The sequence below is a fragment of the Microvirga vignae genome (genome assembly GCF_001017175.1).
Taxonomy (GTDB): domain Bacteria; phylum Pseudomonadota; class Alphaproteobacteria; order Rhizobiales; family Beijerinckiaceae; genus Microvirga; species Microvirga vignae.
Genome location: NZ_LCYG01000016.1, coordinates 113,455 through 171,125, shown reverse-complemented (window position 1 = coordinate 171,125; position 57,671 = coordinate 113,455). Strand labels below are relative to the sequence as shown.

The window sequence follows — 57,671 nt, the reverse complement described above, 5'->3', positions numbered from 1 at the left end:
GCCGGCGTGATGATGGCATCGCCGTAGAACAAGGCGGCGCCACCCATGCCCAGCAAGGTGATCAGGAGCACATTGTGCCCCATGGCCTTCTGAGCCAACGCCATGAGCGTGAGCGTACCGCCTTCGCCATTGTTGTCGGCGCGCAGGATGAACAGCACGTATTTGATTGTGACGATGAAGATCAGCGCCCATAAGATGAGAGACACGATGCCGAACACCATCTCGCGCGTGACGATTCCACCCGCAGCAGCAGCGGAGAGCGACTCCTTGAGCGCGTAGAGAGGGCTCGTGCCGATGTCGCCATAGACGACGCCGAGCGTCCCGAGGGTCAGCATCCAAAAGCTGGAACCATGAGGTCGGGTCTGAACTGCCGGTTCCGTGGAACGGGGCTCGCTGGAAGCCGCTACGGTCATCTATCTCTCTACCTTTTCAGAAGACTTATTCCGTCGCCTTCCATCCGTCTGAACGGGGTGACGTTGCTAGGAGCATGTCCCTGCATCTTTTGGATCTGGGCTTGGACGAGAGCGCCGAAAATCGCCAGAGCCGGATTGTCGTGCTGAAATTCAGCCATATCCTCGACCCAGTTAATCGCCAGACCGCGCACACAAATCGCGCAGTTCCAACGTCTGTCATCGCATGAAAGCCGATGGATCATCCAATCCGGCAGCTCCCATCCGATCAGCCAGAAGCCCAGGTCGACCCAGGCCTCCACTTCGATCAGACGCTGCACGAGGCTGTGAGGCTGAGGCGCACCCTTCAGTCGAGGGCAGGCACGATGAAGAATCTCGTCCACAATCCGGCTCGTCGGTTCGGACGCCGCCTCGATCCGCAGCAAGAGAGCGCGGAGATCCCGTACCTGATTTCGCTGAAGCCACATTCCGGCTGTCCCAAGTGGATCAGGATGGGTGCCGGTTCATCCGTTCCTGCGGACGCGACTGACCAGCCCTGACCCGTTGGGCAGAGACATGATCCGGCTCGCATAAAAATGCGATATGGAAGTGAGAGGCCCAGTATAAAGACGATATAAAGACGGCAGACCTGTCGCCACTCAGGTCATGTCGAGAAGGCGGTAGCCGATGCCGGGTTCCGTTAGGATAAAGCAGGGATCTGACGGGTTCGGCTCGATCTTCTGCCTGAGCTGGCCGACATAAACGCGCAGATATTGAGTGTCATGCTCATGGGCCGGTCCCCAGACGGCAGTCAGGATCTGACGGTGGGTCACGACCTTGCCCGCATGGCGCGCCAGGAACGCGAGAAGATCGAACTCTTTCGGGCTGAGGCTCACCTCGCTTCTCTGCCAGGTCACTCGCCGGCGCGGGACATCGATTTCCAGGCCCCCGACGCTCACGACCGGCGTCTCGCCCCGACGCTGCATACGATGGCGCAATGCGGTGCGCAGGCGGGCCATCAGCTCGCCGACGCCGAATGGCTTGTTGACGAAATCGTCCGCGCCGCAATCGAGAGCGGCAATCTTCTCAGCCTCCCGATCCCGTGCAGAGAGAACGATGATCGGCACGTCGGACCATTCACGCACCCGTGTGATGAGATCCTTGCCGTCCATGTCCGGGAGGCCAAGATCGAGAACGACGATGTCGGGTGCATCTGCCGCAATCTGCCGGAGAGCATCGCTGCCCTTCTCGGCTTTGAGCACTGCATAATCGTTGGCCAGCAAGGCTGGCGTGAGAAACCGGTGGATGGCCGGCTCATCGTCGATGACAAGGACGCGAGCTGGATGGGTCATGTGTCTTCCTTCGGAAGCGGTAGCCTGATTTCTATTCGGCTCCCATGGCCATCTGCAACAGGGCTGGAGGCCGCGACAGTGCCCTGATGAGCCTCGACGATTCCTTTGACGATCGCCAGGCCGAGCCCTGTTCCCTCTCCGGCATCGCCGCTTGACCGCGACGCCCGCGCGAACTTTTCAAAGATACGTGGCAAAACCTCTGATGCAATTCCAGGTCCGCTATCGGTTACGGAAAGGACGACCTCATGGTCTTCGCGCTTGGCCTCAAGGATGATCCGGTCGGCAGAGCCGGCATGCTGGATGGCATTGCCGACCACGTTGGCCAGAACCTGATCCAACAGAATGGGATCGGCAAAGACGAACGGAAGCCCCTTCTCGACGCGGACATCGAAGGCCTGTAAGGCGCCCCGCCGCTTGGCCACGACCACAGCTCTGTCGGACAGCTCCTGAAGATCCACCCAGTCCCGGTTGAGCTCGAGCGCCCCTGCTTCCACGCGAGTCATCGCGAGAAGATTGCGGACCATGCCATCGAGGTGCTCGGCCTCATCCTTCACCTGGACCAGCAAATCACGACGGGCCTGCTCCGGCAGTCGGGCGCCATATTCGATCAAGCTGGTTGCCGCCCCCAGGATGGACGCCAGAGGCGTACGGAAGTCGTGACTGATCGATGCCAGCAGAGTGTTGCGGACCCGCTCAGCCTCGGCGGCTGTCCGTGCCGCGGAGATCTCTTGGCCGAGACGAGCCCGCTCCAGAGCCGTTGCCGTCAGCTCGGCAACCGTTTCGAACAAAGTCCGCGTCTCGGGATCCAGGGAGGCGTTACCTGGTTGGGCGACGCCAATCACGCCGATAGCGCCCTCCGGTGCCCGGAGCGGCAGAAAGAGCCATGGCACGGTCTCACAATGCGCTGTCCCCGAACCAGTCGCCTCGCCCTTCGCAAGTGCGATTTGCGCGGCCGATCGCGCTTCCGGATCGAGGCTGTCTTCGGGCGGCCAAGCTGCCGCGATCTCGAGCGATCCTCTCTCGGAGAGCAGGATCACACAGGGATGATGCAGGTCGCCGTGAGCCTGGATGGCCGCATGATCGACAACGGATCGCGGATCGGCGAGCGCCGAGAGGCGCCGGGCGAACTTGTATAGGCGCTGGGAAGCCAAATCCCGCTCGGCTGCCCGTCTCGCCTGTTCCCTGGCCTGGCCGGCAATTGTCGAGGTCAGAACCGCGGCGACCAACAGCACCAGAAGGGCGAGCAGTTCGTGGGGCTCAGTGACGGAAAACGTATGAAGCGGCTCGATGAAGAAGAAGTTGTAGGCGAGAAACGACAATCCCGATGAGACGAGGGCAGGCCATATTCCGAAGCGGGCCGCCGAGAACAGGACCGCCAGGAGAAAGACCATCGAGACGTTGGGCAGGCGAACCAGAGACGTCAGCGCAAGCCCAATACCTGCCGCAAGGCCAACCGCCATGGCTGACCAGAGATAGGAACGGACCATGGCAAAGAGCTGCCTGCCGTTGCGAAGCAGCACCAGGGAACCACCGTGCCTGACCTTGATCGTGCGTGGTGTTGCGCGAGGGGACTGAGGACCAGAAGTGACCATCGGGGCTGTGATCTATACCTTTCCGCACTCAGCCGACTCTGGTTGTGGGAATGCCTCCAGGGCCGCGTCATGGAAAGGACCATGTGTACACCCGCGTGCACCATACTGGCAGCTCCGAAATTCTGGCTGACCTGGATCTCTTTTGCGGATCAGACCCAGAAGAATGGGACAATGCGCAGGAGAGGGTTGGGCCGACCCGATTAGAAGTTTAGACAAATCAACGGCTTAGCGCTTATCCGCGGAAGCGATTGTACCGCCACTCTGGACCAGTATCGAGCTGAGCAGGGGTGGTTAGCTTTTCTGGTTTGGCATATTGATCGCTAAAAATGCAAAACAGTTTGCATTTATTTGAACCATTATGCAATAAAAGGCCATGACCCATGAAACGGAACTGCGAGCGGCTGCAGCAACCATTGTCATCGACGGGCGGCAGCATTGTATCGTCGATCTTCCCGAGGCAGCTGGAGACAGCCTTCAGCGACTGCCGCATATCCTGCGGATCATGCTTGAGAATGTCCTGCGCACCGCGGGGGACGATGCCTCCAGGGCCAAGCATGCGATCCTGAATTGGCTGGAGAGCGGACGCAGCGAAGAGGAGATCCCCTTCCTGCCCGGCCGTGTTCTGATGCACGACACCACCTGCGGGCCGGCTCTGGTGGATATTGCCGGAATGCGCGCATCCCTCGCGGAAGCAGGGCACGATCCGAGCCTGCTCAATCCCGTCCTGCCCGTGGATGTCTCCACGGACCATTCCGTCGCCGTCGACGTGTTCGGCACCTCCGATGCGCTCCTGCGCAACATGGAGCGCGAATTCGGGCGCAATGCCGAACGCTACCGCTTCATGAAATGGGCCACACGTGCTCTCACGGGCGTTCGCGTCCATCCGCCCGGCACAGGCATCATGCACACGCTCAATCTTGAGCGGCTGGCAAGTGTCGTGACCACGTCCCGGCGCGATAGCGTGTCGGATGGCGTGTCATGGGCCATGCCAGATACGTTGATCGGCACGGACAGCCACACGCCGATGATCAACGGCATCGGCGTGCTCGGTTGGGGCGTCGGCGGGCTCGAGGCGGAAAGCGTTTTCTTCGGCATGCCTGTGATGATTCGCGTGCCGGACATCATCGGCGTCCGCCTGAACGGACGCCTGAAGCAGGGCGTGCTCGCGACCGATCTGGCATTGACGGTCACGGAGCGGCTCCGGCGCATCGATCTGGCAGATCGCTTCGTCGAGTTTTATGGCGAGGGCGTTTCGACACTCTCCGCAGGCGACCGCGCCGTCATCGCCAACATGACGCCGGAGTTCGGCGCCAATTCCGGCTTCTTCCCCATCGATGAGCAGACGCTGCGCTATTTACACGAGACAGGCCGCTCTGCAGAGCATGTCCGCTTCGTGGAAGAATATGCCAAGCGGCAGGGGCTCTGGTTCGATCCGAAGGCCTGCCCACGCTACACCGATACGATCGAGATCGATCTTGATGAGGTCGAGGTCAGCCTTGCAGGACCACGCCGTCCGCAGGATCGCATTTCAGCCGGAGCAACAATCGAAGCGCTCGCTCCCATGCTCGCCGGACGTCCGGTTTCCGACGAGGACCCCGGCCATGGTTCGGTTGCCATCGCTGCCATCACGAGCTGCACCAACACCTCCGATCCGAGGCTTCTCGTCGCCGCGGGGCTCGTCGCCCGCAAAGCGCGCCGTTTCGGCCTCACGCCGCCCGGATGGGTGAAGACATCATTGGCGCCCGGCTCGCCGACAGCCGAGCTTTATCTCCGCCGCGCCGGTTTGCTGGACGATCTCGAATCGGTGGGCTTTGGCATCGTCGGCTATGGCTGCACCACCTGCATCGGCAATTCGGGTCCGTTGCCTGCGATCATCGAGCAGGCCATGACGGAACGCGGCATTCTTCCCATCGCCGTTCTGTCCGGCAATCGCAACTTCCCGGGACGCGTTCATCCGCAGCTCGAGGCGGGCTTTCTGGCCTCACCTCCGCTCGTGGTTGCGTTTGCGTTGGCGGGCGACGTGAACCGCAACATCCTCGTCGATCCGATCGGGCGCTCGGCGGCGGGCGAAGAGATCAGGCTCGCCGATCTCTGGCCGAGCGGCGATGAGATCGATGCGGCCCTCGCTGCGGCGACGAATGCCGGCGATTACGATGTCTCCTATGAGAAAGCGGAGGCCAGCGAGACATGGCGGGTGCTCGATGCTCCTGCCACCGATCTCTTCCCTTGGGATCCGGGCTCGACCTATATCCGCCGCCCGCCCTTCGCGGGCTTCGGCAAGGGCACGCTCCTCGGCACTTACGCGGCGCATCCGCTGCTCGTGCTGGGCGACGACATCACCACCGATCACATCTCACCTGCGGGGCAGATTCCACAGGTCGGCGAAGCCGCCGAGTATCTCGTCGAGCGTGGTGAAAACCGTCGTGACCTCAACGTCTTTGCGTCTCGGCGCGGCAATTGGGAGGCGATGGTCCGAGGTCTGTTCACCAACAAGTCCGTCCGCAATCTGCTCGATCCGCAGATCGCACCGGGCTTCACGCTCCATGTGGGATCGGGCGAGCACCTGCCTCTTTGGCGTACCGCCGAACGCTACGCGCGTGAAGGAGCCTCCGTCGTCGTTGTGGCAGGCGAGCGCTACGGCATGGGCTCATCGCGGGATTGGGCCGCAAAAGGCGTGGCGCTTCTCGGGACACGCGCAGTGCTGGCCTCGAGCTTCGAGCGCATCCATCGCTCGAACCTGATCGGCATGGGCATTCTGCCCCTGCGCCTTCCCGCAGATCGGCATCCTGACAATCTGCACCTGCGCCCTGGCGATCAGATCTTCATCGAAGCCGATCCCAGTCGGATCATTCCGCGCGTCCCTGTGCCGGTCACGATCTGGCGCGCGTCGGGAGCGAATGAAACATTCATCGCCACCGCCGCCATCGAGACCGGTCTCGAGGTCGAGATTCTGGGCGGCGGCGGCATCATTCCCCTCATCCTGCAGCGCGTCATCAACGCGGAGGCCACAAGCCGCGAGACGTCGGCACCAGAGTTCACCGGCAACGGTGACAGTAATCGGCGAGAGGCCTCGCCGACCATCAGACGCTGAGCGGCAGCATCCACTTTGCGTTCAACATCTCACGCAACCTTAAAGGGAGGAAATCGTGAGCCACTTCACCAAGACAATCCGCGGCGTTGCCGTTGCAGCTCTGACGCTCGTTGCCTCATCGGCCTTCGCGCAGCAGGAACTCAAGATCATGGCCCCGGCTGGCCCGGGCGGCGGCTGGGACTCGGCGGCCCGCTCTATTCAGCAGGTGCTCACGCAGACGGGTCTCGCCAAGAGCGTTCAGGTGACCAATGTCACCGGCGCAGGCGGAATGGTCGGTCTGGCCCAGTTCGTCAACCAGGCGAAGGGCGACCCGAGCCAGCTCATGGTCAACGGCATCACCATGGTGGGCGCGATCCTCACCAACAAGTCGCCGGTCACTCTCGATCAGGTGACCCCGATCGCGCGTCTCACCGGCGACCCGCTCGTGATCGTCGTGCCCGCCAACTCGCCGATCAAATCAGTCAAGGAGCTGGCTGATGCCGTGAAGGCCGATCCGGCGAAGGTCACCTGGGCCGGTGGTTCCGCAGGCGGCGCTGACCACATCCTCGCGGCGCTCTTCGCCAAGGCGGCCGGCTCCGATCCGTCGAAGGTCAACTACATCGCCTTCTCGGGGGGTGGCGAAGCCCTTGCAGCGATGCTCGGCGGCCGCGTCACGGCCGGCGTCTCCGGTTACGGCGAGTTCGAGAGCCAGATCAAGGCCGGCAAGCTGCGAGCGCTTGCGATCTCGTCCGGCAAGCGCCTGGCAAACGCCGACGTTCCGACTCTCAAGGAGCAGGGCATGGATGTCGAGGTCGTGAACTGGCGTGCCATCATGGCGGGCCCGGACATCACGGCCGACCAGAAGAAGGCTCTGACCGACACCATGGACAAGCTGGTCAAGTCCAAGGAATGGGCCGAGATCCTGAAGCAGCGCGGCTGGGAGGACTTCTACCTTGCCGGCGAACCCTTCGGGGCCTTCCTCAAGGAAGAGCAGGTGCGTGTCGGCGATGTCCTGCGCTCGGTCGGACTCGTGAAATCCTGATGACAAGCGGCCGGGAGATGGATCGACCCATCTCCCGGCCACGCCCCTGCGAAATTCGAACTGCGATGCTATACCTGACAGGAATCGCATGAAAGAAGAGCGCCGTTTCCAAGGGCGAGGTCAGGTTTTTCGATGAGTGTCTCAGTCAGTGAACGCGCACCCGGCAACAAACGGGAAATGACCGAGGGGCTCGCCGCACAGATCCTGGAGCATATTCGCGGGTCAGGGCTGGCTATCGGAACGCACATCACGGCGCAGGAACTCGCCGAACGCTTCAGCGTCTCCCGTTTTCCTATCGGTCAGGCCCTGCAGTTGCTCGCCACGAAAGGCGTTCTCACCCATGAGCGCAACCGCGGCTACTTCGTGTCGGAAGCCAAAGACACCTCACCGGAAACACTCGGTCTCGTCGCAAGGGACGATACCTCCGACATCTATTTCAGGATCGCCGAGGATCATCTCCACGGTCGCCTGCCGGATCCCGCCTCCGAGGCTTATCTGAAGGAAACCTATGGAACCACGAAGGCGCAACTGAACACGGTCCTGGGTCGGATCGCCCAAGAAGGCTGGGCCGAGCGCCGCCCCGGCTATGGCTGGTCCTTCTCGCCCATGCTCACCACGCCTGAGAGCCTGGAGCAAACCTACCGCGTCCGTCTGGCTCTTGAACCTGCCGCCCTGCTGGAGCCCGGTTACCACCTTGATCCCGAGACGGCGGCGCGGTGCCGCGAGGCGGAGTTGCGACTTCTGTATGGCGCCATCGAAACGGACAGTGCGGATGCGTTGCATGAACGCGGCGTGCGGTTCCACGAAGCGATTATCGGGGCGTCCGGCAATCCGTTTTTCCTGGAGGCAGTCCGGCGCATCAACCGCGTCCGCCGTTTGCTGTCATACCGCTCGATGATCGACCGCAAGCGCTATCGCCAGCAATGCGAAGAGCACCTCCAGATCCTCGATCTGCTGGAGCGCGGGAAAAACGAGGAAGCCTCGCAGGCGCTGCGCCGCCACCTGGAGCACACCATCGAGAACCTTCAGGAGATCAGGCCTATCCTGGAGCGCTGAAGAGTACGGCTTGGACAGGAGAGAGGTCAGCCGTTGAAGGCAAAAAGCGATCGCACCACCCATTCATCTCGATCGGACAGCCTTAAAGCTTTCAGTCTCCAGGGAAATCGTGCATTTGTAATCATATCTGCAAAAGCGCTCCGCTTGGGGAACATCCCCGATCGGCATTGATTGGCACCAGGCGAAATCCTCATGCGGGGTACCGCCCCTCATGCAACGACAGCGAGAGCACCATGGCCGCAGACATGACGAGAGTCGTGATCATCGGGGCTGGTTTCGGTGGGTTGACGGTCGCACAATCCCTGGCGGGCTCGCCGGTCAACGTGACCGTCGTCGACCGTCATAACTTCCATTACTTCCAGCCCCTGCTCTACCAGGTCGCCACCGCTGCCCTGTCGCCTGCGGACATTGCTTGGCCGATCCGGGGCATTCTCAGGCGGCAGACGAACACCACTGTCCTGATGGCAGACATGACGGGCGTCGATGTCGACGCACGGCTCGTCCATGCCGGATCCGTGACCATTCCTTACGACTATCTTGTCCTCGCCACTGGCGCGACGCACTCCTATTTCGGCCATCCGGAATGGGCTTCTGTTGCGCCAGGCCTGAAGCAGATCGAGGATGCGACCGCCATCCGCCGCAGGATCCTGATGGCGTTCGAGAAGGCGGAATTGATCGAGGACGCGGCGGATCAGCAGCGTCTTCTCACCTTCGTGGTGGTGGGTGGCGGCCCTACAGGCGTCGAGATGGCCGGGGCCATTGCGGAAGTGGCGCATCATGCCCTGCCGGCCGAGTTCCGCCGGATTGATCCGCACGCCGCTCGGGTGATCCTCATTGAGGCCGGGCCCAGGCTCCTGCCCGCCTTTCCTGCCGACCTGTCAGACTATGCGCGGCAGGCGCTGGAACGGATGGGCGTAGAGGTCAGGACTTCGGCCCGGGTCGTCGAATGTGACGAGCGGGGAGTCGACCTGGAGGACACACGGATCACGGCCGGCACGATCGTATGGGCTGCGGGTGTCGTCGCGTCCCCGGCGGCCGAGTGGATCGGAGCCGAACGGGACCGGGCTGGGCGGGTCAAGGTCGGCCCCGATCTGACAGTGCCGGGCCGGCCGGAGATCTTCGCGATCGGGGACACTGCGGCGGTGGTGGATGCTGACGGCAAGGTGGTGCCCGGCATTGCGCCTGCCGCCAAGCAGATGGGGCGCTATGTGGCCGAGGTGATTGCGGCGCGATCTTCGCACAGGACGCCGCCCGGTGCGTTCCGCTATCGGCACCAGGGCGACCTCGCCACGATCGGGCGCAAGGCGGCGGTGGTGCGGCTCGATCATGTTCACCTCAAAGGCTTTCCCGGCTGGCTGTTTTGGGGCTTCGCGCATATTTATTTCCTGATCGGACTGCGCAACCGGGCCGTGGTCGCGTTCAGCTGGTTCTGGAACTACCTGACCTACCAGCGCGGGGCGCGCCTCATCGTCGACAGCCCCGAGGCACAGGAAGCCGCACAGGCGGAAAAGGTGCGGCCCCAGGCCTCTTCCGTCGAAGTGAGCCGCGAGCCCCGGCGTGGCCAGACGGCTCCGTCAGGCGCAGACTGGCACTAGAGCATTGAACGAGAAAAGTGGATCTGCACTTTTGGGTCCGATGCTCCATCGCTCTCATGAGCGCATCGTTTGGGGCGGAACCGGAGGTCCGCACGATGCGCTGGCCGACCCCCGCCCGGTCCGAGGGTAGCCTGCTCTCTTCATTCATGATCTGTGCGGTAATCCCTGCGATGGAGCGCATCGAAGCCTCGATCAGTCAGTTCGATCGTCCCGGCGTCGGGTGTGGTCACGTATCCAATGTGTTTCAACTCGGAAACAGCCACGGCGACAGCCGGATCCGTTCCGAAATGCGCGTCCAGGGTTGCCATGGTCATGCGGGCTCCGGGCTTCCGGTGCGTCTCACGAAGGAAGTCGAGAATCTCGCATGCGGTCTCGCTGAGCTCCATCCCTCACCTCCCTCGACCTATGCGTCATCCAATCAATTGGTGTCGGGTCTCTCCAAAACGAGGGGCAACGCCATGACGACCCGAGTCGACCGTCACCCGGACAAGAAATGGATGTTCACGGCAAGCACGTTGCGTCGCTGGAGCGCTGCATGGACCTGCATCAGGCAGGTCAGCGTGAGCGACATCACCGATATGCCGATGAGCGAGTTGAACAGGAAGAGCAGTCGTGTCGGTTTCGTATGCGGGGTGAAGTCGCCCGCGCCGACGATCGCCATGGTGCCGCCGCCACCATCCGTCGCGGTACCGGCCCCCGCTCGGCTCGGCATCGGCTTGAGGTCTAGAGCCAGTGCTTCTGGCGGAAGCGCCAATACAGCCCGCCACAAGCTGTCGCGATGACCATCAGCACAAGAGCATAGCCGTACTTCCATTGCAGCTCGGGCATGAACTCGAAGTTCATGCCGTAGATCCCGGCGACGGCTGTGGGGACGGCCAGGATGGCGGCCCACGCCGCCAGCTTGCGGGTGATCTCGGTCTGCTGCGCCTGTCCTATCATCAGACTGGTCTCGAACGCGAACGCCAGCACCTCGCGCAAGGACTCGATCTCCTCCTGCACTCGACGGATGTGGTCGGAGACATCGCGGAAGAGCGGATACATCGAAGAATCGATCCCGGGCAGACCAGGCTGTTCGAGCCGCCGGCAGACCTCCACCAGCGGGACGGCGGCATTGCGCAGACGCAGCAGATCCCGGCGGAGCTGGTAGAGTCGCTGGACGTGAAGCGGGGTCGAAGTCTCGGCCAGAATGCTGTCTTCGATCTGCTCCACCTCTGCCTGGATGGTCTCGACGACGGGCATGTAGTTGTCGACGATGAAGTCGAGAAGCGCATAGAGGATGAAGTCCTCCCCGCCCGAGAGATCTGCCGGCGATGCCTCGCAGCGCTCGCGGACCGGAGTGTAGGAGGTCGAGGCCCCGTGCCGGACGGAAACGACGTAGCCGCGCCCGACAAACAGATGGGTCTCGCCGAAGGCGATGCGCCCGTCCAGCATCTGGGCCGTGCGCGCGACGATGAAGAGAGCCTCGCCATATTGTTCGAGCTTGGGCCGCTGGTGCGCCTTGAGCGCGTCCTCGATGGCCAGATCGTGCAGGGCGAACTCCTTTTGAACCTGCCGCAGGAGGTCCAAGCCGGGCTCGTGCAGGCCGATCCAGACGACGTGTCCGGGCTTGCGCGACCACTCGCCCGCTTCCTCAATCGGAATCTCCGCGACGCGTCGGCCGCCCACATAAGCCGCTGAGGCGACGATGCCGGGAGTGGCCTTGGACTGAACCGAAACGAGCCTGAGAGAGTTTGCCATCGTCAGTCAACGCCCAGAGTCCCATAGGGTGCCACCGTGGAGAAGCCCGCGCCCGCACGGATACGTTAGGCCGCGGGGTCGCGAATACCCCGCGCGGAATACAAGAGGGAGTCAATTTATGGCCGCGACAGGAAGCAGCGGGGCGCAGCCGCCGGTTCACCAGATCGTGCCCTTTTTTCAGATATTTGCGGCCGTGCCGACCCTCGAAAGAATGATCCAGGGCTTGAGTGTGATAGCCGTTCAATTTCGGTTGACGGGCAACTCCGGGAGCGCGGCCAATGGTGCTCAGGAGAGCCTCGGCCGCCTGACGGTTTCGCCGGGTCATCAGACCACGCCTGGGGTGACTTCAGTGAAGGCCAAAAAGCATCATCAGCAAACGCGAGAGCGGCAACCTACTCGGCGGCCACATGAGCGTCTCGCGTTTCGAGGTCTTTCTAATGAACTTCTCGCCACCGAAGCGAGCCTGAAGCTCCTCGGGAATGCGCAGGCAGAACAAGAAGATGCCATTCTCCCGGCCGAGGTACCGAGCCTCCACCTTGAAAACCCTAAAACAAAAAGGCCCGACGCATGGATTACCCGTGTCTCACCACGAGCGCCATCACAACGGACCTGACTAGCTGATTTGAAACACTCATTCCTGAAAGGAATGGTGCCCAGGAGAGGATTGTACCTTCAACTCCGGTATATCAACAAAATCAACGGCTTAGCGCGCCCCTGAATTGCTCGTGTGTATCACCGCTGTGTACTCCTGTCGAGCCATAGTAGAACACAAATGCGGCCCCCTGTCCGGGAGTTGGTCTCCAGCGACCTGCTAAACTTGTAAGAAAAAGGCCCTGGATTTCTCCAGGGCCTCGCACCGCACGGTGCCTGAACTTAAAAGTCCATGCCGCCCATGCCACCACCGCCGGGCATGGCCGGAGCCGCGGCTTCCTTCTTCGGCAGCTCGGCGACCATGGCCTCGGTGGTGACGAGCAGGCCGGCCACGGAGGCTGCATCCTGCAGAGCCGTGCGCACCACCTTCGCCGGATCGACGATACCAGCCTGAACCAGATCGACGAACTCCTCGGCTTGGGCGTCAAAGCCGAAGGTCTCGGATTGCGTGTTGTCGGTAATCCTGCCGACCACGATCGAGCCTTCCACACCGGCGTTCTCGGCGATTTGGCGGATCGGCGCCTCGAGGGCACGCAGCACGATATTAATCCCGGCCTGGATATCCGGATTGTCGCTCTTCAGCTTCGTGACCGCAGCCTTGGCGCGCAGCAGCGCCGTGCCGCCACCGGGGACGATGCCCTCCTCGACCGCCGCCTTGGTGGCGTGCAAGGCATCGTCCACACGGTCCTTCTTCTCCTTCACCTCGATCTCGGTGCTACCGCCGGCGTGAATCACCGCGACGCCGCCTGCGAGCTTGGCGAGACGCTCCTGCAGCTTCTCGCGGTCGTAGTCCGAGGTGGTCTCTTCGATCTGTGCCTTGATCTGCTGGATCCGGGCCTCAATGTCCCGCCGGTCGCCAGCCCCACTGACAATGGTGGTGTTTTCCTTCTCCACCCGCACGGTCTTGGCGCGGCCGAGCATGTCGAGGGTGACGTTCTCGAGCTTGATGCCGAGATCCTCGGAGATGACCTGGCCCTTGGTAAGAACGGCAATGTCCTCGAGCATGGCCTTGCGGCGGTCGCCGAAGCCCGGCGCCTTGACGGCGGCGATCTTCAGCCCGCCCCGCAGCTTGTTGACGACGAGAGTGGCGAGCGCCTCGCCCTCGATATCTTCCGCAATGATCAAGAGCGGCTTGCCGGTCTGCACCACCGCTTCGAGGATCGGCAGCATGGCCTGCAGCGAGGACAGCTTCTTCTCATGGATGAGGATGTAGGGATCCTCGAGCTCGGCCACCATCTTCTCGGCATTGGTGATGAAATAGGGCGAGAGATAGCCGCGGTCGAACTGCATGCCCTCGACCACATCGAGTTCCGTCGCCGCCGTTTTCGCTTCCTCGACGGTGATCACGCCCTCGTTGCCGACCTTCTGCATGGCCTCGGCCAGCATACGACCGACCTCGGCATCACCATTGGCCGAGATCGTGCCGATCTGAGCGATCTCCTCGGACGAGGCCACCTTCTTGGCGCGGGCCTGAATGTCCTTGACGGCTTCAGTGACAGCAAGATCGATGCCGCGCTTGAGGTCCATCGGGTTCATGCCGGCGGCCACTGCCTTGGCGCCTTCCTTCACGATGGCCTGAGCCAGAACCGTCGCGGTCGTCGTGCCGTCGCCGGCCTCGGTGCTGGTCTTGCTCGCCACTTCGCGCACCATCTGCGCACCCATGTTCTCGAACTTGTCGGCGAGCTCGATCTCCTTGGCGACGGTGACGCCGTCCTTGGTGACACGCGGGGCCCCAAAGCTCTTTTCCAGCACCACGTTGCGGCCCTTCGGGCCGAGCGTCACCTTCACCGCATCGGCGAGGATGTCGACGCCGCGCAGCATCTTCTCGCGGGCATTGGCAGCAAACTTGACTTCTTTGGCAGCCATGGTTGTTCCTCCTGTTCTGATGGTTCTTGATTGGTGCCGCTCAAGCGGCCTTCTGGGACGCACCAACTCCCTCGATCACGCCCATGATGTCGGATTCCTTCATGATCAGGAGATCCTGACCGTCGATCCGCACCTCGGTGCCGGACCACTTGCCGAACAGCACGCGGTCGCCGGCCTTCACATCGAGAGCCACGACCTTGCCGGTCTCATCGCGGGCGCCGGGGCCGACGGCGACGACTTCGCCCTCCTGCGGCTTCTCCTTGGCGGTGTCCGGAATGATGATGCCGCCGGCCGTCTTCTCTTCGGCCTCGATGCGGCGGACGACGACGCGGTCGTGCAGCGGACGGAATGTCATTTTGTTTCCTCCTGGTATCAACGATAGCAGGCACTCATCTCGGCCGAGTAGCAGCGTTAGCACTCGCCACCCGAGAGTGCTAACGACAGATAATCATGCAGCCGGTAGGGCTGCAACCCCGTCCTTAAAGATAGGCGGGCTCGAGGAGAACTGGATCCTCGGGAGCGACGTTGAACCTTCATAGGCTGCTTTGCCGTTCAGAGACGAGGTTCAGCGTGTTGAGTTTCGATGCCGTTGAAGAGGTCTGTGAGAGTAGACAAACGACCCTTGTGATCCACCCAGCGATCCGCAGGGCCATCAAAGGATATGAGGAAAGCTTTTACGTCGGATTGCGCTGCTTTTTGGCAGGGGAAACCGATGGCCTCTACTTCCTCCCGCTCCGTAGTGGTGGGTACGTGCGCCTCATTTTCTCAAAGCGGGTTTCGTCCGGAGGGCACAATCTTCTCAGGATCGATCCGCTGACCAAAGAGGGACTGGCGCGGATCAAAGCGTCATTGGACTGACGAACCCAGCGCTCTGATATTACACTTCTTGCCTCGTGTGCATGGCACTGAGCTTCAACAGGAGCGCGACCGCCTGCAATTAAATGCGGAGCCTATTCCATCTCGCCATCAGGAAGACTCGGATTGGTCCCGCTTCGTCTGAAGGGGTGCGGCACTGACGAGCAGAATCACGCGGCGCGGGAGGCTTGAGCTGACCTCCTCCACCCGCGGCCTTACTTGTGGTTCAGCATAAGAACAGAGGTCAACCGTCTCGGAGATCACCATGACAGACCACAGCCACGACAACGTCCATGATCATCATGAGCACTGGAAGCACCACGGCGTCCAGGTGATCAAGGGTGACCGTCTCGATCCGAATACGGCACAAACCCCGGGCATGTTTCGCCAAGCCGCGATCAATCATGCCCGGGTGGGCGCACAGAAGATCTGGGCGGGCACGGTTTCGATCCAGCCGAATGCCAAGACCGGGGTGCACCACCACGGCGAACTAGAGAGCGTCATTTATGTCGTGCGAGGCAAGGCCCGCATGCGCTGGGGCGAGCGGCTGGAGTTCGTCGCAGAGGCTGGGCCTGGGGACTTCATCTATGTGCCGCCCTTCGTGCCCCATCAGGAGATCAACGCCAGTCCCGACGAGCCCCTCGAATGCGTCCTGGTGCGCAGCGACAACGAAGCCGTCGTGGTGAACATCACCGATGTGGATCCGGTCGAACAGCCGGAGGAGGTTTACTGGGTCGACCCGATCCACAAGCAGCCGGAGTAGGTGCACGACAGCGCCATAGGGAAAGGCGGCAGAAGCGGCCGAATGCTTTCATCCGAGCCGGTTGCGTGTTCGCTTTGCCCGCCCCGCAGCCCGAAATTAGCCTCAAGGACGGAACTCGCACCGACATGCATGCCTACCCCACGCTGGAAGAACGCTTCGCCCGCATCAGCTCGATCGAGGACGCGATCGGCATTCTGCAATGGGATGCCGAAACCATGATGCCGGAGGGCGCCGCCGACAGCCGCTCCGACCAGCTTGCGACGCTCAAGGGCCTTGCCCATGAGATGCTCACCGCACACGACACGGGCGACCTCCTGGACCAGGCGGATCAGGACAGCGGCCATCTCGACGACTGGCAGCGCGCCAACCTGCGTGAGATGCGCCGGATCTACCTCCATGCCGCCGCGGTTCCGGCCGACCTCGTCGAGGCCAGCTCGAGAGCCGTATCCCGGGCGGAGCTGGTGTGGCGCGAAGCCCGGCAGAACGGCGACTTCGCCCTGCTCCTGCCGCACCTCTCCCAGGTCCTTACGCTTCAGCGGCAGATCGGCCAGGCCAAGGGCGAGGCGTTGGGGCTGTCCTCTTATGACGCTCTCCTCGACAGCTACGATCCTGGCCTCCGCCAAGCTGCCATCGATCCTCTCTTCGCCGAACTCGGCGCCGAACTGCCGGCCCTGATCCAGGAGGCGCAGGAGCACCAGAAGGGCCGTCCTGCCATCCTGCCGCTCGACGGCCCCTTCCCTGTCGACGATCAACGACGCATCGGCGAGCACTTGATGAAGGCGGTCGGGTTCGATTTCAACCGGGGGCGACTCGATGTGAGCTTGCATCCGTTCTGCGGTGGATCCACGCGTGATGTCCGGATCACCACCCGCTACAGCGAGGCCAACTTCATGAGCGCACTCATGGGAGTGCTTCATGAAACCGGTCACGCGCTCTATGAGCAGGGCCGCCCGGAGGCGTGGCGCCGTCAGCCCGTCGGGCTGGCACGCGGCATGAGCCTGCATGAGAGTCAATCTCTGCTCATTGAGATGCAGGCCTGCCGGAGCCAGGAGTTCGTCACCTATCTCGCTCCCCTCGTACGGGAGACGTTCCAGGGAGAGGGCTCAGCCTGGAGCCCAGAGAATCTCCATCAGATCCTGACCACGGTGGAGCCGGGCTTCATCCGGGTGGATGCGGACGAGATCACCTATCCGGCTCACATCCTGGTCCGCTACAAGCTGGAGAAGGCGCTGATTGCCGGCGACCTCCAGATCCAGGATCTGCCGTCCGCCTTCAACGACAAAGTCAAAAGACTTCTTGGTCTTACGGTGCCCGACGACAGCCTGGGCTGCCTGCAGGACATCCATTGGCCGGGTGGCGCGTGGGGGTACTTCCCAACCTACACGCTTGGCGCCATGACGGCGGCCCAACTCTTCAGGGCCGCCAGCCAGGCTGACGCAGACATCCTTCCGGGCTTGGCAAAGGGTGATTTCGCGCCGCTTCGGACATGGCTGCGCGCCAACGTTCATTCAAAGGGGAGCCTGCTGACCACCGATCAGCTTTTGATTGCTGCAACCGGCCAACCTCTCACCGCGGAAGCCTTCCGCGCTCACCTGCGGGAACGGTATCTCGGACACTGAAAGGACCTACGCTGCCAATGAAACCTATCGGCCTCACTCTGGACAGCTTGCTCTCCTGGACAGCCATCATACTGTTCGCGATTCTCGTTTCCGTTGGCCTGCTGACCGGACGAGCAGCGGCTCAGCCCGATCGTAATCCGTGTCGGCCAGTCCAGTTTGCTGACAGCACCTTCGTGGTCTGCACGGCGGATCTACGACAATACGAGGTGAGGCTGTTCTGGCGCGGGCCAAGCGGGGATGTGCTGGGCTCGTTCGATCGCTTGAAAGAGACACCGGAGGGTGCACGCGTTGCTTTTGCGATGAACGCCGGCATGTACCATGAGGATCGCTCGCCTGTGGGACTTTATGTCGAAAACGGAAAGCAACTGAAGGCGGCCAACACCAAGAACGGACCCGGAAACTTCCACCTCAAGCCGAATGGCATTTTTTATGTCAAAGGTCGTCAGGCAGGCGTGCTTGAGACAGGAGCCTATCTGAAGCGGAAAATCAGGCCCGATTTCGCGACACAATCGGGCCCGATGCTCGTCATCCACGGGCAAATCCACCCTCGGTTTTCCGACCAAAGCACCTCGCGAAAGATCCGTAACGGCGTCGGGGTGAAAGACCAGCACACAGTCGTGTTTGTGATTTCAGAAGATCCGGTCACGTTCAGCACATTCGCTCATTTGTTCCGAGACGAGCTCGACTGTGCCGATGCATTGTTTCTGGATGGAAGTGTCTCCAGCCTCTATGCCCCTTCCTTGGAGCGGATCGACTCGCTCATGCCGATGGGACCCATTGTCGGAGCCTTGCGCCGACGCCCATCATAAGGGGCTTCAGTGGCAGCACAGGAGCTTCAGGTCGAAGCTGCAGGCGGAAAGGTGATGCCGTCAGAGTCCATGTACAAAGTGGTCATCCACAAAGCTGGTGCGTACGAGCGGTTGAAGCTCGAAACTCATCGAGTGCCGAAGCCTGGTGATCGACAGGTTCTGATCCGCACCCAGGCGGTGGGGGTAAACTATGCGGACGTCTGTGTTCGCTGGGGCGTGTACGCGTCCGCGCGCCGGTTTGTGGGCTGGCCGATTACGCCCGGCTTCGAGTACTCAGGCTGGGTGGAAGAAGTTGGCCGTGAGGTCAAACATGTGAAGCCCGGCGATCCGGTGTTTGGAGTCACCCTCTTCAACGGCTACTCCACTCACGTGTGCGCCCCGGCAGATCTGGTGTGGCCTAAGCCTCAGGCTCTGGACTTCGAAGGAGCCGCTGGTTTCTTGGCCGTCCACCTGACCGCGTATCATGGCTTGCTGCAGAACGTGGTGATCCGGCCCGGCATGAGGGTGCTCGTGCATTCGGCCGGCGGCGGAGTGGGCTCGGCGCTCATCCAACTGTGCAAGTTGCACAATCTGCACGTGACTGGTGTGGTGGGAAGAAGTCACAAGGTCGAGTATGTGCGCCAGCTTGGCGCAGACGCCGTGGTCGACAAATCCACTCAGTCGCTCTGGGACGAGGCCAAGCGCCTGTGTCCTGACGGCTACGATCTGGTCTTTGATGCAAACGGCCCTGAAACCCTGGCGCAGAGCTACGCGCATCTGAGGCCGACGGGCAAGCTGTTGATCTATGGCTTTCACACTTTGTTGCCCAAACAGAGTGGGCGCATCAACTACCTCAAGGCAGCCCTCGGAATGCTGAGGATGCCGCGCTTCAATCCGTTGTCGATGACGAGCGGGAACAAAGGTGTGGTGGCATTCAATCTGTCATTTCTCTTTGCCCGCACTGACCTGCTGCACGCCGCTGTAAGCGACCTCACCACCTGGGTAGAAGCAGGGATCATGCAGGCACCGAAAGTCCGATCCTTTGCGTTGGCGGATGTGGCTGAAGCTCATCGAGCCTTGGAGTCGGGCGAAACCACGGGCAAGTTGGTCTTGCGAACAGCGCCACCCTTCTTCAGTGCGTCAGTGTACGAGGCAACTGTTCGGCGAGCCTCTGCTCCCGATCGATGAGCGCCAGAGTTGCCTGGATGCGCTGTGGAAGAGGCTGCCTGATCACGTCCGCGTAAATCGAGCGGAGATCTTGCCCGATCCGGCGCAGGAGTTCGGTATCGGAGACTGCCAAAAGTCGCTCGCCCCCATCCGCTCCATCGCTCATCTCCACCTCCCAATCCGCAGCCACCCCCCTGAGTATCGCTTCGCCAACTAATCGTTAACCATATTTCTTTCTGCCTGTGGAAACCGGGCAGAACTCTGTAAAAGCTCGGATTTGGCGCTTGCTTCGCTAGCACCACATTCAAACCCGCGAACTGCCCTTGAGAGAGCCCGTGTCAACCCGAATCGCCGCAAAAAAGCCTTGAAACAAACCAAGAACGTTTGGTGCTAATCTAGAGAGAGCATCCTCGTCAGCGGTGCCATCCAGCGATACAGTCGGAGAGGCCGGGAACGATTCCGGCAGGCACCATGAACCAGATGATTCGACCCTCACAAGTTGATCAGAGGCCAGTCCTCGAGACGCTCGCGGGCTCAGTCGAGCGCGTCACCTTCCACAACCCCGAAAGCGGATTTGCAGTCCTTAAAGTGCATGCGAGGGGCAAGCGCGATCTCGTGACGGTCGTGGGCCATACGCCCGCTGTTGCCGCAGGCGAATGGATCACCGCGAGTGGGCTCTGGATCAGCGACCGTACGCACGGGCTGCAGTTTAAGGCCGAGGTTCTGAAGACCACGCCGCCGACCGGGGTAGAGGGGATCGAGAAGTATCTTGCCTCCGGACAGATGCGCGGCATCGGGCCGGCCATGGCGAAGCGCATCGTGGCGGCCTTCGGCGTGGACACCTTTGAGATCATTGAGGCCGCCCCCGAGCGCCTGACCGAGGTGCCGGGGATCGGTCCCATGCGCGCCTCCCGCATCGTGGCGGGCTGGGCTGAGCAGAAGGCGGTACGGGAGATCATGATCTTCCTTCACGCGCACGGGGTCGGCACGGCGCGAGCAGTACGCATCTTCAAGACCTACGGCTATGAGGCCATCCAGGTCATGACGGAGGATCCGTATCGGCTGGCCAAGGACGTGCGCGGCATTGGCTTCCGGACGGCAGATGCCATCGCGGCGAAGCTCGGGATGGAGAAGACCGCGCCGCAGCGCATCCGAGCCGGCATCTCGTTCGCACTTCAGACAGCCACGGACGAGGGCCACTGCGCTCTGCCGGTCGAGGCGCTCACCCACTTGGCCGAGCAACTGCTTGAGGTGGAACAGGAGCTCATCCGCACGGCCGTGGTCGAGGAGCTGTCCAGGGGCGAGATCGTCTCGGATACGGTCGGTGACGAGACATGCCTTTTCCTCAAAGGCCTCTATCTGTCCGAGCAAGCCATTGCCTCTCGACTGATCGAACGGGCTTCCGGTCCGCCGCCCTGGCCTGAGATCGACCTCGACAAGGCCATTCCGTGGGTGGAGAGCCGCACGGGCAAGACCCTGGCGACCTCGCAACGCGAGGCTCTGAAATTGGTGCTCGGCTCGAAAGTGGCGGTGGTGACCGGAGGTCCGGGCGTCGGCAAGACGACCCTGCTCGACACGATCCTGCGGCTGCTCGTTGCCAAGGGAGTCAAGGTGGCGCTGGCCGCTCCTACCGGACGAGCAGCCAAGCGCATGACGGAGCAGACCGGACTGGAGGCCAAGACCATCCACCGCCTGCTGGAGATCGACCCCAAGCATGGTGGCTTCTCACGCAACGAGGAAAACCCGCTCGACTGCGATCTGCTGGTGGTGGACGAGACCTCCATGGTGGACGTGCCGCTGATGAACGCCCTCAGCAAGGCGGTGCCCCCTCATGCCGGTCTGCTGCTCGTCGGCGACGTGGACCAGTTGCCCTCAGTCGGCTCCGGGCAGGTGCTGGCCGACATCATCGCCTCCGAACGTATTGCTGTCGCTCGGCTGACCGAGGTGTTCCGGCAGGCCGCAGAGAGCCGGATCGTGGTGAACGCCCACCGTATCAACAAGGGTCAGATGCCCGAACCGCCAAAGGCTGGTGAGGAGAGCGACTTCTACTTCGTCGAAATCGCCGATCCCGAGGAAGGTGTGCCGAAGATCATCCAGATGATCCAGGAGCGCATGCCGCGCCGGTTCGGGCTCGATCCGATGAAGGACATCCAGGTGCTCTGCCCGATGAACCGGGGTGTGCTGGGAGCCCGCAATCTCAACATCCAGCTCCAAGAAGTGCTCAACCCCAATCCTCCCGCCAAGGTGGAGCGATTCGGCTGGCGCTTCTCGCCAGGAGATCGCGTGATGGAGACCCAGAATGACTACAACCGGGAAGTCTTCAACGGCGATCTCGGAACCGTGGCGCGGATCGACGATGAGGAAGGAGCGCTGATCGCCTCGTTTGACGGACGGGAGGTGTCGTACCCATTCGGCGAACTCGACACGCTAGTGCCCGCCTACGCCACAACGATCCACAAGTCACAAGGCTCGGAGTATCCCGCCGTGATCATCCCGGTCGTGACGCAGCACTTCACGATGCTGGCCCGCAACCTGCTCTACACCGGGGTCACTCGAGGCAAGCGTCTGGTCGTGCTGGTGGGGCAGAAGAAAGCCGTCGCCATGGCCGTCAGAGGCGGACAGATGAAGCGGCGCTGGACAAAGCTACGGGAGTGGCTGGCCGCCGCTTGACTGGAGATCCAACCTCCAGCCGTTAGGTCAGTATCGGCAGCAGCAGGAGGTCAATCGGGCGTCAAAGAGCGCGTTTCTGGTTCCATCTGGGACTGACACGCTTTTGGGGCTGAGATTATTTCACGAGCGGATATGACCACAGATGGCGAAGCCAGGACCCCTATGCTGTGAGCGCATGCGGAGCTTAGAGAGCCGGCGCCATACAAACTCCCCAAGGTAGTTAAGCCGGACCATGCCGCTGCTCGCCTACACCCACTTAGGAGAGCCTCTTATAGCTCCCTTGATGACCGATCCCGAATGGGAGTGCCTGAGGTCAGCGAGACATCGCGATGCCTGGATGCCGCATGGGAAAGGACGGGCCATCCCTAAGGTCTCGCGCCTTGGAACACGGTTCTTTGCTCATCCTCCTGGACAGGCTTCTGGCGGGGCAAAGGAAAGCAACCTTCATCTCTACCTCAAAGCACAAAGCCTGGTTGGAGCCCGAGCCGCAGGCTGGGACGCTCTCCCTGAGCAGTCCGGGACGACGCCCGATGGTCAGGACTGGCGGGCTGACGTCCTATGTCGCCGGCATGGAAAACCCTGGACGGTGGCTGTTGAGGCTCAGGTTCAGCTGCAGGGGGAGGAAGCCTACCGTCAGAGGCAGGAGCGCTATGCAGCCTCAGGCATTCGCGCCCTCTGGCTTGTCGCGCACGAGCCCGCCGCCCTGCATCGCTACTGGCTCAAGCCTGATCCTTATCTGCCGGCTTTCAAAACCACGATTGAGAAAGATCCGAAAGGTTGGCCAGAGGCGCAGGTGCATATTGATGGCTTGTCGCTGAGCATACCTGAATTTGTCACTGGTGCGCTCAGCGGTCAGCTGCACTGGTATGGCAATGGCCGACACGGGATCGTCACGCTCATGCTTCGTGAAGATCAGTGTTGGCATCGCACGTGCCGCAAGAGGGTTCTCCTCGCCTACAGGGCCGAAACACCCCAGAGGAAGCCGATCGACATTGAGACGATCCAAGCAATGCAGGGCTATGGCGATGCTTATGCCAAGGCTCAAGCGGCTCTTCCTGACCTCGCCGATAGCCCATGGCCGCTCAGGAAAGTTCTCGCGTCACGCTGTGCCCACTGCCGACGGGAGATCCGGTACCACAGCCATGACTGGGATGGGCAGGATGTCATTTATGTGCCGATCGGCATCGATATTGGTGAGCAGGGCCACCGTCTTGGTTTGACCCCGCATGCTCAATGGCATTGGGGGCCTGAAACCCGATGGCCCCATTGGGCTCCCCTCGGTGGCATCGGATTGATCTCTCATTGTTATCGCGAGGTGCGTCCGAGACGCCTCGGCCCCAAGACAAGCTGATGTGTCTCGAAGCCCTGGACTGAGCACCAGGCGCAGAGGCATCCCAGTCCAGATCGCCTGACCTGTCAAAGGCCGCCCCGAACCCTGTCACGCTTTTTCGCCTCAGGTCCCGCAAAACGTCCGATAGACGCGCTCGTGCGGCTCCGGCGGTTCGGCGTAGTGCGCAAACGACGGCTGATCCTCGTACGGTTTCGAGAGGACCATTAAGAGCTCCTCAAATGGAGCGAAATCGTCCCGCTCCACCGCAGCTTGGATCACCGCCTCCACGCGATGATTGCGAGGGATATAGGCTGGATTGACGGCTCGCATAGCAGCTTGGCGGCTGGCTTCGTCTTGCGGCTCCTGGCTCAACCGCTCGCGCCAGCGGGCCGCCCAGGCATCGTAAGCCAGCGGGTTGATGAAGAGGTTTCGGACGGCCTCGTCTGCTTCGTGTCCGGCGGGTCCGGCAACCGCATTGCTCAGCCGCCGGAAGGTCAGGGTGAAGTCGGCCTGGTTCTCGGCCATGGCCTTTAGCAGATCGCCGGCGAGGGTCAGGTCCTCCTCGCGTTCGGTCATCAGCCCGAGCTTGCGCCGGAGCCCTGCATAATAGGCTGCCTCGAATGTTCCTGAGAAGGCCTCGAGCGCTTCGTTCGCTTCCGCGACAGCCTTCTCTTGGTCCTCGGACAAGAGCGGCAGAAGCGCCTCGGCCAACCGCGTCAGGTTCCAGAGGCCGATGCGCGGCTGGTTGCCATAGGCATAGCGGCCGTGCTGGTCGATGGAGCTGAAGACCGTTGCAGGATCATAGGCGTCCATGAACGCGCACGGGCCATAGTCGATCGTCTCTCCGGCAATGGACATGTTGTCGGTGTTCATGACCCCGTGGATGAAGCCGATGTGCAGCCAGCGGGCAATGAGGTCTGCTTGGGCGGCGATCACCTGGTCCAGGAGCGCGCGATACGGTCTGTCGCTCCCGGCGACCTGTGGGTAGTGCCGGCCGATGACGTAGTCCGCTAGGAGGCGCAATCCCTCCACATCCTGCCGGACGGCGAAGAACTGGAAGGTGCCGACCCGGACATGACTCGAGGCCACCCGGGTGAGAACCGCCCCGGGCAGCATCGTCTCGCGAACCACCCTCTCGCCGGTCAACACGGCGGCAAGCGCACGCGTCGTCGGCAGGCCGAGCGCCGCCATCGCCTCGCTGACAAGATACTCGCGCAGGACAGGGCCTACCGCCGCCCGCCCGTCGCCGCGGCGCGAGAACGGCGTCGGACCGGATCCCTTGAGCTGAATGTCGCGGCGGATACCATCTTGGTCGACCACTTCGCCGAGGAGGATGGCGCGGCCGTCGCCGAGCTGCGGCACGAACTGCCCGAACTGGTGTCCGGCATAGGCCATGGCAATGGGCTCCGCCGCATCCGGAACGCGGTTGCCGGACAGAAGCGCAGCTCCTTCGTGACCGGCGAGGCGATCCGGGTCGAGGCGGAGCTGGAGGGCGAGGTCCCGGTTCAGCCGGATGAGCCTCGGAGCCGTCGCGGATGTGGGCTCTACGCGCGCGAAGAACCGATCAGGCAATCGTGCGTAGGTGTTGTCGAAGGGGAAATGAATGGTCATGGGGCCTGATTCACCGTCAAGACCAGCTGAAATCGTATCAGGCGCTCGTGAAAACAAGAGTCAGGAAGCGAATCGGGCTGACTCAGGTCTAAAACGTCTCCATCCTCGATTTCGGATACCGCCGCGACCGAACCTGTCCAAGAAACAACGATTACCGCTCGCGGTCGACGATGCGGTACTCAACGTCGACAATCTCCCCTGCTCGAGGCACTGGCGCCATCCTGCGGCGAAGGCGCCACCGCAGGATGGCGCCTGTAATGATGGCGGCAGGGATGATGATCAGTGCAAGTCCTGCGGCCAGGACAATCAGCAAGAGCCCCAGCGAGACGGCAGCCATCAGCGCCAGAGCAGCAGCCCAGCGAGGCATCCGGATCGCTTTGATTCCGGGATAGGGCGAGTAGCGCGGGTCCATTTCCCTCTTCGCAAAGCTCTACTTCAACCATCGTCTATATGCTGACGCCCGAGATGGGATACAAGGTTGAAGTGAGCCGGTCACTTGCGTCCTCATCGCACATCGCTCGGCTGCACTGGCAAGTCTGTGCTGGAGGCGAAAGCCTGCATCACGCAGCAGTCGGAGCTTTCGCGCGATAGGTTGAGAGTTGCTGTTTCTGTCGGTCACGACAGCCGCTGCAGCTGCAAACAGGTCATCGGCAGCCATCTCGATACCGGGATCTCGCTTGCCCCTGCCAGCCACATCAACAAGGAGAGCTTGCAGGTCTTGCAGGTCAACCTCGCTGCTGCCCTGCTCAATCCGGGACACGACGGACTGGATTGCCTCTCGTCTTTCCACGATCCTGTCAGCGAGTGCCAGTTCTATCATCAGTCATCATGTCCTGGAAAAGCTGACGAGCGAAAGCTCATGCCGTCAGCATGCCGACACTGCTCCTGTATGATTAACGAATGTTTAGCGGAGCCTAGAGGGATCAAATGCACTCGTTGAGTGGGCTCGATGAGGCCACGCCGCTTGCGCTCACGCCGCAGCGTTCTCGGATTCCCGCGATCCGTGTGCTTTCACCTCGGTCGCTCCAGCTTCGGATTGCTCATGGAGCATTGTCGCGAGCCTCTGAAGGAGCCGAATGGACTCCTGTGGATGTGCCTCGTGCTGCGCCGTCTTGATGATGTTGTGAAGGGTGGTGGAGATATCCTCCAGTCTTGCAATTCGCTTGGCCGCGAGAACATGAAAGAAGGTCGTGAACACGACCATGATGGCCTGATCATGCTCCTCAAGCTGCTTACAGCCTGTCTTGAGAGCCTTGATGTCTTTCTCCTGAGCTGAAACAACCTCGACCAAGGTGAGCATTTGCTCAACCAGAGCATCCAAGGAAGCATTCATATCGGCAGGAGATCCGAAGGCTTCATGTTGCGCCTTAGATGAAAGGCCCGTGGTGCCCACGTCATCTTCTGTCGCTTTCGACGGAGGTGGGATTAGTGCCACATAAGCGACCGGAATGGCATTGTGATGCGCGATCTTTGAAGATAGCTCCTCTTGGTCTTTTCGGATGTCCAGTGGAGCTTGCATATCTGAATCCGGAGCAGGTCTTGGTACCATCCGCCGTGCGAGGGCCCATGTCTTCTGGATGAATCCAACCTTGATCAAATTCCCGCTCTTAGCGTTGAGCCTTAGACCTACACAGCAACAGTATCGAAGATCAGCAACACCGCGATTGAATACGGTACAGTGCTCGAGGACGCACGTGTGCCACTCTGATCGCTATTGCTTTGAGTTGAGAGCCGCCCCGGAATGGAGCGGCTCACGATCAAGGGCAAGAGCAAACCTCCGCCCGTCCCAGTTACGCTGTCCTGAGATCAACCGCAGACTCTTTACCAGTGCGGCGGTCAGCCTGGACCTCATAGGAGATCTTCTGGCCCTCAGTGAGACCGCGCAGACCGGAGCGCTCGACCGCGCTGATGTGTACGAAAACGTCTTTTCCTCCGGTATCTGGCTGAATAAAGCCATAGCCCTTCTGCTCATTGAACCATTTTACAGTACCTGTCGCCACGTCACGCTTCCTCTATCTTAACTTCTCAGTGATGGCACAAAACCAATCACCCTCAGACTCGATCTTGATCAGAAGAAGGGCGCGCGCCCGGCAGCAGCAAGGGAGATGGCGTCTTCGTCCGGCCAGTTTCGATCTCACAAGCGTAGATTCGGGCTTCTGTGCTGGCAAGCACTCTGGTGCTGGGCTACCCGAGCCAAACGTGCATCCCTGTAACTAAGAATTTTCTGCTATTTTGTGCAAGGCGGTGTCGGTGGTTTAGCCTGACTTAGTAAGCTTTTGCATCATCGATCAAAGGCCGAACGGAGTTCTGTATGCCTCAAAGCACACCAGTCAACGCAGAGGCGATCGTTGCCGAGGTTCTCAGTTACTTGGCTGCGCACGAGCCTATGCTGACCAGGTTCTTCAATCTGACCGGGCTCACGCCTGAAACCATTCGGGAGGCTTCTACCGATCCAGGCTTCTACGCGTCCGTGCTGGATCATCTCTTGGCCGATGAGATCCTGCTGGCCCAGTTCACTCAGCCATGCGGCCTTCGCCCTGAGGACGTGCGGCTCGCGCGCCATCGTCTCGATGAGTCTGACGAGACAAAGCGTCAGGCCGAGAAAGCTGCGGAGCGGTCAGCCCTGACACGTAAACCCAGCTTCCGGTAGCGGCTGCTTGCACCCAGGTTCTAGCCCCTGGACGCATCCCTTGCGCGTTAACGATCTGGCGACCTGCATCTCGCTAGTCTGCTCTGCCAGGTTCACGCGTGAGCCTGTTACATTGACGGGCATAAGGTGCAGGAATGCGGGGCCAGGCAGATCTTTTCTTGGACTATGACGCACCGCTCCGTCCGATCGAGACCAGGCCCGTCGCTGAGATTGTCATCAAGGCCAAGCATCGCAGTGAGGTATTCAAGGCTCCGGATTATGAGACCGCCGCCCGGATGCTGGAGGCCACCGGTGACTACCGTGTTCTCCGCCGCTTGACGCCACGCCCCATCGTCGTGCCCTGCACGTCTCGCCGCGACGAGAAGATCGCCGTCATTGTTGACACCGAAACCACGGGCCTGAATCACACGAGAGACGAGGTCATCGAGCTCGGGATGGTCGCTTTCACCTATAATGAGGAAGGCCGGATCGGTGACGTCATCGGCACGTTCAATGCCCTGCGCGAGCCAAGTGTGCCGATCAGCCCGGAGATCACCCGCCTGACCGGTATCGCGCCCGATATGGTTGCGGGCCAAGTGCTCGATCTTGCGGCGGTCGAGCGGTTCATTGAGCCGGCAGACCTGGTCATCGCGCATAATGCCCGCTTCGACCGGCCCTTCTGTGAGTGCCTGTCCAAGAGCTTCCAGGTCAAGGCCTGGGCCTGCTCCCATTCCGAGATCGCCTGGAGCGGGTTCGGCTTTGAAGGATCCAAGCTCGGGTACCTTCTGACCCAGTGCGGCTGGTTCCACCAGGGCCACCGGGCCGTCGAGGATTGCCATGCCCTGCTTGAGGTGCTGGCAGCGCCCCTGCCCTCCGAGGCCGGGCTCCCCTTCGGGCATCTGCTGGCCTCGGCGCGGAAGGTGCTCCTGCGCATCTGGGCCGAGGGCAGCCCGTTCGACATGAAGGATATGCTCAAGGCGCGAGGGTATCGCTGGGATGACGGCACCGACGGCCGGCCGAAGGCGTGGTGGGTGGAGGTCGACGAGGAGGCCGGCGAGGCCGAACTCGCCTTTCTCCAGCGTGAGGTTTACCGGCGCGAGGTTGAGCCCTTCACCCAGCGGATCACCGCCTTCGAGAGGTTCCGGTCAGCACGCTAGCCGGTGGCAATCATCTTTCAGAGCTGCTGACCTCATCGGGGTTGATCCGAGCCTTGAAATCTTAACCGTGGGCCGCCATCTCATCGCCCGCCCAATCAACACCATTCATTGCACGCCATGACGACTGCTGACGCCCCTCCCGCCCCTGAGAGCCACACCTTCGAGGCCGATGTCGCCAAGCTGCTGCACCTGATGGTGCACTCGGTCTATTCCGACAAGGACGTCTTCCTGCGCGAGCTGATCTCCAATGCGGCCGATGCCTGCGAGAAGCTGCGCTACGAGGCGATCTCCCACCCCGCCCTGCTGGGCGATGATCCCAAGGCCCGGATCACATTGCTGATCGATGCCGACAACCGCCGCCTGACGGTCGAGGACAACGGCATCGGCATGAGCCGGGACGAGATGGTCGAGGCGCTCGGCACCATTGCGCGCTCGGGCACCAGGGCCTTCATGGACCGGATTCAGGCCGCCCAAGGTGGCGAAGGGGCCCAGCTCATCGGCCAGTTCGGCGTCGGCTTCTACTCCGCCTTCATGGTGGCCGACCGGGTCGATGTCGTCTCACGCCGCGCCGGCAGCGACGAAGCCACGATCTGGTCGTCCGATGGCAAGGGCTCGTATACGGTTGCGCCGATAGCGTTGGTTGAGGCGCCGGCCCGCGGCACCCGGGTGGTCCTCCACCTGATGGAGGACGCAAAGTCCTACACGGAGCGTTACCGGCTCGAGCGCATCGTCAAGTCGCAGTCGGGCCACGTCCCCGTGCCGATTTCCCTTATCGAGAAGCCCGGGGCGGAGCCGCAGGAGGTCGCCGACGGGGCGGCGCTTTGGGTGAAGCCGCGTTCCGAGATCACGCCGGAGGAATACACGGACTTCTACCGCGGCGTGGCGGGCCAGTTCGACGAACCGGCGCTGACGGTGCATTTCCGGGCCGAGGGCCGCCACGAATACACGGCATTGGCCTTCGTGCCGGGCTCCACGCCCTTCGACCTGTTCGATCCTGATCGCCACGGGCGGATGAAGCTGTATGTGAAGCGGGTCTTCATCACCGATGAGGCCGAGATCCTGCCGCGCTACCTGCGTTTCGTGCGCGGGCTCGTCGACTCGGCCGACCTGCCGCTCAACGTCTCGCGCGAGATGATCCAGGAGAGCCCGCTTCTGGCCGCGATCAAGAAGGGCGTGACCAACCGGGTGCTGAGCGAACTCGATAAGCTCGCGCAGAACGATGCGGAGGCCTACACCAAGGTCTGGGAAACCTTCGGTCCGGTGCTGAAGGAAGGCCTCTACGAGGACTTCGAACGGCGCCAGATCCTGCTGGGCTTGGCCCGGTTTAGAACCACCGCCTCCGCCGGCGGGTGGCGCTCGCTCAATGAGTACGTCAGTGCGCTGAAGGAGAACCAGACCGCGATCTACTATGTCACGGGAACTGAGCTCGCCCGGCTCGAGGCCTCGCCCCAGCTCGAAGGTTTCCGGGCCCGTGGCATCGAGGTGCTGCTGCTGCCCGATCCGGTCGACAGCTTCTGGGTCACGGCCGCCATCGATTACGAGGGCAAGCCATTCAAGTCGGTCACACAAGGCGCTGCGGATCTGGCACTGATCCCGCTGACTGAAGCCAAGCAGGAGATAGACACAAATGCTACGGAAGCGGTGGCGCGCTTCATCCAGTCTGTGAAGGAGACCCTCGGTGAGAGTGTCGCCGATGTCCGCGCCTCTGAGCGACTGACGGAAAGCGCCGTCTGCCTCGTAGCATCTGAGACCGGGATGGACCGCCAGCTGGAGCGACTCCTGGCCCGAGCTGGGCAGCTGGGATCGGCGGCAAAGCCTGTTCTCGAGATCAATCCTCGCCACGACCTCATCCTCGCTTTGGCGAACCTCCGAGATGCCGAGCAGCCCCTCCGCGAAGACGCAGCCCATCTCCTGCTGGACGAGGCTCGAATCTTGGACGGTGAACTCCCGGCCGATGCGAAGGCGTTTTCACAGCGGCTCGCCCGGGTGATGCGACGGTGCATGCCTTAAGAGGCGACTGCGAACGATCATTCGCGGGAGTGCGGTCAACAATGACTGCCTCCTGCTACGACTCGGACAACCGCTCACGCGGTCCTCCGTTTCAAATCGAGCGCCTTTCGCACTTCCGGCGCGACCTTCGTCCCCAGGATTTCGATGGCCCGCATCAGTTTGGCATGGTCCAGTACACCGATGGCCATCTGGATCAAGAAACGGTCGAAGCGGAAGATTTCGTGCGCGGCCAGGATCTTGTCCGTTACCTCTGCGGGGCTCCCGACAAAGAGCGCGCCGCGTGGACCACGGGCCGCGTCGAAGTGCGAACGGCTCGTCGGTGGCCAGCCTCGCTCTCGTCCGATCCGGTTCATCACCTCCGCTTGCGGGGCATAGAAGATATCGGCTGCTTCCTGAGTAGTGTCGGCAACGAAGCCATGCACGTTGATGGACGTCTTCAGGGTTGCTGGATCATGCCCTGCCCGCTGAGCCGCCTGCCGGTAGAGGTCGAATAAGGGAGCAAAGCGCGCCGGCTCGCCTCCGATGATCGCCAGAGCCAGTGGCAGGTTGAGCACCCCCGCCCGCGCGACAGATTGGGGCGTGCCGCCGACCGCAATCCAGATCGGCAGCTTCTCCTGATAAGGCCGTGGGTAGACGCCACGATCCGTAATGGCAGGAGTATGCTGGCCGCCCGGCCAGCTGACGCGCTCGCTCTCGTTGAGCTGCATCAGGAGTTGCAGCTTTTCCGTAAAGAGCGTGTTGTAATCGTCGAGTTCATAGCCGAAGAGGGGAAAGGACTCGATGAAAGAGCCGCGTCCGGCCATGATCTCAGCGCGTCCGTAGCTGAGATTGTCGAGGGTGGCGAACTGCTGGAACACGCGAATTGGATCGTCAGAGCTCAGCACCGTCACCGCGCTCGTCAGGCGAATGCGGTTCGTCTGAGTCGCAGCGGCTGCCAGTGCCACAGCGGGTGCTGAAACTGCATAGTCGGGCCGATGGTGCTCACCGAGGCCGAACACATCAAGCCCGACCTGGTCGGCGAGGACGATCTCCTCAACGAGGTTCCGGAGGCGCTCGGCTGGGCTGACCGAGCATCCTGTCACGGGATCGGCGCCCACGTCGCCGAATGTGAAGAGTCCGATCTCCATAAGAATGGTCCTTCAAGAATGGTCCTTCCGTAGGGCCTTTACCCAATCACAACTCCACTGTCATAGGCACCAGCTGCCCTTTAAATGGCAATGCCGCTAGTGCTCGCCCTATAACCCGTGGGCTAGACATCGGTTACTGTCGGCTGTCACCCGCTTCCCTGGGAGGGTGTCTGCATGCGCCGATGGCTTCCGAAGTGGGCCATAACACACCTCACTGCCCGGTCTAGCGACTTTGGACCTTCGAGCAAGCTTGTGCCTCCGCAAGGCAAGCAGCTCGGTCTGAAGGTCGATTTCGCCGCTCTTAATGAGGCGAATAATGGACCGGAAGTACCCACCAGGGTTTCGGATGCTGTGTTTGCCGCTTGAGGCATCGTTGTCATAGAGTTGCAAGACGTAGATCACGGCTGTCGCAGCACGAATGGCCCCGATGTCCTCGACAGCCTCATTCCAGGCGCTTGGGTGGGCCCCCAAGGAGGCTCGAAGGAAGCGCCCTGCCGAAACAACATCGACAGCATCTCGGATCGGGTGAGCACAATCGGAGATCACGGGACACGCTTCCACGATCAAGGCCGGTAGTGACAGCTGAGTGGATAAAGCGTCTTGAGCAGCGGGCTCAGCGTCATCCCGGCGGCCATTGTGACAAGTCTCACTCAAGGATTCATTCTCTGCCTCAATGTGTCGGCAATTGGTGCCGTCACAGCTTGCCTGATAGAAGGCTTCTTCCACGAGATGTCTTATCTCAACCCAGGCTTCGACGAGCCCGGCCGGGAGGGTGGCCCTGGAGCGTTTTGGGGTGCGGGCTTTCAGGGTACTGAGGCGGTTCTCAAGCTCAGTGCGATCAACAGCGGGGTGGTGCTGAGCCAGTGCACTCAAAGCCTCTTCGGTGGCACGACGGCAGACCGTGATCTCATCAAAGGAGCGCTTCAGGAGTTCCTTGAGCTGCCGTTGCGCGGCGGTGGTGGCAGCCCATTCGCTTCGACGCGCATAAAGTGGCGTCAGATCGAAGCCGAATGCGTCAATGACAGTCCCCTTCTCATCCCGGACGGCATAGCGCTTGCCGTTTGGGGAGTCCCTCGGGATGAGCACCTGAAGCTCGATCAGGGCCCGGATGGCATTGCGGATCGATCGTTCTGATAATCCGGTGGCCGCCATCATCCGCTGGTTGGACGGCCAGACGAGAAGTCGGTCCATTTGGTGTTCGCCCCAGCAGACGACGAGCTGGCCCAAGACAAGTCGTTGCGGTGCGCTCAGACGGAGTGCCCTTTCAGCATCACGAGCAGCAGCGGATAGCTCTTTTCGTGTGACGGTGCGCCCAGGTTCGAGCACAAATTTCCTCGCGGCCAGAGCGGCATGTCTCAGCCGCCGGCCTCCAGACGATGCAAGCTGCATCGCGTCCCTCCATGTTGAGGGCAAAGCGGGAGCGTTCACCGAAACCGATGTTCTTGACACATAGCTTGTCGGGATGGCATAAGGATTGTCGCCAAACTAATCCGGTCGCCGTCCCTCGGTGACTCCAAAGGCCCTCGAAGTTTCCAGCTTCGTGGGCCTTTTGCTTTGCCTAGCCTTAGTTCACGGTTGTCTTCTCCTGTCGAAGAGTATTGCGAGGTCGGGGATCGTCACAGCCCGATGAGACCGAATGCGCTCTCTTGTGCCGGCTTCGATCTCGTGACCGGCTTCTTCAAGCACCAACACGACGATCTCCCGGAAGCCCGTCTGGCGAGGGACCTCTCGGAAGCACTGATGATCTTGGTGGCTCAAGCTATCGGACGTTGTGAACTCCACTCTCTCGCAACACCTGAGAGATGAACCGATTCGGTGTTACGTGTGGAGTCGATCTATAAGAATCGATTAATCGTGATTGTGATTTCCACTGGGAATCCGAGTCGGAACGAGTCGATCACTCAGGCAGCGCAAGTCAAGCCCCAGTCGAGTCGCCATTTCCCCGACACGCAAGACTCAACCTAGATTCTGATATCGCCAAGGTCAGGCTCGAATAGACTCTGTACTTTCGGGCTCTGCTGCTGCGACATGCCTCAACAGCAACAGATTACCCTAAGATTTTGTTGCACACGTCGACAGCTCTATGGTCCAAGAGTCGTGCTCCGGGCACATGAGTTGAAGCACCCAGGTTGGGAGCCTTTTGACCCAGGATGCTGGGGACAATCCCGTATTCTAGCTCTTCTCCCACGCCTCTCGGAAGCGTCGTCCAGTCAGTTCGCAGGCTCTGCCTTCTTAGCCGAGCCGAACCAGCTCTTGATTTTGGCGAACATGGGGTGGTCCGCCACGGAGGTGGGGGTTGCTGCACTCTGCTGAACGACAGCCATGCGTGTCCTCACCTCCTCCGGCCCCAGCAGGTCAGCGTGCCGTCCGATCGTGAGGGCTCCCCTGAGGATCTCGAGTCGTCCCCGGAACGGAAGATGGTGCCTCAAGCGGGACGCGATGTAGACCTCCCGCTCCCGCTCAACCTCTGGCGTGTCAGCGCAGGCCAGGCGGGTCACAAAGGGCAGCAGGTGTTGGCGCTCCTCATCGGTCGCTTCATCGTTCAGCTGCATCGCGAGCGCGCAGATCGGGCGCGAGAAGCAATCCGGCATATCCTGCACGGAGCGGACGGGCCGGTACGGAAAGCCTGCCGCGACGACAGCCGCTTCGTTGATACAGGTTCCACCATCCTGACCGGGAAAGGTGTGCGAGCCCTGCTTCAGCGTCCAGTTCAGGATGTGGTCGAAAGTGTCCATGGCAGCCATCCTTGTGGCGCCCCCACCTTGGAATGGTGATCCTGTGCCACCCCAGCTGTCAATTGCCGGATACGACACGGCCTGCGGGTCTCATAGGTCGCGTCTGCTAACGCGCTGTGTAGCTCTGTCGGGCCACGTGTTCGGCGCTTCTGCCACGCCTCCGACCCATCAATGTCGTACAGGACGCGACCGCCAATCTTTATGGAATGCGGCCCATGATATCCACCCGGCCTCAACCAGCGGAGCCCACGGCCTTTCGCCCTCCGGAGAGGTGGCAGAGTGGTTGAATGCACCGCACTCGAAATGCGGCATACGGGCAACCGTATCGGGAGTTCGAATCTCCCCCTCTCCGCCATCTAACCCTTTGAAGTCTAAGGGTTATAGGCCAGAGCGCCTCATTCGCCGAAACAGCCCGAAAAATCGATCCGCCACACTCGTGCCACAGCGACAGACGGACGACATATGGCTGCCATTCGTAAACGCGGCTCGCGCTGGGAAGCGCAGGTACGCCGCAAAGGCTATCCCTCCCTTACGAAGTCATTCGACACTCACGCTGATGCAATTGCCTGGGCGCGTGACCAGGAGCGGGCTATTGATCGCGCTGAATTGCCCTCAAACCATCGGGAGCTAAAGAGCTACACAGTTTCAGACCTGCTTGAGCGTTACGAGAGGGAGATCACAGCATGCAAGCGCGGAGCTGACCGGGAAAGATCCAAGCTCCGGGTCATTCGGTCCCACCATATAAGCAAGGCGACGCTTGATAAGGTGTCTGGAGCGATGGTGGCTCAATATCGAGACACTCGCCTCAAAACAGTCACCAGCGGCACGGCTCGCCGGGAATTGGCAATCCTGCAGCATTGTTTCGAAGTGGCTCGAAAGGAATGGGGCTTAGCCATTCCAACAAATCCAGTGCGCCAGATTACCCTTCCCTCTCCTGGTAAAGCCCGTCAGCGCCGCCTCACTCCTGAAGACCTGAAAACATTCTGGCAGGCAGTTGATCGTGCCAGAGCGAATTGGGTGAAGCCAATGGTGATCCTCGCTATTGAGACCGGAATGCGGCGCGGTGAACTCCTGTCGATCAGGTGGGAGAATGTCGATCTCAACTCTCGCTTGATCCAGCTTACGCAAACCAAGAACGGGCATGAGCGGATTGTGCCGCTATCACCGGTTGCGATTCAAACGCTTTCATCGATATCCCGGCACGCTGATCACGTCTTTCCTGTGAAGCCTTATGCAGTGCGCCAGGGATGGGATCGACTTGTAAAGAGGGCTGGAGTGCAGGACCTCCGCTTTCACGATCTGAGGCACGAGGCCGTCAGCCGCTTATTTGAACTTGGCTTGAGCGTTCCGGAAGTAGCGATGGTTAGCGGTCACCGTGATCCGCGCATGCTGTTCCGGTACACTCATCCAAAGGCCGAGTTGATTGCTGCGAAGTTGCTCTCAGCCTATTCGAAGTAAGGACACCTGGAAACCACTCCACTGTTGCGGCGGCGGCTCAGACTAGCACCTCTCGCGATGAGCCACCGCGGTAACAGGCGAGATGCCTAGTTGCCAAACTGGCATTTAGACACGCACTCGCATTCTCGTAAGCGAGGCATGCAATGCACATCCGAATCGAGAAACATCGTTCGACAGCTACAAATATCGGCACTCCCAGTTTAGCATTCGCTGCAAACAGTTATACGCTCGTAGCTAAACGCAAGAAGTCGTAATAGAATTTTTCAATGCATTCTAATGTCTTACGCTATAAAAATTGAAAGTTTCTATTTACTCATAACAACGCCATTTTAGCTTCCTCTCCATTCCGAAGCATGGAGAGCAATTGATGACTTCTGAACACCTTTGGCTAGAACCACTTCCTGATGGCAACGTACTCATCCCGCGAAACCAAATGCCCCGGCACACCGGCTATGCGTCCCAGACTTGGGCGAAGTGGGCTTGTGAGGGTCGCGGCCTAAGACAGGTAAGGATTGGACGCAAAGTATACTATCGAGCGTCTGACGTCCGTGAGTGGCTAGAGAGCCAGAATTCACCCCAGACATAAAGAAACCGCCGCTAGGTGAGGCAGCGGTTAGGTAGTTGTTCCATGTATACTTATGCACATATTCTAATATACCGCAAGCCTCACCGTGACAAACAAGGACAAGTCACGATGAATACATTCTATAACACTGAAATCTCTGCTCCTCGTGGGCTATTTACAGAAGATATCGTTGCAACATACCTCGCGAAAATTTTGGCCAACCTCATCAGATCAGACCTAGAGAAGGGCTGGCATCACTGGACAGGCACGCACTGGCAGCTTGATGAAGCAGCGGTGACGGAACACGTTCGCTCAGCATGCCGCGAACTCGCAAAGGGCGGCTCTGAGGACACTCGCAAGCGTCTAGGCCGCATGTCTTTCATCAACAACGTGAAGCGTCTGCTCACAACTGACCCTCTGTTGCGAGCCAAGAGTTCACAGTGGGACAAAGACCCTTTGCTAATCGCATGCCCTGATGGAAGAACGATCGACCTTCGGTCGGGCCAGTGGCGCTTATCCAAGCCAGAGGACATGATCACAAAACTTGTGGCCGTAGCGCCGACCGAGGAGGAACATTGCCCCACATGGAAAAGGTTTGTCGGGCAGGTCAGCAAAGAGGATGCTGACTTTGCAGCATTCCTGAAGCGTTTGGCTGGCTACTGCCTGACTGGTCTTACAAATGAGCAGGCAATCACCTTCATCTATGGGCCAGGAGGGAACGGTAAGAGCGTCTTCATACGAACGCTACTTGGAATAATGGGTGACCACGCGAAAGCCGCCTCAATGAGTACATTCACTGCAAAGAAAAATGACGCTCATCCGGAGGACATTGCAAACCTTGTTGGCATTCGGCTTGTAACGGCATCGGAAACAGAGGAAGGGCAAGAGTGGGCGTCCGCACGCCTTAAGGAATTAAGCGGTGGAGACGCCATCAGCACACGCCACCTCTACGGGCACCGGTTCACCTACATCCCTATCTTCAAACTCGTATTTGCCGGAAATCACGCGCCGAACTTGAGGACGGTTGATCAGGCAATGCGGCGACGGCTCATTGTCTTGCCGTTCAACTATGTTCCACCCGCACTTGATCCCCACTTAGAGCAGACACTCCGCGATGAGTGGTCAGGCATTCTTCGTTGGATAATCAATGGGTGCCTTGAGTGGCAAAAGGAGCGACTTCAAGTGCCGACTTCTTTGAGAGCGGCGACTGATGACTATCTCTCCGTTCAGGATGCATTTGCCGAGTGGTTCGAAGAACGGTGTGAACTCGCCACGAATGATACCTACACCGGTTCAAGAGAGTTGTTCCGGAGTTGGCAGAGCTTCGCTGAGGGTAGGGGTGAGCGTGCAGGCACCTTCAGCAGTTTTGCTGAACGTATGCAGAGGCAGGTCGGGAAGGGGCCGGAGCAGATCAAGAGGCTTGGCAGGAAGGGCTACAGGGGGGTTCGCTTGAAATAGGAGTTCACTGTACGGGGAGGTTTCACCGGTTTCGGGAAACCTCCCTTCCTCTCTCACTAATAGCCTCTCTCTCATCAACAAGTCTGGTTTCGTGAAACCGCCGAAACCATCGTGCCCATGGAAGTTAAAGTTTCCCCAGACAAAGCCTGAGCGGACCTCAGGTGGCACATGCATTCCTGAAGGGATCTACCTCTGGCAGCTTCATCGAGTTCAGCATTTTCATAACTTCAGCCCGATAAATCTCGGCATGCTCCACCGGGAACCGTCCACCGACGTGAACTATCGAGCTTGGATCATCTCGACGGATCGAAACCAAATCGATGAAAGCTCTTTGATCAAAGCTCTGTCGCTGACCAACCCCACGTCCCTCAATCACATACGAGGTTCGGGCAGGACCAGTATTCACCGCTTGCGATCGCGTAACTTGATTACGCCGCGGCAGAAGCTGCTCATCAACATAGCGCTTTGCATCACCGCATCGCCGGTTGTTGCTAACCTGAACATAGATGACAACCTCTTCACGATGCTGAGTAGAACTCCACGCTGTGTCATAGCTCTGCAACCGCTCGTCATAAGTGTCATTCGCGTCGGGACGAATCGCGAGCAATTCACTTGAGTAGCTTAAGCTCCAACCAGCGCGACTGTGAGCCTCGACTCGCCCGTTAGCTGCGACTGTGGAAGTTGGAACTGGCTCGGTCGGGCTTGGTGGCAGAGTTTGAGGCTGCTCTGGGTTCGGCTGAACTCTCGGACCCGTAATCAGGCTCCACTTCTGCATATCGCTCCTTGTCAGATACCTCATATCGTCTGACGGGACCGCTGAAGCAGCATGAAACAATTCTACCGAGATGCCCATATCCGAAAGATAGCTAATCAACTCAGATGATTTCTGTTGTGCAATCTCGAGATCCTTGTCCGTAGCTTGATCTCCCCGAAACCTGTGAACTCCTACACGTGCGTCAGGCAATGCATCGCGGGAGACGCCACCAGCTAAGATAAGGACACATGCTGAGAGGCAACTCCCACTAGCCTTAACATCCTTAGCTTGGGCCCGAAGACGTCGCCCTGCTTTCATAGCCTCATCAAGTAACCCACCTATGCTATCGATTTCCAAAACATCAAAGTCGAACTGACTAATTGTCTGAGTGAAGTTCGCTTCTATTGGACCTCGAACCGTTAGAACGCGGTTAGACAAACTCGTTCGCAATGGAGGTTTAAAAGGGCTCTGAGTATTAGGCGCTGGCTCTAGTTCGCCGACAGAATATTCCTTATCAAGCCAAGCGCATTTCGATGCAAGCACAAGTGCCTCAGCAGCTGTCAGCCCTGCAGTCTCAAGAGTTTTTGGTGTCGCAGTAGGCGCGAGAGGCCGCTGATCAGGACCTGAACGCCTAGCTAGATCAACTTTAAGTGACACACCATCAACATCAGCTTGTGTATAGCACCAAGCCACTTCCCACGACTTATCATCCTCACTCTCAAAGTGGTGCCCAGCTGTGATCAACCAAGTTCGACCACCCAGCCTGAAGGACTGGTTGGAGAACTTTGTATAGTTCACCGTCTTCTGATCTGGAGGAAGCGTCGGCGATGGCAGCCCGTCCTCTGGTGCGCTCGGCGCAGTAGGAGGCTGCCCCTTCTCTGTTGTTTCAGTCTTCGGCTGAGGTCGCTGGAGGTCTGCCTTCGTTACTTGATTACTCGCCTCCGTGACTTGTTCGTGTCCGATTAGGCTAGGCTCTGCTGAAGGCAGGATTCCATCACGCTCCAGAGCGAGCTTGATGCCGAAACCTAAACCAACTGCGACGATCGCGACTGCGGCACCTGTAGCAATACGCCGTATGGCGACAGCCCTGTTCGTCCTTTCTAACGCATCAGCTTGAGCCTGCATCACGGGTATAGATGCGCGCTGAACAACATGCTCAACGGCCTGCTCAAGGAGTGAAGTATTATGCCGGATTTGCATTCGCCTCACCCTTGAACTTCACACGCACGAGGTCTGCAATCTCCGCAGGCAAGTCCTTTGACAGTGATTTTCGGACCGCGTCAGGGTCGTCGGTCAGCACAGGCACATACAGGATTTCTTTGATTACTTTCTCGACGGGCACTTCGATCCGCTTCTCAATCTCGCGATCAACGGGCACCTCGACGCGCAAAGGAACGCTTTTGGTTCGCCGGAAACGCCACTGAATCAGCCAGCGCCGCAGGTAACTTGAGAGACTGCGTGTGTGCCGCTGCTCGCGTATCTCCGCCGATCGTTGCAGGCCCAAGGCTACTATTGCAGTGAGCGGCCCAGCAAATGCAGCTAGCCCTGCTAGTGAGCCGAACCAAACAAGAGCAATGAACTCGGCTTCATCCACCTCTACCTGCTCAGGTTGCTTGCGATAGATCCTACCCGCAAAACGGCGGACTTGATCAACTCGGGCGACTGCAACTCGCTCTTTATCAATTTCTGCGAGTTCATTACGGAGCTTCGACGCCATCGAACGGAGTACTGCAGCCTCCTCAGCAGTTCGGCGTTGTTGGTTTTGCGCGTCTTCCAGTCTTGATAGCGTCAGATTCCGTCGCTCCTGCCATTGCTGTTCCAGAGCGATCCTTTCCTGTTCTACTGTGGCGCGGCGCTGTTCAAGAGACTGTCGGGCTTGCTTGTCGCTCTCACTTTCATTGGTTTCTAGCGCGAATTGCTGACTACGTAATGTACGCAATTCAGTCTCAAGGCGCTGCACGTCGGCTGAGTAACGCTCCGTAATTTCTGGAACAGGATTGCGCAGCCGGGCACGCTCCTCTTCATACCGTCGCACAGCGATCATATCCCCTGCGGCTCGGGCTTCTGCTATTCGGCGGTCATAGCTGTCCCTCTGGCGCTCAAATGCTCCGCCCCGCTGCTGCACCTCGTTGTCTCTTCGTTGGATAATTTGGTCCAACTCACCACCGCGAGTTCGAATTTGTCGCTCTAACGAAGCAAATTGAGGATTACGGAGGCGAATATCGTCGATCTGCGTCTGTATACGCTGAAGCTCTTCTTCTTTGCGTTTTAATTCAGATGCAGCGATTGCATTGAGTTGATCGAGCTCTTCTTGGACTTTCCCTACGTATTGAGTACCAGCATTATTGTTTATGGCTTGCTCAACATTCTGAAGCTCGACAGTCTTAGTTTCTTTTCGAACTCGAATGTCTTCGTACTTTATCTGTCTTTGTGCAGATGCCCTTTCGAGGCCGAAGAAGACCGTCTCGAATGTAATCAAGGCCATCAACGCCAGACAGATTGCTAGAACAGGTTTCCAAACCCACTTCACCGAGAATAGCAGCGTAGCGACTGGGATTTTGATTAGTTCTGCTAGAGCGACCATGAGAAATGGAGCGCTTGCAAGAGCAAGATCGAGTGTACTGATCGATACATCTGTACCGAGGCTAGCTGTGTAAGCTTGATAACCAAGCGCAAGGCCGGTTGCTAATCCAATGGATGCAGCTACTATCTCCAGAGCCCATGCGACTCTGTATGTCCATTGACCGTATACAGCGAGCTTCGAGTTGAATGCAGAAGCCATTGGATTTGAATAAGCCTACTTACGCGAGTCGATTGAAATTATGCCGCGATCGATAGCTCGAATGAACTGAAGGCAAATCTCGGCACAGAAAGCCTAACTTTATAGCGCGAGTTTGTCGCCTTCCTTGATTGCTTTAGGCCGAGTTTATTCGTCTTACCTCCTCTTATACTTAATGAACTATGCAACCAAATATCATTCGGACTGGCCTTCACGAATGCTTTGGTTTCACCGGTTTCGGAAATCTCCTTCCCGCCCTCCCGCGTAGAGGCCCCTGCTTCACCGACAAACTAAGCTTCTCGAAACCGGTGAAACAGGTGCGTGGCTCAGAGCAACGCAGCGGAGACGGGACCGTTAGCATTGCCCACCCGGCACATCGTCAACCGGTCGACAGCTGAAGCGCCTCGGAGGAGACAGCTATGGCACTAAGCCGGTGTGCTTTGGTCAGATCAGGTCAAAGGCAACACGTCTGCATGCGCCCTCGTGTTGAGCATTCAGGAGTAGTACTCATCTATCGAAGTTCTGATTTCAGAGCAGGTTTCGCCATGATGACATCGCGACGTTTCTGCGAGGCCTCCGGGGCACCAAACCTAGATCAGGAAGCAGAACTTCGTCACTTGAGCACCTGACCTGCGGAGCCTCAGGAGGTTTAAGATCCGTAGTTTGCAACAATTCTTTAGGGCAGTACGCTGCCAATCTCATCGTGGTGTAAAAGAAGGACACTAGCAGCTGATGCCAATTCTTTTGCGGCCACGGTGAATGGCGCATTTGATACTACCGCAGCTAAATCGGCGTATTCGTATTCCCGAGCTGCAATGATTTCTTGGACTGCAGCATTCCCAACGGAGCCGGAATAGAGCTTGCATTGCACGACTAAGCGCTTTTGATTTGCTTCGCAGATGATATCAGCGCCCTGGTCTCCTGACGTTTTTGTCAGGCGTGTAGCCCAGCCGATTGCAGTAAACCGTTCAGCACAAAATCGTTCATAATCTATGGGAGACATCCCTGGGTCGAACGGGACCTGTTCAGAGCTGGAATCTTCGTCAGAGACCCAAATTAGGACCAGACCAAAAACTATATCGACCGCAACGGAAGTAGGGATGTCGTGGAGACGCTTCTCTGCAAACCGCTTCAATTCATCTTTGAATCGGGTCGCTTCAAGTGTTTCATACTCATCAATATACGTGAGTTGCCTATATTTCCTAATTAGAACGTCACGGAATCGTTCTGCCTCTTCATAAATCCTTTTGAGTGTCTGATAGGCTTGAAACCTCTCTGAGATAAGCGCTTCAAAATATGCTGGGAACAACTCGTCCTCTATAAGTCTCCTCAAAACAGCAAGTGGATGAGGGTTTCTAATTTTGCCGTCGCGAAACACATGGGCATATGGTTCAGGCGCTTTTATAGAAAACGAAGTGTTGCCTCCACGGGTGTAGCAAATTAATTGGTCGTCTAGTTTTACGTCGTTAAGTTCCACATTAAATGATAATATACGCCCGTGTGGATGAGTGACTTCACCGTCTTTTTTAACAACGACATTATACGTTCTGATCGGGAATTCTAAAATCCCATCTTCAAGCAATTGAGCAGTTGCAGATTTTTCTAGATTACCAGAACACTCAATCTCGGACAGATTTCTTATACCTTCGGAAGTTAGATGAGGCCGCACAACGACGTCACCGGCGGCTAAGCGCTCCACACGTGCTTTGGCAATCTGCTTGAGACGCTCTTGGCGCTGCTCGGGCGTTTCCGTATATTCCTGCTCTGGAGCTTCCAAGGAGTTCATACGTTAGAGCCTTCAAAGAACTTGGACTGGTCGCCCAAGTTTATGCTCCTACTCCTGAAATCCCCTGCACCATTTAGATGTAGCAAGGGTTGCCGATGAGGTAGCCCCCGGAAGCCCCATAATGCTCAAGTTACAAAATCCCCATTGGACTGATAGGGCGGAGGATACGCACGATCAGCGATTGCACTAGCGCGCAGGGCATCCGCTGAAGCCGGAATTTTGCTAGAGGGGTATAACCGTTGGACCAAGTGGTTACAACTGCGGTTATGGTCCAATCCCATGCACAGCCTAACGTTCAATTTACCGGTAACTTAATAACCCGATTAAAGAAGAGAATGAAGAAAGCAGAAGAGAGGGAAAGAGAACATAGAAGATCCCCTCTGCGGTTACGGGCTACGCAGTTATCTATCTCGAACCTACTTGAGAATTGATGCCCCCCAACGTGCAGAAGCGTGTAGCGGACGCGATACGCTGTGGTTGCTAAGAACGCAAAAGCAAACCCTTAACTCTGCCGTTCTAATCGGCACGCCGCCGTGTACATAGGGCTACTCAACTGTCACGCAAAGAGAGCAGAAAGGCCGATGGCATCAGCGCACTATTCCAAATGAATCATACAGAAAGTCGAGTGTTGCTTGGTCGCGCAGCCGACAAACAATGTTCTGGTTAGCAAAGGCTCCTGGAAAGGTTTTAGCCTGCTCAAATGAGTAGGTTCGCTCCCATTTTATGGGGACTAAATATTCAGCAAGGTCAGGATCATCTGCATCGTGCTTAAGGTTGGGCTGCAGCAAGGGCAAGTCGAATAAAGGCTTTCCATCAACTGTATAGTCGCGTGCTCGGATGACTGAACCGGAAATGATTCCGTACCCTACATAGCCCTGCCTCTTTTGATAGACGAAGATCGCGTCTCCGACGTTCAGTAATTCCAGCTTAGACGAATACAATCTCCCATTGCCCGCAGCCAGAAAGCCATAGCGCCTCATATCTTCCCATGATCGGTGCGGTCCTTCGCCTACATTGCCGTACCATATGCCCGACCATGGGGCTTTCGTTCTGGTCTCAGTCCGCTCAATTACTGACTGTTGATCGAGGAGCCAATCAGCAGAGACATACACGCGATCTTGATCACTAAAAACATTGAAGAACGCAGTATTGATTGCCACCCCATGCACTTCGGACAGGTACTCAACAATGCGCTGGGATGACGGGTCAAGTGAGCTGGCTACTATGAGCAATCCGTGAGTGGTGTTCAACGGATCGGGCAGTGCAGTATCGAACGTCGATCGGAAGCGCTGCGCAAACGTCTCAGATATATTTTTACTGCGAAAATACTCTTCAGCGAGACGATGTACATCCGGTGTAGTGAGCTTTGTTACCCAGCTCGCGTAATCTAGGACCTGCGCAATCACTTCACGCGGAGTACGATCGCGCTTTAACTCAATCACGCGGAGAGAACCGTCGCTTGCAACTCCGAGAAGATCGATGCGACCGAACCCTGTCTCAACTTGGCGACCGATAATCATGAGGTCAGGATCGAGCATGGTTGGATCGCGTTCGATCCATTCTTCAAGCTGTCTCTCTGTGTCAAGCTTTGATTTAGTGACCGGAATTAAGCGGCCACTATCGACACGCCAAAGGGAAGTCATTTATTAGATCCGTAATTCGGCTGCAAAGAGGTATGACTTCTACACTCTCATCATCGCATTCTATGTAGATGGCGCGGCAGCTAAGTACATCGAACCGAGTTCTGCCTCTACCGCCTTTGCTAGATCTCTTGGCAAGTTCGCAGCCCCCACGAAATATGACGAAAGTGCCATTATGTACTGTACCGTTCGCGCGTTTCGCCGAACCGTTTCGCCAATCCTAGCGTCGAGTTGCGCTACCGGTCCGCTTGCTGACCTTATTGAGAGTTCGCGGCATACGTGCGCACATTGAAAAACGCTTTGTGGAGCTGCAATAACTAAGCCAGCAAAATCGACTAGCTTTGCCCAGTTCGCGAGCTCGAACGGTACCTTTGCTTTCTCATCTCTTGGCATAAGCTCAGACATTTGGCGCCGGAGCTCATACGCTTCCTGCCCTCCCCAAATGTAATGCCTGAATAGCGTCTCAAATTCGTTTCTGACCATAGTCGGCAGGTAGACGCGGCGAAGATCACGCGCCATGGTGGCCCAAAGCACAAACGCTGATCCTAAGAGATCATAGAACATGCAAAGATGATCAGGCTTATTTGGGTCGATATAGCCCCTGACCTCCTTGAGCTCCGCGATGAGACGTCTAAAAACGTTCCAGGGTTTGTCTGTCAGTGGGACTACGCTACGAACCTGACCGAATAATACCTCGCTCCATCTGTATTTGGCGTACGCCTCAAACGATTTGTTCCACCTGTCGATTGATGATTGGTAATGATTATCTTTGTTAAACTCTATATCGAATGACTCACCTAAAGCTATGAACGACTTTTCCTCATGCAGATCTACATTAATAGCTAAGGCAGACAGTCGGTGGTTGGTTACCGCCGCACTTCTGAGAATGGAAATGCAATAATCGCAGCCAGTATACGCCATCAGCCCCCTGGCCCAGAGGGCACGATTGACGGCGCTCTCCTTTCTGGTTTTGCAATCGAAAATGGTCCTGAATAACTGACCATCATTCTGATACTCGACACCTAGAACGTCGATATCTGTTAGTACCTCGACTGACTCGCTAATGTCTGAGACACTTGATACCACTACCTCTAGGAAGGGCAACGTTCCCTTCGCTAGGCAGTAACGTATGGCAAGCTCTTTCTGGTGGCGATCGTTGTCGAATTTGCCCACGTTATGCCTCTAGCTTTAGGAGCAGTTGCTCAAATTCGTGTACAGCTTGCTCACTCTTGAGAGCACGAGGCTTTTTCCTCATCTCAGAGGCCGAAATCAGCGACTGGACGTAACTCTCATCCTTCGTAAGGGCAATGCGCGCCTCTCGGTCGACCTCCAGATTTGCTATCTGTCCAGTGCGGAGAAGCTCAATTGCAAGTGTGATCGCAGCATTGTTCTCATCCGTCCTATGGAGATGAAGCTGCCAGCGCCCAGGCGAAATCTCACTTAGGTATGCAACTCTCATAATGACGAGGTTTTGGTACTGCTCCTTCGCCTCAGAGTTTGCGCCCAAGTAACCACGGCTTCGGAGCGCCTCGAGAATAGCGAGCGGAGACCGAATGCGATATGCGTCTGCGAGAAGCTGCCCCTTTCTGACTGCAGAGATCAGGGCCATTGCTCGTTCGTAGATCTCACGATTGGCTCCGTTCAAACGGACATTTCCAGGTTTCGGAGTGAAGACAAAAGCCTCAGATTTCGAACCGAACTGAATTTTTGGGGGCTTCATTACTCCCTCCTCTGAGAGCTTTTGGATGAGCTCAAGTTCAGCAGGAGGAACCTTCGTGCCTCCAATCTCTCCTGTCTTTTCGATAATCGAAAGGGGCCACCCCTGGTTGTTAGATATCTTTTTAAGGGCATTTTGAATTGCAGTCGCACCTGCAGACGCTGCAAGATCTGCCAAACTGTCAAGATTGTCCGCAAAGTAGAAAGGACTGATCAAAATTGGACGCCCACGTGCCAAGTGCGACGAGACGATTCCACTTTCGTTGCCCAGGACGACGCATCGATTAAAAAGTTCTTTGTCGACACCTAGGCTGTTCCGCAAGCTGTCCTGATTTGCAGGTGCTTTCGAAAGCGCATCAAGTATAAGAATAATCGCCTGCTCATGTTCATTAAATGAGCATTCTGAAGCTATATACTCGCCGATAGATGCGTATACATCGTCGAACGCTGGAATGTTCGGAATAACTGTTTCGATTCTCTTCCCGCTTGTAATCAATGTTACGAGCTCAAGATCTGCTAAGATCTCTAATACACTTTTCAAGGCGACAGATGGGATCGCCATAAAATATTCAGAAACCTTACGCAAAACTTCGTAGTCAATCGGCGGCATACCTTTAATGTGAACTGAAAGCACAGCGCACATCCCGATCGTCTGGATCTCGTCAAACTCGGGCACCTGAACCGCCGACAGACCTGTGTGCAGATCGAATGCAAACTCAGCTTTCTGACGCGACATTATCAGCCCTTAGCCTAGGAAAAGATCGAAGGCCGCACAGTATGGCGACGCTTTTCGATTCCGCAACTAGCCGTCGAGGCGGTTCCCAGAAGTCTTTGCCTATGCATGACCGTAAGGGCAATTGCATAAGGCACGTGTTATGGGAGGTGCAACCACAGGTATTAGATGTGTCAAAACGCAACCTATGATCCTGTTTTATTGATCCTGAGCACCCATCGATATGCCACATGTAACAATGAGCTCAGGGAAGCAAAGCGCTAATCATAAAAGACTGCCTCCTTGTGGATTCTGTCACACGCCACAGCTAGAGCATCCTCCATGGCTCACTGGCACTCCTAAAATTGGTTTCTGTTGCAACCATTGGGCCGTACTTCGACCACGTCGTTCAAGACCTCATCGACTTCGTCGGCGACGACACGATTGTCGCTCACAACTATGCCTACGAGTACAACACCCTAAAGCGGGAATTCGAGCGCGCGGCTCGACCGGCTTATCCCCGGGAGCGCTTCCGCTGCACGATGGCGATGGCCAAACGCTCGGGCCTGCCTGGCAAGCTCCGGCAGGCGTGCGCGCAAGCAGGGATCAGCATTGCCCACCTCCGCGCCGAGCACGATGCGTTGAACGACGCAATGTTGGCAGCACACCTGTTTCTCAAGCTCAATCCGACATGATTGTAGCGGCGGTTCCCAGCGAACCAGCCTCTCTGGGAGCGGGTTCAAGCCGCATCGTCCTCATAAGGCACGGGTGCGGAGCTGCCATTGGCTCACACGCCACCTCCGTAAAGCGCTTCAGAGCGACGAGCGAACGTCCAGTGGCAGCCTGTCGATCACCAAGCGGCCGAGCCGATCGACGACGGGTCTAAGTCAGGGGCTCGGCAAATCCGATGTAACCCAAGCACGATCATTACGGTCGCCGGTTCGGTCGGGGCAGGATTCGGGGCCCACCCCGCATCAGCCTAGGGCTAGCCCCCACCGGCGGGATGCAGCAGACCGAGGTGCCAGCGCCGTCGGACAAAGGCCGGTTCGTCGGGCCAATCTCGCCACTTCAGGACAAACAGGTCGTGCCCTTTGACGTCGGTCACGACCGATTCATACCAACCGTCCATCGGTGCGGTCGTGGCCAGGACCACACTGCCGACGCCGATGTCGGCCCAACTGCACGGAAGACCGCCCGTCGCGGGCGAAATCTCACTCGCGTGAGCAGCTGTGCTGGTCGGCGCTGCCTCGACAGGGTTCTTCTGTGTCGAGCCAAGATCCGATCGCCCCGATCCCGCCGGGGGCTTCTGTTCCGACACAGGCTGACTGAGATCTACGAGTCGTGCATACAGTTCTGCCCGCACCAGCGGCACGAATGCGCGCCCGCTAGCGAACACCCTCCCCGGAGGCAGTTGCGCCGCCACCGCGCGGTGTTCGTCGGTCGAGACGGGTAAGATTTGCATCTCCATCAGCGTGGCTGCTTTCTCAGCGAGGCTGGCCTCACCGCAGCCGAAGAACGATGCATGCGGTTTGCCGGTACGATCGCGGCCGAACACGATGATGGCCGGATCGGTGTCCACCGGAGCGATGTCGGGTTTTGCCATGACTGCCTCCAGATATGGCGAAGGGGCCTATTGGCCCCCTTTCGGCGCGATTACTGTCGCCCCCTATCATATCCGATGTATTTATCTTTTAAGTCCATGTATATGCATGCAGCTACCTCACACATACAGTCGAAAAATAGCTTACATCAGGGCACATTCAACCAAACCCCGCGACTGACTATTTATGAATACTACCACAAGACTTAAAAAAGTCAAGCGTTTTCATCGCGTTAGCTGATTTCCAGCGAACTTGGCCGTTCAGGCTTGGCCGTTTTTCAGGGGGGCTCGGTCGCACGTGCGGAAGGCCGGACAATACCAATTCCCGCAGCGGAACCGGTCGTCGATGCGGTTCCCGTTGCAGATGTCGAGTTCGCCTTGGGCGCAAAACCGCCAGACGGCGTGTTGGACGAACCACGGGAAGACACCGGAAAGTTCGGCGCAGCCGCCGGGGCCGTAGCACGAGGCGCCATAGTCGTGCTCGGCGCCGAACCGGTGCAGGATCCCGGTGCGGCGGAGAAAGTTGTGAACCAGCGTGTCCACGGCGACCATGCTCGCGCCAGCGGCGATCCAGCGGTCCCGCCCGGGATCGCCGGCGAGGAGAAGGTCGGCGAGTTCCACTGACCACCCTTCGCTGCAACGCTGCATATATATCCCACCCAAGCACTCGGCATCCGGTCATGCAGCAGTGGGTCGCCATGCTCCACATCAGAGTTCAGTCGCGGCAAGCCAGCATCCTTCAGGGCAAAAGAGTTAGATGCACAAAAAGGGCGGTAGGCTTTTTGAATTAGTTCCATCATCGGCAACAACTCTTTTGCGTCCTGCCCTAATAAGGACTTGCCGCAGCAACAGTCGCGATTGATCCTCGCGATATACGCTGGTGGGGGTGGTCGATGCTCAATGCATTGCGCTGCAAAACAAGTCCGCTGCTGCTCTGTGCATTTCTGTTGGCCGCCTGCAATACTGTCGATCGGAGAAACGGCCTTGGCCCGGTTCTGGACGCTGCCGCCGTCGAGCGCGCAAGCGACAACAGAACCCGCCTCCTCTCGGCATTGGCACAGGATGCATACGTAAGCTTGGACGGATCTCCCGACTGGCACCTCGTGGCCGAGGCGGGCTTCAACTTCATTGACGATGAGTGCAGAGCTTACTTCAGCGAGCTTTTCCTGCTCGAGCGCCGTAAAGAGCGGGCGAAGGCGGTTCTTGGGTCTTTCGGTCAAACTACAGCTGCCATCGCCGCAATCACGGGGGCTTCAGCCGTCAGTCTGGGCGTGATTGCTCAAGCGTTCGGGTTTGGCGTCACTGCCACAGAGCTCGCGGCAGGGAGCTATCTCTATCGACTTCCCCCAGCGACTACCGAGGAATACGTAAACAAGCTCCAGCAGGCCTTTCGCGACGGTGCGGCTGCCACACGGGCCAGGACGCCTACTGCGGCCTACCACCTGATACAGCAGTATCTTGACCTATGCCGGCCGCCGAGGATCGAGGCGGAAATCGCCAAGCAGATCAGTTCTACGACGGCCCTTCCCGTAAGACGCGGGCCGGGATCATTTTCGGTCGAGACGGTGAACCTTGGAAGACTTCCCATTACACGTCGGGACCTCCCTGATGTTCTCATCAGTGACCCAGTCAAGCCCCTGCCCCGAGCCCGAACCGCGCCGCCACCTCCCCCGGAGGACACTCGCCTCACCCAGACTGAGCAGCAAATGCTGTCGTCCGAAATAGAAGCGATTCAGGTGGCGCTCTGCGTGGCGCCGGCTACTGGGCGCTTGGGTCCAGTTGGGTCGCCGACTCGAGTCGCAATTCGCAACTTTTTTGCTGGGACCGGCGCGCTGAGTCCTCCGCAAACAGTCGATCGTGAGGTGAGGGTCGCACTGAACAAAGCCACGAACGAGGTTCCGAGCTGCTCTGGCACAGGGTTTAAAAACTCTTACGAGGTCGGCGCCTATGGGGTTCCGGCGGCGAGCAGAGCCGACCGGATCAAAGAGTTTCAGCGGGGTCTGAACGATAAACTCCGACGAGAGGGCATGCCTGTCGTAGCGGAAACTGGAAAGTTCGACCGAGAGACCCGCGCGGCGATCGCGAACCTTCGTCAGAAAATTCGCAGTTCGACCCACCTGGGAGATCAGGTCGACGCCAGCTTCGAGGAGGTCATTCGGCCGTAGGTGACGCTCTCCTCGATGCACCCGGAGTATACCTGTCGATCCAAGGAGACGTAGTATGCATGTTATCAAGGTAACGAGGACGCTGCGGAACGAACCCGATGGCGCGCCCACCGGCGTACCGGCACGCTTGGGGAACAGGGCCGAACTGCTTGAGACGAGAGAAGGCTGGGCTAAGGTGAGGCTCATTGATGTGTTAGGCGAGCCCGAGGGCTGGGTGAGTAAGGACGCCGTAGGCGAGCTCGAGGCTGCTGCGGGTCCTATCGACAAAGCGGCGTTCGCCAGGACCTGCTGGCGCGAGGCCCTGTCCTTCGGGGTGAACCCGCACTACCTCGCTGCGGTAGCCGAACTGCGGTCGCGAATAACGGATGGCCGGCAGGGCAATGAGTACGGCCCGTTCCGTTTCGCCCAGGTGGAGTGGGACGCGAACCGCACCAATGCGGAACACGACATCGATTTCACCGCCGCCGACATCTTGGACTGGGGCTCGCAATGTGTGGTGTTCGCCGTGATGACGCAGCGCGCTCAGGAAGCCTTTGTAAAGACGATGGCAAGGGATCCTAATGCGGTTGAGCTGTATCTGACACAGATGGTTGGAACGGCGGCGGGAGCCAGCTCACTACAGAAGCCCGACGAGGCGATCGATATCGTTCTGGCCGCCGTCTCGGACAAGGATCTTCCGATCGGGCTAACCCGCGATGAAGTCCTTCAACGCTACAGCGGACATCTGATGAGCCCAAATGGAGCGCCATTGAAGGTCTCGCTGGTACTCGAGCAGTTGGCATCAGCTCTAAAGACCGCGTTGGACGCCATGCGTCCTCTGATCATCGAAGCTGGCAACGACGTTCTGGACGATCCGGCCATTCGGACGGATGTGCTGGAAGATGCTGGGAGACCGACCTCCCCTGCCTCTCCGTCCTCTACGGACGGCCTGTTCAGATCCAAGGCACCGAGGATTATGGCATTGCTCATGAAGGATTTCGGCTTCGAGGACTTTCAGGCGGCCGGAATCTTAGGGAATCTCGGTCACGAAACCGCAGGCTTTCGTCTGTTGCAGGAGGTCCGGCCGAGGAGTGGACGGGGTGGGTACGGATGGGCCCAATGGACCGGATCTCGTCGCGTCGCTTTTGAGGAGTTCTGCCTCCGCCAGGGGCTGCAGCCCTCCTCGGACGAAGCGAATTACGGATTTCTCCGACACGAGTTGACCAATACGTCGGAGCGGAAGGCAGTGCCGGCCGTGCGGGCGACGAGGTCGCTGAAAGAGGCCGTTCGGGTCTTCCAGGAGGAGTACGAAAGAGCAGGCGTGATCAACTACAAGAGCCGAGAGGCATGGGCCGGCCGCGCCCTGGAAGCGTTCCTGAAGCAAGGAGCCGGGCACTGAACTCCATGCTTGGAGGCTCGCCTCACGCTTCTTCCTCCCAGCGCCGCTGGAATCGGCTTGGGTGCCGGCGCTCTCAGGGACGCCGGCCTCCCGCCGGCAGCATACATGTGGCCTTAAAGCAACCAGGCCCGCAGTTAAGCGTTACAGCGTCAGATGGATATTGATGAACCGATATAGATGTTCAAATTCCCTATCTGCCGGTTGGCCGGCTGCCTCGTAGGAGCCGCGCTGTCGATGCTCACGGGACCGACGCGAGGCGATGAATTTAAGGGCAAATGCCGCCTGGAAGTCGATGGACGGATCTACATGGATTCGAGATGCAGCATCACCCGTGGGGCTCAGGACGGAAGTTTCTCGATCGGGACGGGTGAAACCGCACGGGAAAAGTATTTCGCTTTCGTACAAGTCGATCCGGAGACTGGCATGGGCAGCGGGTATTGGAATGGTGTCGAAGCGGAGAGCCACGCTCATGAGGACCTGGGGACATTGGTTCGGAAAGGGGCATGCTGGGTAAATGATCGCGCCAGGGTATGTGCTTGGAGATGACTTGACCTCCGGGTACATCGCGCACAAGACCAGAAGCCTGGCACAGGAGGTGGGCTTGGAGCGCTAACCACACTGGTGCATTGCACGTGCGCTCTCTTCAACACCACAGCCTGGCGACTCGGGCGCCTGGTTGTATTCGAGGATCGGAAGCAACCAAGTCGAACTTTGCGGCATCCTTTTGGCGGGGACGGATTCAATGGCTACGCCTTCACCGCTGGCGCTCTCAGTGCCTTGGCCGCAGGACACGGGCTGCACTTCGAGAAATTCTGACGGCCGGCGAAACATCCGCCTCATATCCGTCCACTAAAAAATCCGAGTTCCGGCAAGAGCCAGCGATGAACCCTCTGGCCCTGCAAATGATGAAATCTGAACCGCGTGTCAAAATTTCGCCGCCTGGGTGCTGCTGAGACTCTAAACGCGAAGGGATGAAACCTCAGGGGCATCAGGTGGCTACACATGGATCCGGCCGCTCCACATCCAGACAGTGTGCTGAATATCGGGAGTGCCGCGGACGAAAAATCTATGCCACTGGCATTTCTGCCAAGCTGCATTGAACCGGCAAGTTTGCCGCCCGCACCGTCGATGCAAAGCGCTCCAACAGCTTAACTTCAAGAAACAGAAGTCGCCGTACACCGAACTGCTCTACGAGCACACGGAGATTTTTAGAAAGCATCAGATTTGTGCTCTCGCAGAACTTCAGGTCGTACTCCGCGTCCCGATCCTTCTTGAAATTGCAGTGTCCGTACACCCGATCCGGCTGGCCTAGTGTCCATAGCAAAATGGAGCATTCGTCAGAACGGTTTGCACCTAAAATCCGTTCTCCCAGTTCCTTGTCCCCGTTGAGCCCTTCGATCGAGTATTTCTGGCAATACATAGGAAAAGGATAGGCCGCCCGTTGAACTCGGCTCAGCACGATGAGCCTTGGATCGTAGTCGACGTCGCCTGTCCAACCCAGCGGCCAGGCATGCCGCTTCGTGTGATCCCTGGCCGCAACGATGTCGCCGCGGCCCGGGAGAGCACGTACTAAAGCATCAAGATAGGGAACGGTGTAATATCGGAGCTGCTCAAGCTGCTTATCCTCGACAAGCCTTCTCAGCATCTCCTGAGCCGATGCCGGGTCGTCGATAGCAAGATAGCACAGGGCGCGGTTTGACCTGCAAATGCTCAGGTATTCACCCTGTCCTTGCTCGTCGGGGATCAAAGCGAGCGCTGCAGCGGCCGCATCCCGCAAGGCTTTCCGGTCACCCTGGAGGCCTCTGGAAAGACCCTCAAGGTAAGTGAGAAACGGCTCTTCCGGATCCTGTTCACGGAGGCTGGCGATTTGGCGGTCAGCATCCGAGAATGCCCCCGCCTGCAGCATCGCTTCAGCTCTCTCTGAAACGTATGGTGTGGACTTGCCGCATTGTTCGATCAACTTGCTGTATTCCGATATAGCTTCAGCGAAACACCCTATGGCACGCAAGGCCTTCGCCATGTTGTGACGAGCCGCAATATAGAATGGATCGGCGCGCAGCAGCCCTTCGGATGGTGGCAGCGCACGAAAATCGGCGACGGCGTCACCAATCTGGCCGAGGTGAAAGGATAAACTGCCTCGAAGGATCAGCGCCAGCTCGCGGGAACTGTCGTCCCTTACAGCCGCGTCGAGCCACCCCCGAGCCTCGTCGAATAGCCCGGCGATCCTAAGGATCTCAGCTGCGTATAGGTGAAACCACTTCGGTGCAATGTACTCTCTCGTCTGCAGCACATCCTGTACAGCCGCAGGGATATCGTCATACGCCCACCGAATGAACGCACGTTGGCATCGTGCAAAGGTATTGCTCGGCTCAAGTTCAAGGGCTTCATTATACGCGGTCAATGCCTCCTCTGTTCTGCCAAGCAGCTGCATGCAGTGCCCATAGATAACCAGAGCCCATGCCGTTTTTGGCTGCAAAGCGAACAACTCCACAAATACCTGTAGGGCCTCCTCGTACCTGTCCAACTGATAGTTGAGGAACCCACGGCGCCGCAGAATACCCGGCCGGTGGGAGTTCCCGGCTGCATCGAAGAAGCCAAGCAGCAGTGAAGCAGTGTCAAAGTCCAGCGCCGATCCATATAGGACTTCCGCCGACCTGCGCCTAAGCGCGTACGGCACTTGTTCTGAGTGGACCACTTCTTTGAGCTCGCTGTACGCTCGAAGTGCTTTCAGTCCACGGAATGCGAGCAGGCGCATTTCAGGAGTGGACGCGCTGTTTAGCATTATGCCAAGTAGAGCGCCGCGATCCATCCTCTGCACGAGAACATTGATGCAGGCCCGCATCGCAGAAGGCTGGCCGGCGAACGATGGCAGTAGCCTGAGCGCCTGCTCAGGGTCTCTAATGCTGCGAAGCGTCACGGATAATTGTTGACTGGGAGATAGACGAGGGTCTGCTGCAAGCGCAGCCAGTACCGCAGGCCTTTCGTCCTCAGCAACAGCGTCGAGCAGCTTGTCCCAGTGGTCACCGACGATGAGTCCTTCTGTGGCGAGCGCGGCGAACAGATCCGGATCGGGCGCTTTGGCAAGAGCACTGATCAATTCCTTCCAACGGCCCGGCTCACGAGATGCCCAGTTTGCAAGGTCAAAGTATGCCGCATGTCCTTGGGCAAGCAATCCGGACGAACAGAGGCTTCGGGCGGCATCAGCTCGAACGGGTAGCGGGGCCTCTCGCTCGGCAGCGAGCCGGCTCAATCCGTCGTACGCTCCAAGCTCACGAAGATCCTCAATCGCATTTGCGCCGTGCTGGCCGAATTCGATAGCTGTGCCGATTAGATCAGCTGTTAGCTTGTCAATGTGCGGCCGCATCTCATCGTGGTGCATGAACGGCTTAAGTGCAGGCCGTAGCCGGTCGATTTTTGTAGAGTCCGCAGTCAAGAGGCGATTACAGATCCAGCCCTTCGAAAGGTCTCGGATAGAGTCGCAAAGATCCCGCACTACCTCTTCAACGAACGTCGGGTCGTCGATGTTCGCACCCTCCGAGACCGCAACTCCTACGAGCGCCAAGTCGTAGGGAGAGTTCGTGGACTTGAGCCGGCGAAGCAACGGCTCGACCGAGGCCTTCTCGCTGAGTATTGCTATCAAGAACAACACAATTTGGCGCCAAGCCACCTCGTGGCGCTTAGCCAAGATGCCGTCGATCTCGCGTTCATCCGCATCCTCGGAGAAGGCTTCGGCAGTGAGAAACTCGCGGAAGGTCGGATGCAGCCACTCGCATTGATACGGTGAGGTTCTGAGAACACCGCTACGGGTTCCTAAAAAGGTCAGAAGTCTTGAAGCGCGAAGCGTGGCAATCGATTTGGGAATGTTCAATTCTTTTTCCAGAACTCGGGCTACCAGAGCAGTTAGTTTGTTGAGATCGCTGCCGAAGTCGAGAGCCGAGCCTTCACCGCGGCCTTCGGTCATAGTGCGGGCGATCAGCCGAAGGGAGATGGGGATCAACAGAGGTGCGGCTTCGAAAAGCTCCGGGCCGAGATCCTCGTTTGCTCCCCGACTGAGGGCCTCCTGCCAAGTGTCGTTGACGAAGATCCGGTACAGTTCACTTTTCCGAACTGGTAAGCTACCCGAGCGCAGATACACGAGGGCCGCAATCGTGAGCAGTAAAGGCGTGCCGCCGAGTTCACCATTCGCGAAACGTGCGAACGCCTCCTCAAAGTCGCGTGAACGCTCGCCCAGCCAGTTCTTGGCTAGAAGCGATTGCTGCTCGCGCGAGAATGGCTGCACTTCAAATTGCTCCAGCAGCCTCTGGAACTGGCGCTCCAATAAAAATTCTGCTGGACGGCTGGTGATGAGAAGCGCAACATTTTGGCTCACTAGCGCTTTCAGCCAGACGAAGATCTCTTCCCGTCGCTCCGGGGGAACCTCGTCGAAGCCGTCGAGAAGAAAAAGCCAGGGTACGCCGAGCTGTTGCGGCCAAGCGTCCATGAACCCTGCTGGTGGACGAGGGCCGTCAATCTCAAGCTCGCGCGCGCGATCGATGGCACGCCAGATTCGATCTTCGCGGCTTGCGCCCTCAACCTCTGCGTAGCTTCGCAAGCGAATGGGAAGTGCAATATAGCGCTGATCCAAGCCGACCGAATGCGGATCATCCCAGGCGTGCCGTGCGATCTGGCGGAGAAGTGTTGATTTTCCGGAACCGGGCGGGCCCTGTACAAGGATTTGCTTCTTGCCGCGTCTAAAGACAGACCGAATCGCGTCTGAGATCATCAGTATTTCGGACGTGGCGTCTAGGGTCTTTCCCCTGAGAGGGATGTAGACATCATCAAGCGTGGTGGTCTCAGGGAAGCGCGACCT

Annotated in this window: 47 protein-coding genes and 1 tRNA gene (2 of these 48 only partly in view); 22 read left to right on the top strand and 26 right to left on the bottom strand. The window is 58.8% G+C overall.

Going from position 1 to position 57,671, the window contains the following annotated elements; translation table 11 throughout:
• Positions 1-413: the 5' portion of a potassium transporter Kup gene (locus tag AA309_RS05675; protein WP_047188009.1), read on the bottom strand. Its footprint begins 1,504 nt before the window's first position; 413 of the gene's 1,917 nt are visible here — the first part of the coding sequence; it begins with the start codon at positions 411-413; its stop codon lies off the left edge, out of view.
• An 8-nt stretch (positions 414-421) separates the two neighbouring features.
• Complete coding sequence (locus AA309_RS05670) at positions 422-730, bottom strand: hypothetical protein (protein WP_150117401.1); 309 nt, start codon at positions 728-730, stop codon at positions 422-424.
• A gap of 45 nt (positions 731-775) precedes the next feature.
• On the opposite strand from AA309_RS05670, the gene AA309_RS35065 reads away from it, so the two are divergent.
• Complete coding sequence (locus tag AA309_RS35065; RefSeq protein ID WP_160310407.1) at positions 776-949, top strand: hypothetical protein; 174 nt, start codon at positions 776-778, stop codon at positions 947-949.
• 99 nt (positions 950-1,048) lie between these two features.
• Here AA309_RS35065 and AA309_RS05665 read toward each other — a convergent pair whose 3' ends face one another.
• Both AA309_RS05665 and AA309_RS05660 read right to left on the bottom strand, forming a co-directional pair.
• Positions 1,049-1,741, bottom strand: a complete 693-nt coding sequence (locus tag AA309_RS05665) for a response regulator (protein WP_047188007.1) — start codon at positions 1,739-1,741, stop codon at positions 1,049-1,051.
• Entirely contained in the window at positions 1,738-3,261 is a 1,524-nt protein-coding gene (locus AA309_RS05660) for a DUF4118 domain-containing protein (protein ID WP_052954495.1), read from the bottom strand. Before AA309_RS05660 ends, AA309_RS05665 begins: the two co-directional genes overlap by 4 nt.
• Positions 3,262-3,706: 445 nt before the next feature.
• On the opposite strand from AA309_RS05660, the gene acnA reads away from it, so the two are divergent.
• The 4 genes from acnA (at position 3,707) to AA309_RS05640 (ending at position 10,096) form a co-directional block, all read left to right on the top strand.
• The gene (gene acnA / locus AA309_RS05655) at positions 3,707-6,424 is read left to right on the top strand and encodes an aconitate hydratase AcnA (RefSeq protein ID WP_047188006.1); all 2,718 of its coding nucleotides are present in this window, start codon (positions 3,707-3,709) and stop codon (positions 6,422-6,424) included.
• A gap of 55 nt (positions 6,425-6,479) precedes the next feature.
• A complete protein-coding gene (locus AA309_RS05650) occupies positions 6,480-7,445 on the top strand; it encodes a Bug family tripartite tricarboxylate transporter substrate binding protein (RefSeq protein ID WP_047188005.1) in 966 nt (321 codons plus the stop codon).
• Positions 7,446-7,577: 132 nt separating this feature from the next.
• Positions 7,578-8,501: a GntR family transcriptional regulator gene (locus tag AA309_RS05645; protein ID WP_200901948.1), complete on the top strand. Its 924-nt coding sequence runs from the start codon at positions 7,578-7,580 to the stop codon at positions 8,499-8,501.
• Positions 8,502-8,734: 233 nt separating this feature from the next.
• The gene (locus AA309_RS05640) at positions 8,735-10,096 is read left to right on the top strand and encodes an NAD(P)/FAD-dependent oxidoreductase (RefSeq protein ID WP_047188003.1); all 1,362 of its coding nucleotides are present in this window, start codon (positions 8,735-8,737) and stop codon (positions 10,094-10,096) included.
• 140 nt (positions 10,097-10,236) lie between these two features.
• Here AA309_RS05640 and AA309_RS05635 read toward each other — a convergent pair whose 3' ends face one another.
• The 3 genes from AA309_RS05635 to AA309_RS05625 form a co-directional block, all read right to left on the bottom strand.
• Positions 10,237-10,482, bottom strand: coding sequence for a hypothetical protein (locus tag AA309_RS05635; protein ID WP_047188002.1), 246 nt, complete (start codon positions 10,480-10,482; stop codon positions 10,237-10,239).
• A gap of 92 nt (positions 10,483-10,574) precedes the next feature.
• A complete protein-coding gene (locus tag AA309_RS05630) occupies positions 10,575-10,808 on the bottom strand; it encodes an ion channel (protein WP_047188001.1) in 234 nt (77 codons plus the stop codon).
• 11 nt (positions 10,809-10,819) lie between these two features.
• Entirely contained in the window at positions 10,820-11,833 is a 1,014-nt protein-coding gene (locus AA309_RS05625; RefSeq protein ID WP_047188000.1) for a magnesium and cobalt transport protein CorA, read from the bottom strand.
• 118 nt (positions 11,834-11,951) lie between these two features.
• Between AA309_RS05625 and AA309_RS34070 the strand changes: the two genes are divergently transcribed.
• The gene (locus AA309_RS34070) at positions 11,952-12,446 is read left to right on the top strand and encodes a hypothetical protein (protein WP_150117400.1); all 495 of its coding nucleotides are present in this window, start codon (positions 11,952-11,954) and stop codon (positions 12,444-12,446) included.
• A 260-nt stretch (positions 12,447-12,706) separates the two neighbouring features.
• Here the strand turns inward: AA309_RS34070 and groL are convergent, their stop codons facing one another.
• Together groL and groES are read right to left on the bottom strand one after the other, a co-directional pair.
• Complete coding sequence (groL, locus tag AA309_RS05615; protein ID WP_047187998.1) at positions 12,707-14,350, bottom strand: chaperonin GroEL; 1,644 nt, start codon at positions 14,348-14,350, stop codon at positions 12,707-12,709.
• A 40-nt stretch (positions 14,351-14,390) separates the two neighbouring features.
• On the bottom strand, positions 14,391-14,705 hold the full coding sequence (gene groES, locus AA309_RS05610) for a co-chaperone GroES (RefSeq protein WP_047187997.1): 315 nt from the start codon (positions 14,703-14,705) through the stop codon (positions 14,391-14,393).
• Between the two features lie 215 nt (positions 14,706-14,920).
• Here groES and AA309_RS05605 point away from each other — a divergent pair, with 215 nt between their 5' ends.
• The 7 genes from AA309_RS05605 to AA309_RS31710 all read left to right on the top strand — a co-directional run bounded on the left by AA309_RS05605 (position 14,921) and on the right by AA309_RS31710 (position 23,563).
• Positions 14,921-15,208, top strand: a complete 288-nt coding sequence (locus AA309_RS05605; protein ID WP_047187996.1) for a hypothetical protein — start codon at positions 14,921-14,923, stop codon at positions 15,206-15,208.
• A 262-nt stretch (positions 15,209-15,470) separates the two neighbouring features.
• Positions 15,471-15,968, top strand: a complete 498-nt coding sequence (locus AA309_RS05600) for a cupin domain-containing protein (protein ID WP_047187995.1) — start codon at positions 15,471-15,473, stop codon at positions 15,966-15,968.
• A gap of 125 nt (positions 15,969-16,093) precedes the next feature.
• Positions 16,094-17,587, top strand: a complete 1,494-nt coding sequence (locus tag AA309_RS05595) for a carboxypeptidase M32 (RefSeq protein WP_047187994.1) — start codon at positions 16,094-16,096, stop codon at positions 17,585-17,587.
• A gap of 17 nt (positions 17,588-17,604) precedes the next feature.
• Positions 17,605-18,396: a phosphodiester glycosidase family protein gene (locus AA309_RS05590; RefSeq protein ID WP_052954494.1), complete on the top strand. Its 792-nt coding sequence runs from the start codon at positions 17,605-17,607 to the stop codon at positions 18,394-18,396.
• A 9-nt stretch (positions 18,397-18,405) separates the two neighbouring features.
• Entirely contained in the window at positions 18,406-19,563 is a 1,158-nt protein-coding gene (locus AA309_RS05585; RefSeq protein WP_244470266.1) for a synaptic vesicle VAT-1 family membrane protein, read from the top strand.
• A 450-nt stretch (positions 19,564-20,013) separates the two neighbouring features.
• Positions 20,014-22,212 carry an SF1B family DNA helicase RecD2 gene (gene recD2 / locus AA309_RS05580; protein ID WP_047187993.1) on the top strand — a complete coding sequence of 733 codons (2,199 nt, stop codon included), beginning with the start codon at positions 20,014-20,016 and terminating at the stop codon, positions 22,210-22,212.
• Between the two features lie 586 nt (positions 22,213-22,798).
• Complete coding sequence (locus AA309_RS31710; RefSeq protein ID WP_052954493.1) at positions 22,799-23,563, top strand: hypothetical protein; 765 nt, start codon at positions 22,799-22,801, stop codon at positions 23,561-23,563.
• Positions 23,564-23,665: 102 nt separating this feature from the next.
• Here AA309_RS31710 and AA309_RS05570 read toward each other — a convergent pair whose 3' ends face one another.
• The 4 genes from AA309_RS05570 to AA309_RS05550 all read right to left on the bottom strand — a co-directional run bounded on the left by AA309_RS05570 (position 23,666) and on the right by AA309_RS05550 (position 27,153).
• Positions 23,666-25,153 carry a protein adenylyltransferase SelO gene (locus tag AA309_RS05570; protein WP_047187992.1) on the bottom strand — a complete coding sequence of 496 codons (1,488 nt, stop codon included), beginning with the start codon at positions 25,151-25,153 and terminating at the stop codon, positions 23,666-23,668.
• A gap of 151 nt (positions 25,154-25,304) precedes the next feature.
• Positions 25,305-25,565 carry a hypothetical protein gene (locus AA309_RS05565; RefSeq protein WP_047187991.1) on the bottom strand — a complete coding sequence of 87 codons (261 nt, stop codon included), beginning with the start codon at positions 25,563-25,565 and terminating at the stop codon, positions 25,305-25,307.
• Between the two features lie 558 nt (positions 25,566-26,123).
• Positions 26,124-26,486, bottom strand: coding sequence for a hypothetical protein (locus AA309_RS05555; RefSeq protein WP_150117399.1), 363 nt, complete (start codon positions 26,484-26,486; stop codon positions 26,124-26,126).
• Between the two features lie 457 nt (positions 26,487-26,943).
• Entirely contained in the window at positions 26,944-27,153 is a 210-nt protein-coding gene (locus AA309_RS05550) for a cold-shock protein (protein WP_047187988.1), read from the bottom strand.
• Positions 27,154-27,464: 311 nt separating this feature from the next.
• On the opposite strand from AA309_RS05550, the gene AA309_RS05545 reads away from it, so the two are divergent.
• The 3 genes from AA309_RS05545 to htpG all read left to right on the top strand — a co-directional run bounded on the left by AA309_RS05545 (position 27,465) and on the right by htpG (position 30,949).
• Positions 27,465-27,803, top strand: coding sequence for a DUF3572 domain-containing protein (locus AA309_RS05545; RefSeq protein WP_052954492.1), 339 nt, complete (start codon positions 27,465-27,467; stop codon positions 27,801-27,803).
• A 134-nt stretch (positions 27,804-27,937) separates the two neighbouring features.
• Positions 27,938-28,939, top strand: a complete 1,002-nt coding sequence (locus tag AA309_RS05540; protein ID WP_052954491.1) for a 3'-5' exonuclease — start codon at positions 27,938-27,940, stop codon at positions 28,937-28,939.
• Positions 28,940-29,056: 117 nt separating this feature from the next.
• Entirely contained in the window at positions 29,057-30,949 is a 1,893-nt protein-coding gene (gene htpG / locus AA309_RS05535) for a molecular chaperone HtpG (protein WP_047187987.1), read from the top strand.
• Positions 30,950-31,023: 74 nt separating this feature from the next.
• On the opposite strand, the gene AA309_RS05530 is transcribed toward htpG, so the two are convergent.
• The 3 genes from AA309_RS05530 to AA309_RS05515 form a co-directional block, all read right to left on the bottom strand.
• Positions 31,024-32,076 carry an LLM class flavin-dependent oxidoreductase gene (locus AA309_RS05530; RefSeq protein ID WP_047187986.1) on the bottom strand — a complete coding sequence of 351 codons (1,053 nt, stop codon included), beginning with the start codon at positions 32,074-32,076 and terminating at the stop codon, positions 31,024-31,026.
• A gap of 108 nt (positions 32,077-32,184) precedes the next feature.
• Positions 32,185-33,465: a plasmid replication protein RepC gene (gene repC, locus AA309_RS05525; RefSeq protein WP_084730885.1), complete on the bottom strand. Its 1,281-nt coding sequence runs from the start codon at positions 33,463-33,465 to the stop codon at positions 32,185-32,187.
• A gap of 821 nt (positions 33,466-34,286) precedes the next feature.
• The gene (locus AA309_RS05515; protein ID WP_052954490.1) at positions 34,287-34,811 is read right to left on the bottom strand and encodes a hypothetical protein; all 525 of its coding nucleotides are present in this window, start codon (positions 34,809-34,811) and stop codon (positions 34,287-34,289) included.
• Positions 34,812-35,076: 265 nt separating this feature from the next.
• Here AA309_RS05515 and AA309_RS05510 point away from each other — a divergent pair.
• The 3 genes from AA309_RS05510 to AA309_RS05495 all read left to right on the top strand — a co-directional run bounded on the left by AA309_RS05510 (position 35,077) and on the right by AA309_RS05495 (position 38,292).
• A tRNA-Ser gene (locus AA309_RS05510) sits at positions 35,077-35,166 on the top strand.
• Between the two features lie 107 nt (positions 35,167-35,273).
• Positions 35,274-36,269, top strand: coding sequence for a tyrosine-type recombinase/integrase (locus tag AA309_RS05505; RefSeq protein ID WP_047187983.1), 996 nt, complete (start codon positions 35,274-35,276; stop codon positions 36,267-36,269).
• Between the two features lie 694 nt (positions 36,270-36,963).
• A complete protein-coding gene (locus AA309_RS05495) occupies positions 36,964-38,292 on the top strand; it encodes a phage/plasmid primase, P4 family (protein WP_047188191.1) in 1,329 nt (442 codons plus the stop codon).
• 157 nt (positions 38,293-38,449) lie between these two features.
• Here the strand turns inward: AA309_RS05495 and AA309_RS34065 are convergent, their stop codons facing one another.
• From AA309_RS34065 to AA309_RS05465, 6 genes are all read right to left on the bottom strand, one after another.
• Positions 38,450-40,246 carry a COG3904 family protein gene (locus AA309_RS34065; RefSeq protein ID WP_160310406.1) on the bottom strand — a complete coding sequence of 599 codons (1,797 nt, stop codon included), beginning with the start codon at positions 40,244-40,246 and terminating at the stop codon, positions 38,450-38,452.
• A complete protein-coding gene (locus AA309_RS05485) occupies positions 40,230-41,828 on the bottom strand; it encodes a coiled-coil domain-containing protein (RefSeq protein ID WP_047187980.1) in 1,599 nt (532 codons plus the stop codon). Before AA309_RS05485 ends, AA309_RS34065 begins: the two co-directional genes overlap by 17 nt.
• A gap of 673 nt (positions 41,829-42,501) precedes the next feature.
• Positions 42,502-43,611: a restriction endonuclease gene (locus tag AA309_RS31705; RefSeq protein ID WP_052954489.1), complete on the bottom strand. Its 1,110-nt coding sequence runs from the start codon at positions 43,609-43,611 to the stop codon at positions 42,502-42,504.
• A 587-nt stretch (positions 43,612-44,198) separates the two neighbouring features.
• Positions 44,199-45,254, bottom strand: a complete 1,056-nt coding sequence (locus tag AA309_RS05475) for a hypothetical protein (RefSeq protein WP_047187979.1) — start codon at positions 45,252-45,254, stop codon at positions 44,199-44,201.
• A 60-nt stretch (positions 45,255-45,314) separates the two neighbouring features.
• Positions 45,315-46,424: a hypothetical protein gene (locus AA309_RS05470; RefSeq protein WP_047187978.1), complete on the bottom strand. Its 1,110-nt coding sequence runs from the start codon at positions 46,422-46,424 to the stop codon at positions 45,315-45,317.
• 1 nt (position 46,425) lies between these two features.
• A complete protein-coding gene (locus AA309_RS05465) occupies positions 46,426-47,703 on the bottom strand; it encodes a hypothetical protein (protein ID WP_047187977.1) in 1,278 nt (425 codons plus the stop codon).
• Between the two features lie 341 nt (positions 47,704-48,044).
• On the opposite strand from AA309_RS05465, the gene AA309_RS05460 reads away from it, so the two are divergent.
• Positions 48,045-48,374, top strand: coding sequence for a 3'-5' exonuclease (locus tag AA309_RS05460; protein WP_052954488.1), 330 nt, complete (start codon positions 48,045-48,047; stop codon positions 48,372-48,374).
• Between the two features lie 290 nt (positions 48,375-48,664).
• Here AA309_RS05460 and AA309_RS05455 read toward each other — a convergent pair whose 3' ends face one another.
• Complete coding sequence (locus AA309_RS05455) at positions 48,665-49,282, bottom strand: hypothetical protein (protein WP_047187976.1); 618 nt, start codon at positions 49,280-49,282, stop codon at positions 48,665-48,667.
• Positions 49,283-49,540: 258 nt separating this feature from the next.
• Complete coding sequence (locus AA309_RS05450) at positions 49,541-49,900, bottom strand: hypothetical protein (protein ID WP_047187975.1); 360 nt, start codon at positions 49,898-49,900, stop codon at positions 49,541-49,543.
• A gap of 272 nt (positions 49,901-50,172) precedes the next feature.
• Between AA309_RS05450 and AA309_RS05445 the strand changes: the two genes are divergently transcribed.
• Positions 50,173-51,444 carry a hypothetical protein gene (locus AA309_RS05445; RefSeq protein ID WP_047187974.1) on the top strand — a complete coding sequence of 424 codons (1,272 nt, stop codon included), beginning with the start codon at positions 50,173-50,175 and terminating at the stop codon, positions 51,442-51,444.
• Between the two features lie 55 nt (positions 51,445-51,499).
• A complete protein-coding gene (locus tag AA309_RS34060) occupies positions 51,500-52,822 on the top strand; it encodes a phage tail tip lysozyme (RefSeq protein ID WP_052954487.1) in 1,323 nt (440 codons plus the stop codon).
• 141 nt (positions 52,823-52,963) lie between these two features.
• Here AA309_RS34060 and AA309_RS36085 read toward each other — a convergent pair whose 3' ends face one another.
• Positions 52,964-53,293 (bottom strand): hypothetical protein, encoded by a 330-nt coding sequence (locus tag AA309_RS36085; protein WP_210166509.1) that lies wholly within the window; start codon positions 53,291-53,293, stop codon positions 52,964-52,966.
• Positions 53,294-53,888: 595 nt separating this feature from the next.
• Positions 53,889-57,671: the 3' portion of an NACHT domain-containing protein gene (locus AA309_RS05430; protein ID WP_047187973.1), read on the bottom strand. Its footprint extends 216 nt past the window's final position; 3,783 of the gene's 3,999 nt are visible here — the last part of the coding sequence; its start codon lies beyond the right edge, outside the window; the stop codon is at positions 53,889-53,891.

Coding starts and splice junctions, on each gene's coding strand:
- AA309_RS05465 (WP_047187977.1), bottom strand. CDS start 47,703: ATGTCGCGTCAGAAAGCTGAGTTTGCATTCGATCTGCACACAGGTCTG.
- AA309_RS05555 (WP_150117399.1), bottom strand. CDS start 26,486: ATGAATGCTTCCTTGGATGCTCTGGTTGAGCAAATGCTCACCTTGGTC.
- AA309_RS34070 (WP_150117400.1), top strand. CDS start 11,952: ATGGCCGCGACAGGAAGCAGCGGGGCGCAGCCGCCGGTTCACCAGATC.
- AA309_RS05600 (WP_047187995.1), top strand. CDS start 15,471: ATGACAGACCACAGCCACGACAACGTCCATGATCATCATGAGCACTGG.
- AA309_RS05645 (WP_200901948.1), top strand. CDS start 7,578: ATGAGTGTCTCAGTCAGTGAACGCGCACCCGGCAACAAACGGGAAATG.
- AA309_RS05630 (WP_047188001.1), bottom strand. CDS start 10,808: ATGCCGAGCCGAGCGGGGGCCGGTACCGCGACGGATGGTGGCGGCGGC.
- groES (WP_047187997.1), bottom strand. CDS start 14,705: ATGACATTCCGTCCGCTGCACGACCGCGTCGTCGTCCGCCGCATCGAG.
- AA309_RS31705 (WP_052954489.1), bottom strand. CDS start 43,611: ATGAACTCCTTGGAAGCTCCAGAGCAGGAATATACGGAAACGCCCGAG.
- AA309_RS34060 (WP_052954487.1), top strand. CDS start 51,500: ATGCATGTTATCAAGGTAACGAGGACGCTGCGGAACGAACCCGATGGC.
- AA309_RS05635 (WP_047188002.1), bottom strand. CDS start 10,482: ATGGAGCTCAGCGAGACCGCATGCGAGATTCTCGACTTCCTTCGTGAG.
- AA309_RS05505 (WP_047187983.1), top strand. CDS start 35,274: ATGGCTGCCATTCGTAAACGCGGCTCGCGCTGGGAAGCGCAGGTACGC.
- AA309_RS05540 (WP_052954491.1), top strand. CDS start 27,938: ATGCGGGGCCAGGCAGATCTTTTCTTGGACTATGACGCACCGCTCCGT.
- AA309_RS05475 (WP_047187979.1), bottom strand. CDS start 45,254: ATGACTTCCCTTTGGCGTGTCGATAGTGGCCGCTTAATTCCGGTCACT.
- AA309_RS35065 (WP_160310407.1), top strand. CDS start 776: ATGAAGAATCTCGTCCACAATCCGGCTCGTCGGTTCGGACGCCGCCTC.
- recD2 (WP_047187993.1), top strand. CDS start 20,014: ATGAACCAGATGATTCGACCCTCACAAGTTGATCAGAGGCCAGTCCTC.
- AA309_RS05665 (WP_047188007.1), bottom strand. CDS start 1,741: ATGACCCATCCAGCTCGCGTCCTTGTCATCGACGATGAGCCGGCCATC.
- groL (WP_047187998.1), bottom strand. CDS start 14,350: ATGGCTGCCAAAGAAGTCAAGTTTGCTGCCAATGCCCGCGAGAAGATG.
- AA309_RS05570 (WP_047187992.1), bottom strand. CDS start 25,153: ATGACCATTCATTTCCCCTTCGACAACACCTACGCACGATTGCCTGAT.
- AA309_RS05445 (WP_047187974.1), top strand. CDS start 50,173: ATGCTCAATGCATTGCGCTGCAAAACAAGTCCGCTGCTGCTCTGTGCA.
- AA309_RS05625 (WP_047188000.1), bottom strand. CDS start 11,833: ATGGCAAACTCTCTCAGGCTCGTTTCGGTTCAGTCCAAGGCCACTCCC.
- repC (WP_084730885.1), bottom strand. CDS start 33,465: ATGCAGCTTGCATCGTCTGGAGGCCGGCGGCTGAGACATGCCGCTCTG.
- acnA (WP_047188006.1), top strand. CDS start 3,707: ATGACCCATGAAACGGAACTGCGAGCGGCTGCAGCAACCATTGTCATC.
- AA309_RS05565 (WP_047187991.1), bottom strand. CDS start 25,565: ATGGACCCGCGCTACTCGCCCTATCCCGGAATCAAAGCGATCCGGATG.
- AA309_RS05515 (WP_052954490.1), bottom strand. CDS start 34,811: ATGGACACTTTCGACCACATCCTGAACTGGACGCTGAAGCAGGGCTCG.
- AA309_RS05590 (WP_052954494.1), top strand. CDS start 17,605: ATGAAACCTATCGGCCTCACTCTGGACAGCTTGCTCTCCTGGACAGCC.
- AA309_RS05530 (WP_047187986.1), bottom strand. CDS start 32,076: ATGGAGATCGGACTCTTCACATTCGGCGACGTGGGCGCCGATCCCGTG.
- AA309_RS05485 (WP_047187980.1), bottom strand. CDS start 41,828: ATGGCTTCTGCATTCAACTCGAAGCTCGCTGTATACGGTCAATGGACA.
- AA309_RS05455 (WP_047187976.1), bottom strand. CDS start 49,282: ATGGCAAAACCCGACATCGCTCCGGTGGACACCGATCCGGCCATCATC.
- AA309_RS05640 (WP_047188003.1), top strand. CDS start 8,735: ATGGCCGCAGACATGACGAGAGTCGTGATCATCGGGGCTGGTTTCGGT.
- AA309_RS34065 (WP_160310406.1), bottom strand. CDS start 40,246: ATGCAAATCCGGCATAATACTTCACTCCTTGAGCAGGCCGTTGAGCAT.
- AA309_RS05495 (WP_047188191.1), top strand. CDS start 36,964: ATGAATACATTCTATAACACTGAAATCTCTGCTCCTCGTGGGCTATTT.
- AA309_RS36085 (WP_210166509.1), bottom strand. CDS start 53,293: ATGAGCGTGGCTCTCCGCTTCGACACCATTCCAATACCCGCTGCCCAT.
- AA309_RS05595 (WP_047187994.1), top strand. CDS start 16,094: ATGCATGCCTACCCCACGCTGGAAGAACGCTTCGCCCGCATCAGCTCG.
- htpG (WP_047187987.1), top strand. CDS start 29,057: ATGACGACTGCTGACGCCCCTCCCGCCCCTGAGAGCCACACCTTCGAG.
- AA309_RS05545 (WP_052954492.1), top strand. CDS start 27,465: ATGCCTCAAAGCACACCAGTCAACGCAGAGGCGATCGTTGCCGAGGTT.